This window comes from Nonomuraea sp. B12E4 (assembly GCF_039871825.1).
Lineage (GTDB): Bacteria > Actinomycetota > Actinomycetes > Streptosporangiales > Streptosporangiaceae > Nonomuraea.
Genome location: NZ_JBDPME010000011.1, coordinates 112,849 through 167,797, shown reverse-complemented (window position 1 = coordinate 167,797; position 54,949 = coordinate 112,849). Strand labels below are relative to the sequence as shown.

General features: G+C 72.2%; 57 protein-coding genes (2 of these 57 running past the window's edge). 27 read left to right on the top strand and 30 right to left on the bottom strand.

Annotated elements, in window-relative coordinates:
* Positions 1-2,211, bottom strand: partial view of a DUF6493 family protein gene (locus ABGB18_RS25285; RefSeq protein ID WP_347698067.1) — the 5' portion only. The gene continues 426 nt to the left of window position 1, outside the view; 2,211 of the gene's 2,637 nt are visible here — the first part of the coding sequence; it begins with the start codon at positions 2,209-2,211; its stop codon lies beyond the left edge, outside the window.
* 326 nt (positions 2,212-2,537) lie between these two features.
* A complete protein-coding gene (locus tag ABGB18_RS25280; RefSeq protein WP_347698066.1) occupies positions 2,538-3,053 on the bottom strand; it encodes a 2Fe-2S iron-sulfur cluster-binding protein in 516 nt (171 codons plus the stop codon).
* Positions 3,054-3,257: 204 nt separating this feature from the next.
* Here ABGB18_RS25280 and ABGB18_RS25275 point away from each other — a divergent pair, with 204 nt between their 5' ends.
* From ABGB18_RS25275 to ABGB18_RS25265, 3 genes are all read left to right on the top strand, one after another.
* Positions 3,258-3,422 carry a hypothetical protein gene (locus tag ABGB18_RS25275; RefSeq protein WP_347698065.1) on the top strand — a complete coding sequence of 55 codons (165 nt, stop codon included), beginning with the start codon at positions 3,258-3,260 and terminating at the stop codon, positions 3,420-3,422.
* A gap of 66 nt (positions 3,423-3,488) precedes the next feature.
* Positions 3,489-4,214: a ThuA domain-containing protein gene (locus ABGB18_RS25270; protein ID WP_347698064.1), complete on the top strand. Its 726-nt coding sequence runs from the start codon at positions 3,489-3,491 to the stop codon at positions 4,212-4,214.
* An 8-nt stretch (positions 4,215-4,222) separates the two neighbouring features.
* Positions 4,223-5,311, top strand: a complete 1,089-nt coding sequence (locus ABGB18_RS25265) for a Gfo/Idh/MocA family oxidoreductase (RefSeq protein ID WP_347698063.1) — start codon at positions 4,223-4,225, stop codon at positions 5,309-5,311.
* Between the two features lie 162 nt (positions 5,312-5,473).
* Here the strand turns inward: ABGB18_RS25265 and ABGB18_RS25260 are convergent, their stop codons facing one another.
* Positions 5,474-5,620 carry a hypothetical protein gene (locus ABGB18_RS25260; protein ID WP_347698062.1) on the bottom strand — a complete coding sequence of 49 codons (147 nt, stop codon included), beginning with the start codon at positions 5,618-5,620 and terminating at the stop codon, positions 5,474-5,476.
* 75 nt (positions 5,621-5,695) lie between these two features.
* Complete coding sequence (locus ABGB18_RS25255; protein WP_347698061.1) at positions 5,696-6,472, bottom strand: pectate lyase; 777 nt, start codon at positions 6,470-6,472, stop codon at positions 5,696-5,698.
* A gap of 454 nt (positions 6,473-6,926) precedes the next feature.
* Between ABGB18_RS25255 and sigJ the strand changes: the two genes are divergently transcribed.
* Positions 6,927-7,796, top strand: a complete 870-nt coding sequence (gene sigJ, locus ABGB18_RS25250) for an RNA polymerase sigma factor SigJ (protein ID WP_347698060.1) — start codon at positions 6,927-6,929, stop codon at positions 7,794-7,796.
* Positions 7,797-7,871: 75 nt separating this feature from the next.
* On the top strand, positions 7,872-9,875 hold the full coding sequence (locus ABGB18_RS25245) for an alpha-glucuronidase (RefSeq protein WP_347698059.1): 2,004 nt from the start codon (positions 7,872-7,874) through the stop codon (positions 9,873-9,875).
* Here the strand turns inward: ABGB18_RS25245 and ABGB18_RS25240 are convergent, their stop codons facing one another.
* The 7 genes from ABGB18_RS25240 to ABGB18_RS25210 form a co-directional block, all read right to left on the bottom strand.
* Positions 9,876-10,568: a hypothetical protein gene (locus ABGB18_RS25240; RefSeq protein ID WP_347698058.1), complete on the bottom strand. Its 693-nt coding sequence runs from the start codon at positions 10,566-10,568 to the stop codon at positions 9,876-9,878.
* Entirely contained in the window at positions 10,565-12,202 is a 1,638-nt protein-coding gene (locus ABGB18_RS25235; RefSeq protein WP_347698057.1) for an extracellular solute-binding protein, read from the bottom strand. Before ABGB18_RS25235 ends, ABGB18_RS25240 begins: the two co-directional genes overlap by 4 nt.
* A gap of 31 nt (positions 12,203-12,233) precedes the next feature.
* The gene (locus ABGB18_RS25230; protein WP_347698056.1) at positions 12,234-13,109 is read right to left on the bottom strand and encodes a carbohydrate ABC transporter permease; all 876 of its coding nucleotides are present in this window, start codon (positions 13,107-13,109) and stop codon (positions 12,234-12,236) included.
* The gene (locus ABGB18_RS25225) at positions 13,106-14,092 is read right to left on the bottom strand and encodes an ABC transporter permease subunit (protein WP_347698055.1); all 987 of its coding nucleotides are present in this window, start codon (positions 14,090-14,092) and stop codon (positions 13,106-13,108) included. Before ABGB18_RS25225 ends, ABGB18_RS25230 begins: the two co-directional genes overlap by 4 nt.
* Positions 14,089-16,461, bottom strand: coding sequence for a glycoside hydrolase family 3 N-terminal domain-containing protein (locus ABGB18_RS25220; RefSeq protein ID WP_347698054.1), 2,373 nt, complete (start codon positions 16,459-16,461; stop codon positions 14,089-14,091). The genes ABGB18_RS25225 and ABGB18_RS25220 overlap by 4 nt, the downstream gene beginning before the upstream one ends.
* A gap of 198 nt (positions 16,462-16,659) precedes the next feature.
* Entirely contained in the window at positions 16,660-17,211 is a 552-nt protein-coding gene (locus ABGB18_RS25215; RefSeq protein WP_347698053.1) for a helix-turn-helix transcriptional regulator, read from the bottom strand.
* A 38-nt stretch (positions 17,212-17,249) separates the two neighbouring features.
* Positions 17,250-17,387: a hypothetical protein gene (locus tag ABGB18_RS25210; RefSeq protein ID WP_347698052.1), complete on the bottom strand. Its 138-nt coding sequence runs from the start codon at positions 17,385-17,387 to the stop codon at positions 17,250-17,252.
* A 449-nt stretch (positions 17,388-17,836) separates the two neighbouring features.
* Between ABGB18_RS25210 and ABGB18_RS25205 the strand changes: the two genes are divergently transcribed.
* From ABGB18_RS25205 to ABGB18_RS25195, 3 genes are read left to right on the top strand one after another with little or no spacing between them, the layout of a single operon-like run.
* Positions 17,837-18,928, top strand: a complete 1,092-nt coding sequence (locus ABGB18_RS25205) for an acyltransferase family protein (RefSeq protein WP_347698051.1) — start codon at positions 17,837-17,839, stop codon at positions 18,926-18,928.
* 5 nt (positions 18,929-18,933) lie between these two features.
* A complete protein-coding gene (gene cseB / locus ABGB18_RS25200; RefSeq protein ID WP_347698050.1) occupies positions 18,934-19,638 on the top strand; it encodes a two-component system response regulator CseB in 705 nt (234 codons plus the stop codon).
* Position 19,639: 1 nt separating this feature from the next.
* The gene (locus ABGB18_RS25195; RefSeq protein ID WP_347698049.1) at positions 19,640-20,884 is read left to right on the top strand and encodes a HAMP domain-containing sensor histidine kinase; all 1,245 of its coding nucleotides are present in this window, start codon (positions 19,640-19,642) and stop codon (positions 20,882-20,884) included.
* Between the two features lie 15 nt (positions 20,885-20,899).
* Here ABGB18_RS25195 and add read toward each other — a convergent pair whose 3' ends face one another.
* Entirely contained in the window at positions 20,900-21,841 is a 942-nt protein-coding gene (gene add, locus ABGB18_RS25190) for an adenosine deaminase (protein ID WP_347698048.1), read from the bottom strand.
* Entirely contained in the window at positions 21,838-22,779 is a 942-nt protein-coding gene (locus ABGB18_RS25185) for a nucleoside hydrolase (protein WP_347698047.1), read from the bottom strand. The genes add and ABGB18_RS25185 overlap by 4 nt, the downstream gene beginning before the upstream one ends.
* 97 nt (positions 22,780-22,876) lie before the next feature.
* Here ABGB18_RS25185 and ABGB18_RS25180 point away from each other — a divergent pair, with 97 nt between their 5' ends.
* Positions 22,877-23,854: a LacI family DNA-binding transcriptional regulator gene (locus ABGB18_RS25180; protein WP_347698046.1), complete on the top strand. Its 978-nt coding sequence runs from the start codon at positions 22,877-22,879 to the stop codon at positions 23,852-23,854.
* 63 nt (positions 23,855-23,917) lie between these two features.
* Here ABGB18_RS25180 and ABGB18_RS25175 read toward each other — a convergent pair whose 3' ends face one another.
* The 5 genes from ABGB18_RS25175 to ABGB18_RS25155 form a co-directional block, all read right to left on the bottom strand.
* On the bottom strand, positions 23,918-24,139 hold the full coding sequence (locus tag ABGB18_RS25175; RefSeq protein WP_347698045.1) for a hypothetical protein: 222 nt from the start codon (positions 24,137-24,139) through the stop codon (positions 23,918-23,920).
* Between the two features lie 64 nt (positions 24,140-24,203).
* A complete protein-coding gene (locus ABGB18_RS25170; protein ID WP_347698169.1) occupies positions 24,204-24,470 on the bottom strand; it encodes a hypothetical protein in 267 nt (88 codons plus the stop codon).
* Positions 24,374-24,820 carry an FAD-dependent monooxygenase gene (locus tag ABGB18_RS25165; RefSeq protein ID WP_347698044.1) on the bottom strand — a complete coding sequence of 149 codons (447 nt, stop codon included), beginning with the start codon at positions 24,818-24,820 and terminating at the stop codon, positions 24,374-24,376. Before ABGB18_RS25165 ends, ABGB18_RS25170 begins: the two co-directional genes overlap by 97 nt.
* Before the next feature lie 89 nt (positions 24,821-24,909).
* Complete coding sequence (locus ABGB18_RS25160) at positions 24,910-25,503, bottom strand: TetR/AcrR family transcriptional regulator (protein ID WP_347698043.1); 594 nt, start codon at positions 25,501-25,503, stop codon at positions 24,910-24,912.
* A 90-nt stretch (positions 25,504-25,593) separates the two neighbouring features.
* The gene (locus ABGB18_RS25155; protein ID WP_347698042.1) at positions 25,594-26,235 is read right to left on the bottom strand and encodes a nucleoside/nucleotide kinase family protein; all 642 of its coding nucleotides are present in this window, start codon (positions 26,233-26,235) and stop codon (positions 25,594-25,596) included.
* 219 nt (positions 26,236-26,454) lie between these two features.
* On the opposite strand from ABGB18_RS25155, the gene ABGB18_RS25150 reads away from it, so the two are divergent.
* Together ABGB18_RS25150 and ABGB18_RS25145 are read left to right on the top strand one after the other, a co-directional pair.
* Positions 26,455-28,305 (top strand): glycoside hydrolase family 15 protein, encoded by a 1,851-nt coding sequence (locus tag ABGB18_RS25150; protein WP_347698041.1) that lies wholly within the window; start codon positions 26,455-26,457, stop codon positions 28,303-28,305.
* 93 nt (positions 28,306-28,398) lie between these two features.
* Positions 28,399-28,650, top strand: coding sequence for a PAS domain-containing protein (locus ABGB18_RS25145; protein ID WP_347698040.1), 252 nt, complete (start codon positions 28,399-28,401; stop codon positions 28,648-28,650).
* A 16-nt stretch (positions 28,651-28,666) separates the two neighbouring features.
* Here the strand turns inward: ABGB18_RS25145 and ABGB18_RS25140 are convergent, their stop codons facing one another.
* Positions 28,667-30,007 carry a 6-phospho-beta-glucosidase gene (locus ABGB18_RS25140; RefSeq protein ID WP_347698039.1) on the bottom strand — a complete coding sequence of 447 codons (1,341 nt, stop codon included), beginning with the start codon at positions 30,005-30,007 and terminating at the stop codon, positions 28,667-28,669.
* A gap of 133 nt (positions 30,008-30,140) precedes the next feature.
* On the bottom strand, positions 30,141-30,893 hold the full coding sequence (locus ABGB18_RS25135; RefSeq protein ID WP_347698038.1) for a DeoR/GlpR family DNA-binding transcription regulator: 753 nt from the start codon (positions 30,891-30,893) through the stop codon (positions 30,141-30,143).
* A 132-nt stretch (positions 30,894-31,025) separates the two neighbouring features.
* Between ABGB18_RS25135 and ABGB18_RS25130 the strand changes: the two genes are divergently transcribed.
* The 5 genes from ABGB18_RS25130 to ABGB18_RS25110 are packed head-to-tail and all read left to right on the top strand — an operon-like array spanning position 31,026 to position 38,242.
* The gene (locus ABGB18_RS25130) at positions 31,026-32,219 is read left to right on the top strand and encodes a PfkB family carbohydrate kinase (protein ID WP_347698037.1); all 1,194 of its coding nucleotides are present in this window, start codon (positions 31,026-31,028) and stop codon (positions 32,217-32,219) included.
* 4 nt (positions 32,220-32,223) lie between these two features.
* A complete protein-coding gene (locus ABGB18_RS25125) occupies positions 32,224-33,618 on the top strand; it encodes an extracellular solute-binding protein (RefSeq protein WP_347698036.1) in 1,395 nt (464 codons plus the stop codon).
* A complete protein-coding gene (locus tag ABGB18_RS25120) occupies positions 33,615-34,529 on the top strand; it encodes a sugar ABC transporter permease (protein WP_347698035.1) in 915 nt (304 codons plus the stop codon). The genes ABGB18_RS25125 and ABGB18_RS25120 overlap by 4 nt, the downstream gene beginning before the upstream one ends.
* Positions 34,526-35,326, top strand: a complete 801-nt coding sequence (locus ABGB18_RS25115; protein ID WP_347698034.1) for a carbohydrate ABC transporter permease — start codon at positions 34,526-34,528, stop codon at positions 35,324-35,326. Before ABGB18_RS25120 ends, ABGB18_RS25115 begins: the two co-directional genes overlap by 4 nt.
* Before the next feature lie 15 nt (positions 35,327-35,341).
* Complete coding sequence (locus ABGB18_RS25110; protein WP_347698033.1) at positions 35,342-38,242, top strand: sugar-binding protein; 2,901 nt, start codon at positions 35,342-35,344, stop codon at positions 38,240-38,242.
* A 125-nt stretch (positions 38,243-38,367) separates the two neighbouring features.
* Here the strand turns inward: ABGB18_RS25110 and ABGB18_RS25105 are convergent, their stop codons facing one another.
* Positions 38,368-39,729 carry a ricin-type beta-trefoil lectin domain protein gene (locus tag ABGB18_RS25105; RefSeq protein WP_347698032.1) on the bottom strand — a complete coding sequence of 454 codons (1,362 nt, stop codon included), beginning with the start codon at positions 39,727-39,729 and terminating at the stop codon, positions 38,368-38,370.
* A 206-nt stretch (positions 39,730-39,935) separates the two neighbouring features.
* On the opposite strand from ABGB18_RS25105, the gene ABGB18_RS25100 reads away from it, so the two are divergent.
* Both ABGB18_RS25100 and ABGB18_RS25095 read left to right on the top strand, forming a co-directional pair.
* Positions 39,936-41,105 (top strand): alginate lyase family protein, encoded by a 1,170-nt coding sequence (locus ABGB18_RS25100; protein WP_347698031.1) that lies wholly within the window; start codon positions 39,936-39,938, stop codon positions 41,103-41,105.
* Positions 41,106-41,251: 146 nt separating this feature from the next.
* Complete coding sequence (locus ABGB18_RS25095) at positions 41,252-41,545, top strand: hypothetical protein (RefSeq protein WP_347698030.1); 294 nt, start codon at positions 41,252-41,254, stop codon at positions 41,543-41,545.
* 86 nt (positions 41,546-41,631) lie between these two features.
* On the opposite strand, the gene ABGB18_RS25090 is transcribed toward ABGB18_RS25095, so the two are convergent.
* Both ABGB18_RS25090 and ABGB18_RS25085 read right to left on the bottom strand, forming a co-directional pair.
* Positions 41,632-42,369: a trypsin-like serine protease gene (locus tag ABGB18_RS25090; RefSeq protein ID WP_347698029.1), complete on the bottom strand. Its 738-nt coding sequence runs from the start codon at positions 42,367-42,369 to the stop codon at positions 41,632-41,634.
* Between the two features lie 113 nt (positions 42,370-42,482).
* Positions 42,483-42,638, bottom strand: a complete 156-nt coding sequence (locus tag ABGB18_RS25085) for a hypothetical protein (protein ID WP_347698028.1) — start codon at positions 42,636-42,638, stop codon at positions 42,483-42,485.
* 36 nt (positions 42,639-42,674) lie between these two features.
* Here ABGB18_RS25085 and ABGB18_RS25080 point away from each other — a divergent pair, with 36 nt between their 5' ends.
* Together ABGB18_RS25080 and ABGB18_RS25075 are read left to right on the top strand one after the other, a co-directional pair.
* Positions 42,675-42,818, top strand: a complete 144-nt coding sequence (locus ABGB18_RS25080) for a hypothetical protein (RefSeq protein ID WP_347698027.1) — start codon at positions 42,675-42,677, stop codon at positions 42,816-42,818.
* A gap of 47 nt (positions 42,819-42,865) precedes the next feature.
* Positions 42,866-43,822 (top strand): nitronate monooxygenase, encoded by a 957-nt coding sequence (locus ABGB18_RS25075; RefSeq protein WP_347698026.1) that lies wholly within the window; start codon positions 42,866-42,868, stop codon positions 43,820-43,822.
* A gap of 86 nt (positions 43,823-43,908) precedes the next feature.
* On the opposite strand, the gene ABGB18_RS25070 is transcribed toward ABGB18_RS25075, so the two are convergent.
* From ABGB18_RS25070 to ABGB18_RS25060, 3 genes are all read right to left on the bottom strand, one after another.
* Entirely contained in the window at positions 43,909-44,955 is a 1,047-nt protein-coding gene (locus ABGB18_RS25070; RefSeq protein ID WP_347698025.1) for an aldo/keto reductase, read from the bottom strand.
* Positions 44,956-45,000: 45 nt separating this feature from the next.
* Positions 45,001-45,810: an alpha/beta hydrolase gene (locus tag ABGB18_RS25065; RefSeq protein ID WP_347698024.1), complete on the bottom strand. Its 810-nt coding sequence runs from the start codon at positions 45,808-45,810 to the stop codon at positions 45,001-45,003.
* A 126-nt stretch (positions 45,811-45,936) separates the two neighbouring features.
* Complete coding sequence (locus ABGB18_RS25060; RefSeq protein ID WP_347698023.1) at positions 45,937-46,179, bottom strand: MarR family transcriptional regulator; 243 nt, start codon at positions 46,177-46,179, stop codon at positions 45,937-45,939.
* 20 nt (positions 46,180-46,199) lie between these two features.
* Between ABGB18_RS25060 and ABGB18_RS25055 the strand changes: the two genes are divergently transcribed.
* Positions 46,200-46,424, top strand: coding sequence for a hypothetical protein (locus tag ABGB18_RS25055; protein ID WP_347698022.1), 225 nt, complete (start codon positions 46,200-46,202; stop codon positions 46,422-46,424).
* Positions 46,425-46,455: 31 nt separating this feature from the next.
* On the opposite strand, the gene ABGB18_RS25050 is transcribed toward ABGB18_RS25055, so the two are convergent.
* Entirely contained in the window at positions 46,456-47,904 is a 1,449-nt protein-coding gene (locus ABGB18_RS25050; RefSeq protein ID WP_347698021.1) for an alkaline phosphatase PhoX, read from the bottom strand.
* Between the two features lie 317 nt (positions 47,905-48,221).
* Between ABGB18_RS25050 and ABGB18_RS25045 the strand changes: the two genes are divergently transcribed.
* The 4 genes from ABGB18_RS25045 (at position 48,222) to ABGB18_RS25030 (ending at position 51,981) form a co-directional block, all read left to right on the top strand.
* Positions 48,222-49,097, top strand: a complete 876-nt coding sequence (locus tag ABGB18_RS25045; protein WP_347698020.1) for a hypothetical protein — start codon at positions 48,222-48,224, stop codon at positions 49,095-49,097.
* A 174-nt stretch (positions 49,098-49,271) separates the two neighbouring features.
* On the top strand, positions 49,272-50,522 hold the full coding sequence (locus ABGB18_RS25040) for an NAD(P)/FAD-dependent oxidoreductase (RefSeq protein WP_347698019.1): 1,251 nt from the start codon (positions 49,272-49,274) through the stop codon (positions 50,520-50,522).
* Positions 50,522-51,478, top strand: a complete 957-nt coding sequence (locus tag ABGB18_RS25035; protein WP_347698018.1) for a DUF523 and DUF1722 domain-containing protein — start codon at positions 50,522-50,524, stop codon at positions 51,476-51,478. Before ABGB18_RS25040 ends, ABGB18_RS25035 begins: the two co-directional genes overlap by 1 nt.
* A 146-nt stretch (positions 51,479-51,624) precedes the next feature.
* Positions 51,625-51,981 carry a hypothetical protein gene (locus ABGB18_RS25030; RefSeq protein ID WP_347698017.1) on the top strand — a complete coding sequence of 119 codons (357 nt, stop codon included), beginning with the start codon at positions 51,625-51,627 and terminating at the stop codon, positions 51,979-51,981.
* Here the strand turns inward: ABGB18_RS25030 and ABGB18_RS25025 are convergent.
* The 3 genes from ABGB18_RS25025 to ABGB18_RS25015 form a co-directional block, all read right to left on the bottom strand.
* On the bottom strand, positions 51,953-52,369 hold the full coding sequence (locus ABGB18_RS25025) for an SPW repeat protein (protein ID WP_347698016.1): 417 nt from the start codon (positions 52,367-52,369) through the stop codon (positions 51,953-51,955). The two genes, ABGB18_RS25030 and ABGB18_RS25025, sit on opposite strands and share 29 nt — an antisense overlap.
* Positions 52,370-52,494: 125 nt before the next feature.
* Positions 52,495-52,773 (bottom strand): hypothetical protein, encoded by a 279-nt coding sequence (locus tag ABGB18_RS25020; RefSeq protein ID WP_347698015.1) that lies wholly within the window; start codon positions 52,771-52,773, stop codon positions 52,495-52,497.
* A gap of 102 nt (positions 52,774-52,875) precedes the next feature.
* The gene (locus ABGB18_RS25015; protein WP_347698168.1) at positions 52,876-53,310 is read right to left on the bottom strand and encodes a CBS domain-containing protein; all 435 of its coding nucleotides are present in this window, start codon (positions 53,308-53,310) and stop codon (positions 52,876-52,878) included.
* A 496-nt stretch (positions 53,311-53,806) separates the two neighbouring features.
* On the opposite strand from ABGB18_RS25015, the gene ABGB18_RS25010 reads away from it, so the two are divergent.
* Both ABGB18_RS25010 and ABGB18_RS25005 read left to right on the top strand, forming a co-directional pair.
* Positions 53,807-54,823: a hypothetical protein gene (locus tag ABGB18_RS25010; protein WP_347698014.1), complete on the top strand. Its 1,017-nt coding sequence runs from the start codon at positions 53,807-53,809 to the stop codon at positions 54,821-54,823.
* 53 nt (positions 54,824-54,876) lie between these two features.
* Positions 54,877-54,949 carry the 5' end (the start) of a hypothetical protein gene (locus ABGB18_RS25005; RefSeq protein ID WP_347698013.1) on the top strand. 872 nt of this gene lie beyond the right edge of the window, so the window shows 73 of its 945 coding nt (coding positions 1-73); it begins with the start codon at positions 54,877-54,879; its stop codon lies off the right edge, out of view.

Sequence of the window (54,949 nt, the reverse complement as noted above, 5' to 3'; positions counted from 1 at the left end):
GCCGCAGGCCAGCGCGTGCGCCATGCCCGCCCCCAGCGGGCCGTCCCCGTGCACCACGCTCGCCAGCACCGCCGTCTGCCGGTCGGCGCCCGCCATCGACGCCGGCAGGTAGCAGGACAGGTGCGCCGCCACCAGCTCCCGATGCGAAGGGAGGACCAGGGGCCACCAGCCCAGCGTGTAGGAGTGGCCGGTCTGCAGCTCGAACAGCTCCCGAATCGCCACCGGCAGGTCGGCGAGCAAGGGGGCGGCGGACGGCAGACCAGCGGGAGGCGGGCCGGCGGACAGCAGACCAGCGGACGCCAGACCGGCGGACGGCAGGTCGAGCTCGGCCCGCAGGTGGGCCCGGCCGTGTACGGACACGGTCACGCGGGGATCGGCCAGGCCGCCGCCGCGCATCCAGGCCGCGCACGCCCGCCCCGCCTCCGAGGTCAGCCGCCCGGCACGCCGGACGTGGACGGCGCCGACCACGCGGGGCAGCCGCAGCAGCGCCTGCGCCAGGTCGGCCGGCAGCGCCGCCGCCCCGCCGGCCTCCAGCAGCTCCAGCCGGTCGAGCAGCACCCCGGGATCGACGTGGCCGGTGCCGCGCGTGGGCGTGGCCAGCAGCACCGGGTAACCCGTACCCTGCTCGAACGCCGTCGCCAGCTCCCGCGCCCGCTCCAGGTAGATCCGGTCGAGCGCGCCGGGAGCCCGCGGCCGCCGCCGCTTGGATGCGCTCTCCGCCGTCAGCGCCCTGCTGTCGCCCGGCGAGGCGAAGGCCAGGAAGGCCCGGCGCACCACCGCCACGAGCCCCTCGTCGATCTCGCTCCCGAAGTGCCCGTAGTCCGCCGGTTCGAACGGCTGCCACCAGGCACGCAACGCCTCCCGCGACGCCCAGGGCGCCCGGTGCGACCAGTCGGCCAGCCCGGCGAGGAGGCGTTCGTAGGTGTAGGGGTCGGGCGGCCAGTCGAAGGCGGCGATCTCGCGGGCGAGCTCCTCCGGCGAGGCGATGGGCCCCGGCAGGCTCGGCGCGTGCCCGGCCGTCAGGGCCGCCGCGGTGAGGGCCGCCTGCTCGGCGATGCCGCCCCCGTACGCCGGCGCGATCTGCTCCCGGAGCTCGGCCGGCAGCCCGGCCGCCGCCTCCCTGACCACCTCACGAGCCGCCTGGTCGGCCTGCGGCGCCAGCTTGACGGCGAGCCGCACGGCCTGCTCCCGCAGGGCGAGAGTGTCCTGCGTGAAGATCGACGACATCGCACGCAACACGGCCGGCACCCGCCCGGCGTCGCGCAGCACGGCGTCGCCCGCCCACGAGACGACCGCGCGCAGCAGCTTCTTCTCCGGCCGGAACGCCAGCGCCGCCACTGCCTCGGCGAACAGCTCCTCAGCCAGCCGCCCCGACTCCTCCAGCCGCCGTAGCTGCGCCAGCGCCAGATCGGCCACCGCGACCGGCCCGGCGGGCAGCAGCGCCGCGTAGTCCGCCGCGCGCCGGGCGGCCTCGTCGAGGTCCAGGTCGAGCCGGTCGTGCAGGACCGCGAACGGCACCGGCGCGCCCGGCCCGTCCCGCAGCAGCCGCCGCACCAGTCCGTCGATCACCGCCGCCCGCTCCAGCCGTCCGTCGGCCACGAGCCGGACGACCGACTCGACCACCCGCCACAGGTCGGCCGTGGCCAGGCCATCGATCTCGAAGACCCGCCGCCGGTAGGCGGTGAACAGCCGATCACCCGCGGCCGGCGCCGGGCTCAACGCCCGCAACCAGCCGGCCATGAACGCCGCGTCGTCCGGCGGCTCGATCCCCGTCTCCCGGACCAGCTCCGCGGCCAGCGCCCAGTGCCGCAGCTCCGGCAGCCGCACCCGGGCGGCCACCCGGCGCGCCAGGTCCGCCCGCCACCCCGCCGGCCGCCGCCGCAACAGCTCGGGCAGGCAGCCGAGATCGCCGTCGGCCGCCCACCGCAGCTCCGGCCGGAACAACCAGGCCGCCACCGCCGCCGGCCCGCCCAGGCAGGCGACCCCCGCCACCATGAGCGGCGCGCACTGCCCCGGCCAGTCCCACCACCGGCCGGCCCGGCCCTGCTCGGTCACGTGATCGGACAACCGGGCCGCGACCGCCTTGCGCCCGGCGGCGTCGAACTCGGTGACCAGGCGCACGGTCCCCACGGTGTCACCGGCCCTGGCGAGCTTGAGGAGATCGTCCCAGGCGCGCTGTGAGGTCGCCCGGCGGACCTCCGGTGCCGTCACCCGGCGACCACCCGATGCCGTCGCCCTTCGGCGATCGTCCGGCGCCGTCCCTTGGAGGGCGTCTGGCGCCACTGCCCGGCGGACGTCGCCGACCGTCCCCCGGAGGGCTTCTGGTGCCACTGTCCGGCGGGTGTTCACGCCCGCACCGCCGAAGGCCTGCCACCCGGGGATCGGGCAGGCGAGCACACCACCATCGCGTCAACCATGGCGGGACTTTATCGGGCCGCTCCGACAATCCGCGGATCACGAAGCAGGCCGCTCCGACATTCCGCGGATCACGACACGGGCCGCCAGATCGACGCGGGTGGCGGGCATGAGAGATCCGTTCACCGGCCCGACGGGTAGGCTGCTGATCGCGCCGACGAGGGTGCGGAGATCTTCCAGAGAACGGCAGGCCAGACGCTCGCCCCGTCATCCTGGACCTTGCGCCGTTCCGCAGCCGAACGCCGGTTCCAGCCGCAGGGCCGGCGACCGCCCTTCAGGGCCACGTCCACGCCGCCGACATCCCTCGGCCGGCACCCGAGCATCGTCTGGAGCGGGTGCGGCGTGCCTCCCTCGGCCAGGGACTCGATCGTGGTGATGCGACGGTCCTCGCACTGGGCGGCGAGCGTCAGGCAGGCCACCACGCGCCTGCCGTCGATCAGCACCGTGCAGGCCCCGCAGGCACCCTGGTCACACCCCTTCTTGGCCCCGGTCAGGCCGAGGTGGTCGCGTAACGCGTCCAGGAGGGTGACCCGGGCGTCCACGCGCAGCCCGTACGGGACGCCGTTGACGTCGAGGGTGATCTCCACGTGCGGAACTTCGCCCGTGTCCTGGTCAACAGCGCTTCTCGCTTCGGTCATATACGCCTCGATTCCGTGCTCATCGGGCATGACGCCCGGTCGGCATCGATAACTATGACCAAACTTGACACCGTATATAACCAGGGGAAGGCCCGGGTTGAGCCCCTGGGTATCGCCCGCGCACCACCAGGTCCACGCCGCGCCCACGCCCCGGTGACGGCCCGTGCGTCGCGACTCCCGGGGCCGCCACCACGGAAGAGGTACGTGTGCCCACCCATCCAGGACCGGGACCGCGCCTCACGGCGTTTCGAGCAGGCCCGTCCCCAGGGGTGTCAGCACACGGACTCCCCCGAGGCGGCCCGGCCGAGGTCGGCGCCCAGCCGCTGGATCTACGCCCACCACATCGACTGGGACGCCCGCGCGGCGTGACCCGTTTCCCGGTCACCACGGGCTGGGCAGAAATCGATCTGACGAGCCACGACCGGAGGGAAGCGGATGGCGGTCAACGTCACTGTCTGGAGCGAGAACTACCACGAGCAACGCGAGGAGGACGTGCGCCGCCGCTACCCCGACGGCATCCACGGCGCCATCGCGGCGGGACTGACCGAGCTGCTCGGCGAGCGGGTACGCGTGCGCACGGCCGTACTCGACGACCCCGAGCACGGCCTCACGGACGAGACCCTGGCCGGGACCGACGTGCTCACCTGGTGGGGGCACATGGCGCACGAGGAGGTCGATGACAAGATCGTCGAGCGGGTACGCCGGCGCGTGCTGGGCGGCATGGGCCTGATCGTGCTGCACTCGGGCCACTACTCCAAGATCTTCCGCGCCCTGATGGGCACCACCTGCACGCTCAACTGGCGCGACGCCGCCGAGCGGGAGCTGGTCTGGACGGTCTCCCCCGGCCATCCGATCGCGCGGGGCGTGCCCCGGCCGCTGGTCATCGAGCGGCAGGAGACCTACGGCGAGCCGTTCGGCATCCCCCAGCCGGACGAGCTGGTCTTCATCAGCAACTTCAGCGGCGGCGAGGTCTTCCGCAGCGGCTGCTGTTACCGCAGGGGTCTCGGCCGGGTCTTCTACTTCAGCCCCGGCGACCAGGAATACCCCATCTACTACCACCCCGGCGTGCGGCGCGTGCTGGCCAACGCGGTCCTGTGGGCCGCCCCGGCCGAGCAGCCCGGCGACCCCCTGCAGAACGTTCACACCCCCATCCAGTGGTAGGAGCCGCCTTGCCGTCCGACAGCCCAACCCCCTTGACCTCCTCCCCCAAGGAGGCCGGCAGCCCGGCCTTCGACACCGTGACGGCGGACCGGCCGCTGCGTGCCGTGGTGGTCGGCGCCGGCTTCATCGGCGGCGAGTGGGCGCCGGAGCTGCTCGCCCACCCCGACACCGAGCTGGTCGGCTGGGTGGACGTGGCCGAGGACCTGGCCCGCGCCGCCGCCGCCAAGCTCGGCCTGGACGACCTGCCGGTCAGCTCCTCGCTGACCGCCGTGCTGGACGGCCAGGAGCCCGACTTCATCGTCAACTGCACGGTTCCGCGGGCACATCACGACGTGACGGTCACCGCGCTCAGGCGTGGAGTGTCGGTGCTGAGCGAGAAGCCCATGTCGGTCACGCTGGCGGAGGCCCGCTCCATGGTGGGGGCGGCCGACGAGGCGCGGCGGCTGTTCGCGGTCAACCAGAACCGCCGTTTCAAGCCGACCCTGGTGGCCTTCCGGCGCACGGTGGCCGAGCTCGGGCCGCTCGGGCTGCTGACGTCGGAGTTCTACATGCCGTACCGGGGGCGGCCGTTCCTCGACGAGCTGGAGCACCCGCTGTTACAGGACATGGCCATCCACCTGTTCGACGCGGCCCGGGCGGTCTCGGGGAGCGATCCGGTCTCGGTCTACTGCGAGTCGTTCCGGCCCGCGTGGACCTGGTATCCGGGCGCCTGCTCGGCCACCGCGATCTTCGAGATGACCGGCGGGCTGCGGTACACGTTCACCGGGAGCTGGTCGGCGCCCGGCGGCGCGACGTCGTGGACGGGGAGCTGGCGAGCGGCCGGGTCGCACGGCACGGCTCGCTGGGACGGCGACGGCGACCCGACCGCCGAGGCCGTCGAGGGCCACGTGGTACGGCCGCACGCCCCGGAGGCCGACCCGTTCCCCGGGCGGCGGCGCTTCGCCGGGCTGGCGGAGGGGCTGGACGAGTTCGTGGCGGGGCTGCGTACGGGGCGGGCGCCGCAGGGCGAGTGCCACGACAACATCCGGAGCCTGGCCATGGTGACGGCCGCGCTGGAGTCCGCCCGCACCGGAAACCGGGTGCCGATCATGGCCTGACCGGCGCCCCGTTTTCCACCCCACCACGGACAGGGGTGGAAAACGGGGCGCCCCGGGCTCTCGTGCGACCGGTCATCCGGCGCCACCGGCCGGCCCGGGACGAGCACCGGGCCGCGCGGCAACCCGCCTGGCCGGAGCGGTGGCGGCGCGGTGGCGGCGCGGTCAGCGGCCGTAACAGCTCTTCAGGTGGCGCCACCAGTCGCGGAACATCCACGCGTCGAACTCCGTGATCGACGACGCGGTGCCCGCCTTCATCAGGAAGCAGCCGATGAGCAGCATCGGCAGGATGGCCAGGCGTTTCACGCGCACCTCGCTGGTTGATAGTAGCGCTAACATTCCGAGACCCTCGGGGAAGGGCGCGCTTCCCCGAGAGCCGGAGTCCTGTCAGCGGATGGTGATGTCGGAGGAGGAGTAGAGGCAGTTCACGCCGTCCGCGCCCGAGCCGATCTTGACCGGCTCACTGCCCTTCGGGACGCCCCGGTACTTCTCGCAGATGGTGGTGCCGCTGCCGTACACGGCGATGTTCCTGAAGCGCGCGGTGTCGCCCCAGTTGGTGTTGATCCCGGCCAGCACCTTGGTGGAGCGGGCGGTGATGCCGTCCATGACCACGTTGCGCCGGTAGGAGCTGGAGCAGTTGCCGCAGGCGCGATAGAGCTTGCCCGAGCTGTGCACCTGGAAGTTCCTGATGGTCAGCGTTCCGGCGCCGTTGTGCTGGAACACCTTGTCCGAGGCGGACCGGGCGCCGCCGCCGTCGACCAGGTACGTCGCCGACGAGCTGGAGGACATGAACGTCGCGGCGTCCTCGCCCACGTCGTTCCACCACACGTTGCGGATCGTGCACGAGCCCTGGCAGTGGATGCCGTCTCCGGCCGGGGCGTCGAGGATGACGTTCTGGATCGTGCCGCCGTTGGGCACGACGAACATCGGGTCCTGGCTCTCGCTCTGGCCGCCGTCGCCGATGCCGTAGTGGCGCTTCATGCCGCCGTCGAACAACGAGCCGGTGTTGCGCGTCTGAGTGATGTGCACGCTGCCGGTGTTCGACGGCCACGGGCCGTCCCTGTCCATCGACTTCGCCTGCGCCGCGGGCGGCAGCACGGCGGTGACACCCGCCAGCGCCGTCGCCATCACCAGGAGCCGTCTGGTACGTGGTTGGAATCTCAAGGCCGCTGTACCTACCCCTCTGCGCTCTTCGGTAAGCGCTTTCCCACTGGTCGGACCGGTGCCTTGCACCGGAGTTTGTTGGAGGGTCAGCCTAATTAGGGGCGCGGCTGCCCTGTCAGAGCCTTGATGGCACGGGTAAGGATCGACCGTCAACCCGCCCGTCCGGCGGCAATCAACGACCTGCGGATTCCCCTGAAATTTTCATCCGCGCCCGAGGGGCCCGGGGCGGCGGCCGCCCCTCGACCGCACCCGCTCCCTCTCACCGCCGGAGACCCGGACACCGCGCCTCACATCCGCGCCCGGAACGAGCCGATCTTGTGGTCCAGCACCTTCATGTCCTGGGTGAGCTGGAACGCACTCCAGGTCAAGCCCGGCCCGGGATCCCGTCACGGCGGCCGCCGTTCCGCTGCCCCCGGGGCACGAAGCACCCTGTGACCTGCGGTTATCTGGAGGGGTGGGAATCGATCGGAGTGCGCGGCTCGACGAGGAGTGGGAGCTGCACCGGCCCGCCGTCTTCGGCACCGCGTACCGGCTGCTGGGGAGCGTCACCGAGGCGGAGGACGTGCTCCAGGACGTCTGGCTGCGGGCGGCGGGGGCTGATCTGTCCGAGGTGGCGGATCTGCGGGCCTGGCTGGTGACCGTGGCGGCGCGCATCTCGTACAACGTGATCAACTCCGCGCGGGTCCGCAAGGTGGGATATGTCGGGCCGTGGCTGCCCGAACCGCTCCTGACCGGTCCCGACGTGGCGCACCGGGTGCTCATCGACGACTCGGTCAGCACCGCGATGTTGCTGGTGATGCGGGAGTTGCCGCCGCCCGAGCGGGTGGCGTTCGTCCTGCACGAGGTGTTCGAGCTGCCGTTCGAGCAGATCGCGGGCGTGCTCGGCAGGTCGCCGGTGGCCTGCGGGAAGCTGGCCTCCCGGGCGCGGCGGCGGGTGGCGGGGGCGCGGATGCCGCAGCGGGCCGGCCGGGCCGAGCGGGAGGAGGTGCTGCGGGCCTTCCGCGCCGCCTCCCAGGCGGGCGATCTCGCGGCGCTGGTCGGCTTGCTGGACCCCGACGTCGTCTACGTGGCCGACGGCGGCGGGAAGGCCACGGCGGCGCGGGCGCCCGTCCATGGGGTGGAGCGGGTCGCCCGGATGCTGCTGTGGTTCGGCACCCACCGGCCCGGCGACCGGATGGAGGTGGTCGAGGTGAACGGGGACCCGGGGCTGGCGACCTGCCGCGAGGGGCGGCCGCGCTGTATCGACACCGTGGAGGTGCGCGGGGGGCGGATCCTCGCGTTCCTGCGGGTGGCCAATCCCGACAAGCTTCCAGGTCACCTCTGAGCCGCCTGCATTGTCTCCCTGCCCTACGGCATGGCGATAGGATCTTGGTCCGCACCGGCGTGCCGAAGGAGTCCCGTGACCATTCCCGAGCCGAACGGCGTCCACGCGGCCTGGCTGCCTCCCGAGGCGTTCCGGGCGATCGGCTCGCGGCGCGTCCTGGTGTGCGGCGACGGGCCGCTCGCCGGCACCGTGCGCGAGGAGGCCGAGGCGGCCTGCGCCCGCCATGGCGGCAGCCTGACGGCGGACTCGCCCGACCTGGTGCTCGCGCTCTCCACCGCCCGGCCCCTGCCCGCCGCCGCGGCGCGGCTGGCCGGCCCGGAGGGCCCCGGCGAGCAGGGTTTCGTGCTCGCCCGCCACGACGGCGTCACGGTCGTGCTCGCCGACGACCCGGCGGGCCTGCTGTACGGCCTGTTCCACGTGGTACGGCTGGGCGAGGCCGCGTTCGGGGCCGCGCGGCCGGCGGAGACGCACCGGCCCGCGGTGCCGCGGCGCATGGTGGATCACTGGGACAACGTGGCCGTGCACCCGGTGATGGGCCAGGTGGAGCGGGGTTACGCGGGCGGTTCGATCTTCTGGGCGGACGGGGCGGCGCGCGGGGACCTGACCCGGGTGCGGGCCTACGGGCGGCTGCTGGCCGCGTGCGGGGTCAACGCGATCACGGTCAACAACGTCAACGTGCACGCCACCGAGGCCCACCTGCTGACGGACCGGCTCGGGGACGTCGCGGCGATCGCCGGCGCGCTGCGCCCGTACGGGATCCGCGTGCACCTGTCGGTCAACTTCGCCTCCCCCGTCGCGCTGGGCGGGCTGCCCGGCGCCGACCCCCTCGACGAGCGGGTGCGCGAGTGGTGGGCCGCCACCACCGCGCGGGTCTACGAGACGATCCCCGATTTCGGCGGTTACGTGGTCAAGGCCGACTCCGAGGGGCAGCCGGGCCCGTTCGCCTACGGGCGCACCCACGCCGACGGCGCCGGCGTGCTCGCCGACGCGCTGGAGCCGTTCGGCGGGGTCGTGCACTGGCGCGCCTTCGTCTACAACCACCGCCAGGACTGGCGGGACCGCTCGACCGACCGGGCCCGCGCGGCCCACGACCACTTCCAGCCGCTCGACGGCGAGTTCCGGGACAACGTGATCCTTCAGGTGAAGCACGGGCCGATGGACTTCCAGCCGCGCGAGCCGGTGTCACCGGTGATCGCGGCGATGCCCCGGACGCGGCTGGCGGTGGAGTTCCAGGCGACGCAGGAATACACCGGCCAGCAGCGGCACGTGTGCTATCTGGCACCGATGTGGCGGGAGGTGCTCGGGTTCCGGCCGTGGGGGCCGGCCGGGCGGGCCGTGGCGGAGGTGGCGGGCGAGATGGTGGCGGTGTCCAACGTGGGCGACGACCCGTACTGGACCGGCCACCCGCTCGCCCAGGCCAACCTCTACGCCTTCGGCCGCCTGGCCTGGGACCCCTGGCTGGAGCCGGCCGCCATCCTCGACGAGTGGATCGACCTGACGTTCGCGCCCGCGCCCGACCCGCCGCGCGGCACGCTGCACGCGCTGATGGACGGCTCCTGGCGCACCTACGAGCGCTACACCGCGCCGCTCGGCGCCGGCTTCATGGTCCGCCCCGGCCACCACTACGGCCCCGACGTGGACGGCTACGAGTACACCCCGTGGGGCACCTACCACTTCGCCGACCGCGACGGCGTCGGCGTGGACCGCACCCGCGCCTCGGGCACCGGCTTCACCGGCCAGTACCCGCCGCCGTGGTCGGAGGTCTACGAGTCGCCCGAGCGCTGCCCCGACGAGCTGCTGCTGTTCTTCCACCACGTCCCCTACGGGCACGTGCTGCACGACGGCTCGACGGTCATCCAGCACATCTACGACACCCATTTCGCGGGCGCCGAGGAGGCGGCCGCGTACGGGCGGCTCTGGGAGGAGGCCGCGGGCTCGGTGGAACCCGCGCTGCACGCCAGGGTGCGGGAGCTGCTCGGCGAGCAGCTCCGCTCCGCCGAGGAGTGGCGTGACCAGGTCAACACCTACTTCTTCCGCAAGTCGGGGGTGCCCGACGCCCGCGGCCGGCGCATCCACTGATCAGGCGGTGAACTCCCGCTCGACCTCCTCGACCATCGACCGGGAGTTCCACAGCAGCACCGCCAGGAAACCGGCGGCCAGCAGCGCCACCGCCGCCTCGGTGACCACCAGCGTGAGGCCGCCGGCCACGACGAGCAGGCTGAGGTTGGCCAGGGTGACGGCGGGGCGGCGGCCGAAGAAGTAGACCGCCAGCCGGGCGACGTCCACCGGGCGGAACTCGAACAGCGAGGTGATGACCAGCGCGTTGCCGGCCCACAGGGTCGCCGCCACCGCCACGAGGACGAGCAGCACCGCCCACCAGCCGGGCACGCCCGCGGCACCGAAGTTCGCCAGGTTCGTCCCGATGACGGTCATCCCCGCCAGCCACGGAACCCAGATCTTCAGCACGCCGCGCACGTTGGCCCGGTAGCCGCGCCAGAACGCCGCCGCCGGTCGCAGGTCCGCCAGGTCTCGGCCGCGGCGGCGCAGGGCGTACAGGGCGGCCGACAGCGCGGGGCCGAGGGGCAGCGCGCAGGCGGCGGCCAGCGGGACGTTCCCCGCCGACCGGTCGAGCAGGACGAGCCCGGCCAGCCCGGGCAGGGCGGTGGCCAGGAACAGCAGCTCCACGGCCAGCAGGCTGTAGACCAGCGCCGAGACCCGCGAGAGAGGTCCCTGGCCGAACCCGCGCAGGCTCCGGGCGGCCGTATCGCTCAACCGTGCTCCTTCTTGAACCGCTCGTAGGCGGTGTTCACGATGTTCATGTAGGAGGTCATGTTCTTGCCCTCCAGCTCCTTGACGTAGGCGTCCCACTCGCTCAGGTCACGCTCGCCGAGGATGAACTTGAGCGTCTGCTGGGTGACGTGGTCCTTCAGCGGTGTCTCCCACAGCGTGGCCTGCTCGCGCTCCTCGTCGTTGAACGGGTGCGGCGGCTCCACCGGCCACGGCTTGCGCGCGTTCATCACGTTCTGGAACTCCAGCTCCTCCTCGGAGAAGGTGGAGTTGAGCAGCTCGGTGGTGCCGCCGTAGGCGAACACGCCGTTGGAGAAGCCGAAGTCCTTCTGCAGGTGCTTGGGCGCCCCGGCGTTGAGGCCCACGAAGTCGATGTCGTCGGCCAGCTTGTAGTGGCCGGAGGCGTCCTTGGTGTACGTCGTCCCCTCGACGCCCCACTTCGCGAACTCGGCGCCCTCGGGGGAATACCAGAGCCAGTCGATGAACTGCATCAGCGCCACGAAGTTCTTGTTCTCCAGCGCCTTCTTGGAGATCATGACACCGTTCTCGGTCCGCGGGCCGATCTTGTAGTCTCCCACCGGGCCCAGCGGCACCGGGATCTTGGCGATCTTGGCTTCGGGGTTGAGCTCGGTCAGCGTCGGCCGGTAGTCGTTGATCAGCGACTGCGCGTTGGCGCTGATGACGAACGACTTGCCGGAGTTGAACTTCTGCTTGGCCTGCTCGTCCTGCTGGGTGAAGCTCTCCGGGTCGAGCAGCTTCTCCTTCACCAGCTTGTTCAGATATTCGATCATCTGCTTGTACTGCGGCATGGCGCCGGTGTAGGCGAACTTCCCGAGGGCGGGGTCCCAGGTCGCGTGCTGGTACTCCCACCCGCCCTTGGTGCCGTAGGCCTGGGCGACCAGCTTGAGCAGGTTGCCGCCCGGCGTGGGGACGCCCCACCGGTCGGTCATCGGATAGAGGTCGGGGTATTCGGCCTTCATCGCCTTGAGCACCGTGTACAGGTCGTCCCAGGTCTTGGGGGTCTCCAGGCCGAGCTTCTCCATGATGTCGGTCCTGACCGCCAGGGTGTAGTCCACCCAGATCTCCTCGTGGAGCCCGGGCAGCAGGTAGAAGCGGCCGTCGGCCTGCCGGAGCAGGTTGAGCTCGGGGTCCATCCGCCACTTGGCGACCTGGTCCTTGAAGTTCGGCATCAGGTCCATGTACTCGCTGACCGGCAGGATGGCACCGGAGGCGACGAAGGCCTCCTCCTGCGGGTGGTAGGTCTTCGGGATGATGAGCGGCGCCTGGCCGGAGCCCACCAGCAGGCCGCGCTTCTTCTCGTAGTCGCTCAGCGGCACCGCCACCGGCTTGAGTGTCACGTTGGTCCGCTTGGTGAGCTCCTGCCAGAACAGCCAGTCGTTCTTGAGCGGGTAGAACGAGTGGTTGTTGTAGAGCACGTCGAACGAGATCGGCTCGGTCGCCTTGAACTGCCGGCCGACGGCGTAGCCCGCCATCGAGCCCGCCTTGTTCGCGGACACGTCGCCGGTCTTCTTCGGCGTCTCGCCCTCGCCGCAACCCGCGACCGCGAGGGTGAACGCACCCAGACCGATGATCGCCTGACGTCGTGAGAGTTCGCGCATGGGGGGTTTCCTTTGCCTGGGAGGGGACGGGCTAGCCCTTCACCGCGCCGAGCATGACTCCGGAGACGAAGTACCTCTGGACGAAGGGATAGACCGCCAGGATGGGAAGAACGGTGAGCGTGATCGCCACCGACTGGATGTTGGCGGCGGCCTGCGACACCTCGGACGTGATGGCGCCCGCGGACTCGGCGCCGGTGGCCCCGGCGATGAGATTGCGCAGGTAGATGGTCACCGGGAACAACTCCGTCTCGTTCAGGTAGAGGAAGGCCGTGAACCACGAGTTCCAGAACGAGACGGCGTAGAACAGCACCATCGTGGCGATGACCGCCTTCGACAGCGGCAGCACGATCCGCAGCAGGATGCCGTACGTGTTCAGGCCGTCGATGGCGGCGGCCTCCTCCAGCTCGTTCGGCAGGTTCTCGAAGAACGTCTTCATGACCAGGAGGTTGAACACGCTGATGGCGTTGGGCAGGACGATGGCCCAGATGGTGTTCGTCATCCCGAGGCCGTTGACCAGCACGTACTGGGGGATCAGGCCGCCGGAGAAGATCATGGTGAAGACGGCGACCCAGATCAGGACCGTACGGCCCTTGAGGTGCTTCTTGGACAGCACGTATGCGTAACAGGTCGTCAGCGTCATCGCGACGGCCGTGGCGACGACGGTGTAGACCACGGTGTTGGCGTAGTTCGTCCAGAACATCGGATCGGAGATCACGATCCGGTACGTCGTGAGGTTGAACCCGCGGGGGATGAGGTTGACCTGCCCGCTCAGGATGTAGCGCTCGTCGCTGAACGAGCGGGCGACGATGTTGACGAAGGGATAGAGCGTCACGATCACGACGCCGGTCAGGATGACGGCGTTGACCCCTTGGAAGAGGCGGTGGCCGCGGCTCTTGGCGAGCGTCACCACAGGCCCGTCCCCACCACGCGCCGGGAGATCACGTTCGCGGACACGATCAGCACCACCCCGATCAGGGCCTCGAACAGGCCGATCGCGGCCGCGTAGCTGAGGTTGCTGGACTCCACGCCCATGCGGTACAGGTACGTGGTGATCACGTCGGCGGTCGGATAGGTCAGCGCGTTGTACAGCAGCAGGATCTTCTCGAAGCCCGTGGTCATGAACGTGCCGAGGTTGAGGATCAGCAGCGTGATCGCCGTGGGCGCGATGCCCGGCAGGGTCACGTGCCAGATCTGCCGCCACCGGCCGGCGCCGTCCATCCTGGCCGCCTCGTAGAGCTGCTCGTCGATGGTCGTCAGCGCGGCCAGGTAGAGGATGGTGCCCCACCCGACGGTCTGCCAGACCTCCGACGAGACGAAGATCGTGCGGAACCACTCCGGTTCCTGCAGGAAGGCCGTGGGCTCCCCGCCGAACACCTTCACGATCTGGTTGATCGGCCCGTCGATGGCCAGCATCTGCATGACGATGCCGGCCACGATGACGATCGACAGGAAGTGCGGCAGGTAGGACACCGACTGCAGGAACCGCTTGAGGCGCCTGCTGCGCACCTCGTTGAGGAGCAGCGCCAGCGCGATGGGCAGCGGCCAGCAGAACAGCAGGGTCAGCGCCCCGAGGATCAGGGTGTTGGTGAACACGTTCCAGAACGTCGGGTCACTCAGAAACAGCCGCACGTAACGCAGGCCGACCCATTCCTCGCCCAGCACGTTGCCGCCCGGCTCGAACTTCCGGAAGGCGATCACGTTGCCGAGCATCGGCGCGTACCGGAAGATCAGGAAGAACAGCAGCGGCAGGATCGCCAGCGTGTACAGCCGCCAGTCGCGGCGCAGTGCGGCGCGCCAGCCGTCGGACCGGGGGCGGGCGCGCCGGCCGGGACGCGGCCCGGACCGGCGCATCCGCGCCGTGCCCGGGTCCAGCGTCTTCGAGGTGCTCATCCCCGGCCCTCCGGTGGGTCGTGCTCCACCCGCGTCGCCGGCCCCAGCCGCCGGTCGTGGCCGGCCTCGCGCTCGGCGCCGACGAGGCGCAGCGGCACGCTCGCCGCCATGTCCGCGCTGGAGCGGCCGAAGCGCAGCTCGACGTCGCCGGGCTCGACGACGCGCCGGCCGCTCAGTCCGACGAAGGACGTGACGTCGGCCGGGACGTCGAAGGTCACGCGGGCGGAGCGGCCGGGCTCCAGCGGCACGCGCGCGTAGCCGATCAGGCGGACCACCGGCCGGGTGGTCTGCGCGACCGGGTCGTGCAGGTAGAGCTGGACGACCTCCGTGCCGGGCCGCGGCCCGGCGTTGCGGACCGTGATGCCGACGCTCACCTCCCCGTCGACCGGCCAGGCGGGCGCGGACCCCACGGAGTCGCGCGGATCGGACACCGCGGCGTCGCTCCACTCGAAGGTCGTGTAACTCAGCCCGTGCCCGAACGGGTAGGCCGGGGTCGGGTCCACCGACGACACCTCGGAGCGGTGGCCCAGCCACGGCGACAGGTAGGTCGCGGGCAGGCCGCCGGCGTCGCGGGGCACGCTGACCGGCAGCCGCCCCGACGGGGCGACCGCGCCGGTGAGCACCTCGGCCATCGCCTGGCCGCCCCGCTGGCCGGGGAAGAAGCCGTAGACGACGGCCGCGGCGGCCTCGGTCTCCGGGCCGAGCGCGTACGGGCGGCCGGCGAGCAGCACCAGGACCACGGGGGTGCCGGTGGCGAGCACGGCGCTGACGAGCTCGGGCTGCACACCCGGCAGGCGCAGGTCGGCGGCGTCGCACCCCTCGCCGGAGGTGCCCCGCCCGAACAGCCCCGCCCGGTCCCCGACGGCCAGCACGCACACGTCGCTCGCCGCGGCCGCGGCGGCCGCCGCGGCGATGCCGGAGGTGTCCTCATCGGTGATTCCGCACCCGCGCTCGTACGTCAGGTCCGGGACGAGCCGGCCGAGCTCCTCGCGCAGCGACGGGATCTCCAGCCCGAGCCCGTGCTCGGGATGCTCGCCGATGTGCGCGGGGAAGGTGTAGCAGCCGAGCATCGCCATCGGGTCGTCGGCGACGGGGCCCACGACGGCCACCCGCAGCCCCGCCGACAGCGGCAGGATCGCGCCGGTGTTGCGGAGCACGACGACGGACTCCCGGGCCAGCCGCAGGGCGAGGTCCTGGCTCGGCCCGTCGTCGAGGCGCAGGCTCTCGGCCTCGCCGGGCAGGCACCGCCAGTCCGCGTCGAGCAGGCCGAGCTCGGCCTTCTGCGCCAGCACCCGGCGCAGCGCCCGGTCGACCAGCGCCTCGTCCACCTTGCCCGCCTTGACCGCCTCGATCAGCGGGGCGGCGTAGGTGTCGGCCGTGGGCAGCTCGACGTCGATCCCGGCCCGCAGGGCCAGCGCCGCCGCGTGCGAGCCGTCCCCGGCCACGCCGTGCAGGCGCTCCAGGAACCGGACGGCGAAGTAGTCGGAGACCACCGTGCCGGTGAATCCCCACTCCTCGCGCAGCAGCCCGGTCAGCAGGGTCTCGTCGGCCGCGACGGGCACGCCGTCGATCTCGCAGTAGGAGTTCATCACCGACCGGGCGCCGCCCAGCCGCAACGCCATCTCGAACGGCGGCAGCACGACATCGGCCAGCTCCCTGCGGCCCATCGGCACGGGCGCGAGGTTGCGGCCGCCCCGGGAGGCCGAGTAGCCGGCGAAGTGCTTCAGCGTGGCGACGATCCCGGCCTTCTCCAGGCCCCGCACGTAGGCGGCGCCGACGGTCCCGACCAGGTACGGATCCTCGCCGATCGTCTCCTCGGTGCGGCCCCACCGGTAGTCCCTGGTCACGTCCAGGACCGGGGCCAGCCCCTGGTGCACGCCCGCGGCTCGCATGGACCGGCCGATCCGCCCGCCCATCTCCTCGACCAGCTCGGGGTCGAAGGACGCGCCCCAGCTCAGCGGCGCCGGGTAGACGCTCGCCCGCCAGGCGGCGAACCCGGTCAGGCACTCCTCGTGCACCTGCGCCGGGATCCCGAACCTGCTGGCCGCCACGATCTGCCGCTGGGAGGCGGCCAGCGAGCGGGCGCCGGCGGCGGGATCGACCGGCGCGGTCCCGTACGGGCGGGTGAGCTGGCCCAGCCCGTGGCCGATGACGGTGTCCCAGTCCACGCTGCCCACCAGGTCGGTCTGGTGCGGGGCGACGCCCTCACCCGAGGCGTCGGCTCCCGCCCACACCCCGACGAGCTGGGCGACCTTCTCCTCCAATGTCATGAGCGGGACGAGCGCCTCGGCCCGCTCGGCGGGCGACAGCCGCGTGTCCCGCCATCGCGCGCTGTCCGGACTCGTGTCAATGGGTACGTGGCCCCTCATGCCATCCCTTCAGCCCAAGAATGTCGCCGAAACTTTCATGACGATCTCTGTAATATTGCGGCAACATAAGGGGCCCTTACAAGCATGTCAAGGGTGCCATCAACTGCTACGTTGCGGATTCGCTCGCCCGGGAATTCCCAAAGGTAGCCCGTTTGTCCAGGCTGATCTGGCCGACAAATTTCCCGAAACTTTCGGATGTCATTCGAGGCGGCCGTTTCCGTCCACCAAGGCAGCGAGCTGGCTGCGGTTGGAGATGCCGAGCTTGACGTACACGCGGGCGAGGTTGTTGTTCACGGTGGCCACCGAGAGCCCGAGCCGGGCCGCGACGTGCTTGCTGCTGTAGCGGGCCGCGAGCAGGGCGACCTCGCGTTCCCGGCGGGTGAGCACCGCGGTGCCGCCGTGGCCGAGCAGCGGGGTCGTGGCCCCCTCGCAGCGCCCGCGCAGCACGGCGGCCCGTTCCAAGGCGATGGCCGACTTTCCGGACAGGCCGTCCTTGCGGTAGGCCCGGGCGGCGGTGGAGACGGCCTCGGCGGCCAGCAGGACGTGGCCCAGGTCGCCGAAGACGGTCGCGGCGGCGCAGAGCGCGTCACCGTCCATGCCGGCCAGCCCGCGCGGCACCTGCACGCGCTCGCCCACCCGCTCCGACACGGCCAGGCCGCGGCCCTCCGCCGCCTCGATCGAGGCCGCGTCCGACAGCCGCTCCAGCACGGCCAGCGGCAGCGGCTCACCACAGGCCAGCAGCTCCAGCACGAGCCTGGTGGGAGGGTCGAGCGGGCGCAGGCGGTCCGTCAGAAGCCGGCGGATGCCGCCGCTGGGCGGTAGCCGCCGGTGAAGTGCCACACCCCGTACGTGCGGCGCAGCGTGCCGTCCGCGAGCGCCCCCGACAGCAGCTCGCGCAGGTCCAGCGCGCCGGGCCGTCCTTCCACAGCGTGGTCACCACGTCGGGGACCGGCGCGTCGCTGCGGATGGTGATCACGGGGAAGGCCAGTCCGTGGGCCGCCAGGTGCCCGAGCACGGCGGCCGAGCCGCCGTCGAGCAGGTGGGCGTCCGCCTCGGCGGCGATGACCACCCCGATCGCCTCGCCCGAGGAGGAGCACGTGCGCGCAGTCGCCAGCTCCGCATCCCGCCCGACGAACGGCCATCCTCGCATGAGCCCCATCCCTCTCCTTAGACGGTGCCTTTCATTCGTCCCTCACGGGCGGGCGGATGCCCCGCGCGATCGCCAATCTGACCCGGGCCTCCACCGGGTGTCAGCCGCCTTGATACGTGGCTGATACATGGCCGCGCCCTGGTGGCGGCCTGGTGTCGGCAGTGCGGAGACCCGGCTCGCAAAGGGTTGCCGGTGCGAGTCGGTATCTCCGGAGGTGCTCCAGCGATGTTCCCTGCTCCCACGGCGGCCCCCGCGTCCACGGCCGGCGGCGGCGCTTCTCCGGCTCGCGCCGGCGCGAGCCGGCTCGGGTGGGCCGACACCGCCAAGGGCGTGTGCATCCTCCTGGTCGTGCTGTGGCACGTGGTCGTGAAGCACTACCTGCAGATCGACTGGCGGCTCGACGTGCCGATCACCGGTTTCTGGGGCATGCTCGGCAACGCGTTGCTGACCTTGCGGATGCCGCTGTTCTTCACCATCTCCGGCATGTTCGCGACCGGCGCGTTCCAGCGGCCCTGGCGGGTGGTGGCGCGTTCCCGGGTGGCGAAGTTCCTGTACCTGTACGTCCTGTGGGTCTGCATCCACACGGCGCTGCTGGCGCTGGTGCCCGGGTTCGACACCGCCAGCGCCGGCAGCGTGGGCGAGTTCGTCGAGCAGCTCACGATCTCGCCGCCGAACCTGTGGTACCTCTACGCCCTGGCCCTCTACTTCACGGTGGCCAAGGCGCTGCGCCGGGTGCCGCGGCCCGTCATGCTCGCCGCCGCCCTGATCCTGTCGGCGGTCGTGGCCGCGGGATACGTGCCGATCGAGGCCAACCGCGGGTCGCTGCTGCAGAACCTGCTGTTCTTCCTGGCCGGGCTGTACTTCCGGCCGTACTTCGAGCGGCTCGCCGACACCACCGGCCGGCGCCGGGCGGTGCTGATCACGGTCGCGTACGGGGCGGCGGCGCTGGCGCTGATGGTCACCGGCGCGCAGCAGTTCCCCGGCGCCTGGCCGGCGGTCTGCGTCATCGCCACGCTCTTCGGCGTGTCGGTCGGCCCGCTGGTCGCCGCCGTGCCCGGGATCGGGAGCGGGCTCGCCTGGCTCGGCCGCCGTACGCTGCCGATCTACGTCATCCACATGCCCGTGCTCGCCCTGATCCACAAGGTGCTCGTCGGGCCGCTGTCCACGGTGGGGGCGCTCGGGCAGCACGCGTTCGTGTTCCTCTACCCGGCCCTCCTGACCGCGTTGATCGTGGCGCTGTGCCTGCTCGCGGAGAACCTCCTGCGGAAGGCCCGGGCGACCTGGCTCTTCGACCTTCCGCGCCGGCGAATAAAATAAGCGGAATGTCCGTTCTGCCTGTCCCCGCGCCCGCACTCTCCACGATCCTGCTCGTCGAGGACGACGAAGGGATCCGCCGGGCGGTGGCACTGGCGCTGGAGCGCTACGGTTACCACGTGACGGTGGCGAGCGACGGGCTGCGGGCACTGGAGCTGTTCCGGGAGGGCCGGCACGACCTCCTGGTGCTGGACGTGATGCTGCCGGAGCTGGACGGCATCGGGTTGTGCCGCAGGATCAGGGAGTCGAGCGTGGTCCCGATCCTCATGATGTCCGCCCGGGGCGACGCCCTGGACGTGGTCTCGGGGCTGGAGGCCGGGGCCGACGACTATGTGGTCAAGCCGGTCGACATCCCCGTGCTGGTGGCCAGGATCCGCTCGCTGCTGCGCCGGGCCGCCGTCGCGGCGACGGAGGACCACACCCCGAGCGACCGGCTCGTCTTCGGCGATCTGGTGATCGACACCGGCGGCCTGGAGGTGTTCCTGGGCGGCGAGCCGGTCGCGCTGGCACCGACCGAGCTGCGGCTGCTGCTGGAGTTCGCCGCGCACCCGGGCATCGTCCTCGATCGGCAGACGCTGCTGGGCAACGTCTGGGACTACGGCTGGGACGGCGACAGCCGGGTCGTGGACCTGTGCGTGCAGCGGCTGCGCAAGAAGATCGGCGCCGATCGGATCGAGACGGTTCGTGGGTTCGGCTACAAGCTACGACGCTGACGTGGGGCGTGCCCATCCGGCGTGGCGGTCGCTGCGCTGGAAGATCGCCGCGCTCGTGGCCACGGCCGCCTGCGCGGTGTCCCTGTCCGTGGGGCTGCTCGTGCACCAGAGCACGCTGGAGCGGCTGCTGAGCGAGGGCGCGGACCGGGCCGTGACGGCGCTGCTCTCCGCCGTTTACGTCTACCGCGACACGGGCCTCACGCCGCCCTTCGGGGACGGGCCACCGCCGGACGAACTGCTGGCCCTGGTGGCGCGCGCGGACGGCCACGTCACCTGGTACGACGACCGCCGCCCCGGCATCCCGTGGATGTGGGCCGCGCAGAGCGTGAACGACCATGTCGTGGCGGTGAAGGTCGACATGGGCTCCGACATGCGCGGCCTGGAGGCGCTCGACCGGCACATGGTGATCGCCTCGCTGACGGTGCTGGCCGCGGCCGTCCCGCTGTCGGCGCTGGCCGCCGAGCTGCCCAACCGCCGGCTGCGGCAGGTGGCGGCCACCGCGCGGCGCATCGCCGCGGGAGATCTGGAGGCCAGGACGGCGCCGGGACGCACGGGCGGCGACGAGATCAGCGAGATCGCGGCCACCGTCGACGCCATGGCCGACAGCCTGCGCGACCGGCTGCTGAACGAGCAGCGCTTCACCGCGGACGTGGCCCACGAGCTGCGTACCCCGCTGATGGGCCTGGTCGCCGCCGTGACGCTGCTGCCTCCGTGCGAGGCCACCGACCTGGTCACGGACCGGGTCCAGGCGTTACGGACGCTGGCCGAGGACCTGCTGGAGATCTCCCGCCTGGACGCCGGGATCGAGCAGGCCGACGTGCGGCCGGTGCCCGTCGCCGACCTCGTCCGGGCGGTGCTGGCCCGGACGGGGCTGGAGGGCCGGGTCATCGTCGCCGGCCGGCCCACGGCCGAGACCGACCCGCGCCGGCTCGACCGGATCCTGGCCAACCTCCTGGCCAACGCCGCCCGCCACGGAGCCCCGCCGATCGAGATCTCCGTGACCGCCACCGTGATCGTCGTCCGCGATCACGGCCCCGGATACCCCGCCGCCCTGCTCACCGACGGGCCCCGCCGCTTCAGGACCGGAACCCCGGAACGCGGCCGCGACCACGGCATCGGCCTGACCATCGCGCTCGGCCAGGCCCGGGTCATCGGCGCCACCCTCACCTTCACCAACGCGGCCGACGGCGGCGCCGTCGCCACCCTCCGCCTCCTTCACCAAGGGGTACATACGCGACTTGTATGAGTCAGTGATGCCTCGTCAGGCGGCGGGCACGTCGCCGAACGCGGCGGCCCGCGCGTGCTGCTGGCAACGTGCCTCGTGGCCGGCGGTCCAGCCGTACCACTCCCTCATCTGGCGGAACTCACGGCCGAGGGTGGTGGCGGAGGTGGTGCGGGCGTCGGTGGAGACGGTGACGGCCAGACCTTCGGCCAGCAGCCGGCCGGCGGGGTGCGCCGCGGCGTCGCGTACCGCTCCGGTCTGCAGGTTGCTGGTCGGGCACATCTCCAGGGCGATGCCGTCGTGCCTGAGCCGGTCGAGCAGGGAGGGGTCCTCCGCCGACCGCACGCCGTGGCCGATCCGCGCGGCGCCGAGCACGTCGAGCGCCTCCCACACGCTCTCCGGCCCGGCCGCCTCGCCCGCGTGCACGGTGACGGGAAGCCCCGCGGCGTGCGCGGCGGCGAAGGCCGGCAGATGCGGCGCGCCGGGGTGGCTCTCGTCGCCCGCCAGGTCCACGCCGACGACCACGTCCCGGTGGCGAAGCGCGGTGGCCACGACCCGTTCGCTGGTCTCCGGCGGCTGCTGGCGCAGGCAGCACAGGAGGAGCCCGCAACGGACGCCCGTCTGCTCCGATCCGGCCGCCAGGCCGCCGGCCACCGCCGTGACGGCCTCGTCGAGCGTCATCCCGCGCTCGCCGTGCAGCTGCGGCGCGAACCTGGCCTCGCCGTACACGACGCCGTCGGTCGACCAGGCGAGCACCAGCTCCAGCGCGGCCCGGCGCAGCGCCTCGGGGGTCTGCAGGACCCGCAGGACCGGGTCGAGGTAGGTGAGGTAAGCCATCAGGTCGCCGCACTCGCGCGGGGCCACCACCAGCGACTCGACCGGCCCGTCGAGGCGGATGCCCTGCTGCTCGGCCAGCTCGGCGACCGTGCCGGGCCGGACCGAGCCGTCGAGGTGGCAGTGCAGCTCGTAGCGGCCGTTCATACGCGTGCCTCCTGCGCCAGCAGGCCGAAGAGCAGCTCCTTGAAGCCCTTTTCGTGTACGCGGCGAACCAGGGTGACGTTGGGTGGCGGCCCGGTCAGCCGCCGGTCCACCATGCTCTGGCCGCGCGCCTCGTCGCCGAGCGCGATCCGCACGTGGGCCTTCTCGTGTTCGGCCACCAGGCCCGGCCGCAGCGCCACCGCCATCGCCACCGGATCGGGCAGGTCGTAACCGGACAGCCCGCTCACCTGCCTGGCCCACTCGGCCACCTTGCGGTTGATCCGGTGGGCGAAGGAGGCCAGCGGCGAGTCCAGGGCCAGGAGCCGTTCCTGGTCGCCGGGCGTCATCACCGCGTCACGCCGGGAGACGTCCCAGCCGATCCAGGTGACCCGGCCGGGGTCGGCCGCCGAGAGCACGATCTGCGCCGCCTCGGGGTCCACCCAGGCGTTGAACTCGGCCGTCGCGCTGATGTTGCCCACCGCGTCGGGCGCGCCGATCATGCAGTACACGTGGCGGTAGCGGCCGAGCAGGTCGCGGTCGCGAAGCAGCGCGGCGGCCAGGTTGGTCAGCGGTCCGAGGGAGACCAGTGTGTACTCGCCGGGCCGCGCCCGAGCCCGGTCGAGCAGCACGTCCACGGCGTGCCCGGGTTGGGGCCGGCCGGCCGGGTCGGCCAGGCCGAGGTCGCCCATGCCGTCGTCGCCGTGCACCGGCTGCGCGGTGGACAGCGGGCGCGCCATCGGGCGGTCGCAGCCCTCGTACACCGGCACGCCGCCCATCCCGGCGAGCTCCAGGGTCAGCAGCGCGTTGCGGGTGGCCAGCGGCAGCGGCACGTTGCCGGCGACGGTGGTCACCGCGTCCAGCTCGGTGCCGCTATCTCGCGCGGCGAGCAGCAGCGCCACCGCGTCGTCGGAGGCGGTGTCGGTGTCCACGATCAGCTTCATCACGGCTCCGTGAAAGAGGTCGTATCTAAACGTTTAGAATCGATGTCGGGTGCAACGATGGTGGGCGCGCACACGCGCTGTCAAGAAGGGAGCGGGCATGGCGGTGACCATGGCCGACGTGGCCCGCCGCGCCGGGACCTCGATCGCGGTGGTGAGCTACGTCGTCAACGACGGGCCCCGGCCGGTCGCGGCACGCACCCGTGAGCGCGTCATCGCCGCCGCCGCCGAACTCGGCTACCGGCACAACCGGGTGGCCGCCGCGCTGCGCTCGGGCTCTTCCGGGCTCGTCGGCGTCGTGCTCCCCGACACGGTCAACCCCTACTTCGCCGCCCTCGGCCGGCGATTGGAGGAGGCTCTCACCGCCTCCGGCAAGCTGATGGTCGTCGCGAACTCGGGCTACGACGGCCGGCGCCAGGCAACCGCGATCGAGGCCCTGCTGGGCGCGCAGGTGGACGGCCTGATCATCGTCTCGGCCTCGGGCGCCGACGACCCGGCCGGTCCCGCCACCGAGGAGGGCGCTTCCGTCGTGTACGTCCACCACCGGCCCCCCGGCTCGGCCACGACGCTCGTGGCCGCCGACAACGAGGCGGGGGTCGCCGCCGCGGTCGCCCACCTGCGCGAGCACGGACACGCCCGGATCGACTTTCTGGCCGGCCCCACCGACGAGGGCCCGGTGGGCGACCGCGTCGCGGCCTGGCGGGCGACGGGCGTTCCCGGCGAGCTGCTGCGTTCCGCGTTCGGCCGTGCCGCCGCCGCCCGCCTCGTGGCCGGGCTGGGAACCGTGCCGAGGGCGCTGGTCGTGGCGACCGACGAGCAGGCCGTCGGCGTGCTGGCCGCCTGCGGTGCGGCTGGCGTCGACGTGCCCGGCCGGCTCGCCCTGATCAGCTGCGACGGCAGCCCGGAGACCGCGTTCACCGTGCCGCCGTTGACCGCGGTGGAACAGCCGCTCGCCGAGATGGCCCGCCAGAGCGTGCGCCACCTGCTCGGCGAGCCCGTGCCCGGCGGAACACCGGCGGCCACCCTCACCGTACGGCGGAGCTGCGGCTGCCCGCACCCGGGCTTCCCCACCCCCTGACACCCGCACGAGCACGCGGCCGGTCACCACGACGGGACGGGCCGCGCCGTGATGGACTCCCGGTCAAGGTGTGATGCCGGTCAAGGTGCGGAAATAGTCGGTGACGGGCGCGAGATCCACCGCGTCGCCGCGGTAGCCGACGTACTTGTCCGGGCGGATCACGTACAGGCTGGGGCGGCGCACGCCATAGCGGTTGTGCGCCTCGCTGCGCAGGTCGGCGAGGGCGCCGGGCACCGGCGGCAGGTGGCCGCGGGTGAGGAGGTGGACCTCGCCGTGCCCGGCCATGACCCGGCGGGCGGCAGCCTGCCAGGCGGCCAGGGTGGCGCGTGCCGCCTGGCCCGGCGGGCGATCAGCGTGCCGGCGGTGGCCACCCGCGTGGCGGTCGAGGTCGCGTCGACCACGGCCTTGGCCACGGGCCAGCGCTCGGCGTGGTAGCTGTCCAGCAGGGTCTCCCGCGCGTGCCCGGTGGCACGGTGCTGTGGGCCCCGTCGGCACCGACCAGCCAGCGGGTCTCGCAGCTCAGGCGGCTGCCGTCGCGGACGAGGTCCACGCCGACGCCGTGCTCCCCCGGCCGCAGCCCCACCAGGCGGGTCTCCCATTCGACGGTGACCCCCAGCTCCGCGGCGCGCTCGCGCAGCAGGGTGACGGTCTGCCACTGCGGGATGCACAGATCCAGCGGGAACGGGAGTCCACGGCTGTCACGTCCATCTCGGCCAGGGTCGTGGCGCCCTGGTAGAAGGCGAGCGCGTGCAGGGGGACGCCCCGTTCGATGGCGGCCTGGGCGAGCCCGAGGTCGTCCAGTAACTCCAGTGATCTGGCCACGATCGACACCGCCCGGCTTTCCCGGTGGTCCGCGCCCGCGGCGTCGATGACCCGCGGGATCACGCCGCGCCGGGCCAGCTCGATGGCCAGCACCAGGCCGGTCGTCCCGGCACCGACGATGAGCACATCAGCGTTCGCCGTCATCCGATCCATCCCTCCATCGTTAAAAACGAATGTTCGTTCTTTGAGAAGAGCACGCTTCGACGTGCTCGGTCAAGAGCGAATGTCGTTCGCTATCGGCTGGCGGGCACCGACATCAGGGCGCGGATGCCGTTCCTGAAGGCCACCGGGTCCGCGTCGCCGAACACCGCCCGCCGCACCAGGAACCCGTCGACCAGAGCCGTCAGCACGTCGGCCACGTGCTCGGGCGGGACGCCGGCGGGCAGCCGCCCGCGCTCCTGGTGCCGCGCCACCAGTCCCCCGATCACGCCACGGGCCTCGGCCATGACCTCCTTCAGCCGTGCGGACAGCGACGGCGAGCGCAGTGCCTCCGCCCAGACCTGGACCAGGAGCTGGGCCGACTCCCGGGATCTGGACAGCGGCGGGCGCTCCACGCCCAGCACGAGGTCGACGACGTCGTCCAGATCGGGCGGCGGCGCGGCGGCGTCGGCCCCGAACGCGGCCGCGACCTCGGCGAGGGCCTCGGAGGCGATCGCCGCGATGATGTCGTCCTTGCTCTTGAAATAGCGGTAGACGGCACCGGCCGACAGCTCGGCCTCGGTCAGGACGTCCTGCATGGAGGTGGCGTGGAAACCGTTGCGGACGAAGCAGCGCCGGGCGGCGTCGAGGATCTGGCGGCGGCGGGCTTCGAGGTGCTCCTTGGGCATGCGTGCCATGGGATCCCAACGTAGAACGAACATTCGCCCTTGACAACCCGCGCGCCGCCGACGGCGCCGGGGCCGGGGAGGCTGATGGGGCTAGGGGGTCAGGGTGAGGGTGTCGAAGTCCAGTCGGAGGTCGGCGTCGTCGCGGGTGGCGCGGATGCGCTCGGCGTTGGGCTCGTCGACCTCGGCCACCCAGCGGGCCGCGTGATCGGGACTCTTGCCGAACCGGATGTGCCGCTTGATGAGGCGGTCCAGGCGTACGCGGTCGTCGAGCTCGACGTACCAGACCTCGGTCATGGCCGCTCGCACCCGCCGCCACGGCTCGTCGCGGGCGAGCAGGTAGTTGCCCTCACTGACGACCACCCGTGTGGCCGGCGGCACCGGGATGGCGCCGGCGATCGGCTGCTCGATCTCGCGGTCGAACGAGGGCGCGTAGACGAGGGTGGCGGTCTCGGCGCGCACGCGGCGGAGCAGCGCCAGGTAGCCGTGGGCGTCGAAGGTGTCCATGGCGCCCTTGCGGCCCAGCCGCCCGAGGCGTTCGAGCTCGACGTCGGCCAGGTGGAACCCGTCCATCGGCACCCACACGGCCGGCAGCCCGGCGGCGGTGAGGCGCTCGGCCAGCCAACCGGCCAGCGTGGACTTGCCCGCGCCCGGGCATCCCGCGATGCCGATCAGCACGCGGTCGTCGGCGGCGACCAGATCGCGCACCCGCCGCACCAGCCCCGCACCGGTCACCCGGCTCCCCCTGCCACTCGGCCGCACGAAGCATGTCTCATACGCTCGCCTACCTCCGGGTCCGGCCCCTCGGCCCTGCCCAGGCACTGTACCTGGCCGCCACCAGGAGAACCCGAGCCCGCCGGCACCCGTGCCGCATTTGCCACATTCATGAAGTTCTGTGGCCATTTTGACGAACAGCAGGGCTTGCCACACCTCAGAGCTGCGTAGTTTGAGGGCATGGAGGGAGAAAACGAGTATGCGGGTTCCCGGGCGCCCGGGCCCCCCGAGGACTCGCGGTACCTGCCGATCGGTGACCATGGCCTGATCGGCGACCTGCGCACGGTCGCGCTCGTGGGCGTCAACGGCACGATCGACTGGTACTGCTGCCCGAGGTTCGACTCCCCCAGCGTGTTCGCCTCGATCCTGGACGCCGACCGGGGCGGCTCGTTCGAGCTGTACGCCGACGTGCCCGCCCGGACCAAGCAGTTCTACTTCCCCGACACCAACGTCCTGATCACCCGCTTCTTCGCCCAGGACGGCGTCGGCGAGATCCAGGACTACATGCCGATCCCCGAAGACCCCCGGGAGGCCGACCGGCACCGGCTGATCCGCCGGGTCTCGTGTGTACGCGGCAAGCTGCCGTTCCGCATCCGGGTGTCCCCCCGCTTCGACTACGCCAGGCAGTCCCACTCGCTCACGCGGGAGGGGGCGCTCACGTTGTTCGAGTCGCCGTCCCTGTCCCTGGCGCTGTCCGCCAGCGTGCCCATGGAGACCGACGGCCGCGACGCCTGGGCCCGGTTCGAGCTGCAGGAGGGCGAGCACGCGGTGTTCTCCCTGGACAAGACCTGCCCGGGGCTGGAGACGCGCGGCTGCCCGATCGAGGAGGCGGAGCAGGAGTTCGTCGCCACGGTGCGGTTCTGGCGCAAGTGGCTGTCGGCCTCGCGCTACCGCGGCAGGTGGCGGGAGGTCGTGCACCGCTCGGCCCTCACGCTGAAGCTGCTCACCTACGCGCCGACCGGCGGGATCGTGGCGGCGCCGACGACCAGCCTGCCGGAGCACTTCAGCGGAGGGCGCAACTGGGACTACCGCTACGTGTGGGTGCGCGACGCCGCGTTCTGCGTGTACGCGCTGCTCAGGCTCGGCTTCACCGAGGAGGCCGAGGCGTTCATGGGCTTCCTGTCCCATCACGTCCCGTTCGCCGCCAAGCGCGGCACCGGCCCGCTGCAGATCATGTACGGAATCGACGGCCGCAAGGATCTGCCGGAGGAGGAGCTGCACCACCTGGAGGGCTACCGGAAGTCCGAGCCCGTGCGCATCGGCAACGCCGCCGCCAACCAGCTCCAGCTCGACATCTACGGGGCGCTCATCGACTCGATCTACCTCTACAACAAGTGGGGGAACCCGATCTCCAGCCAGCGCTGGGACGAGGTGTGCAAGGTGGCCGACTGGGTCTGCGACAACTGGGACCAGCCCGACGAGGGCATCTGGGAGACCCGCGGCGGCCGCAAGAACTTCGTCTACTCGCGGCTGATGTGCTGGGTGGCCATCGAGCGCTCCATGCGGGTGGCCCGCCAGCGTGGCCTGCCCGCCGACATCCCGCGCTGGCGCCGGGCACGCGACGCGATCTACCAGGACATCATGGAGAACGGCTGGTCGGAGGCGCAGCAGGCGTTCGTGCAGCACTTCGACGAGGATGTCCTGGACGCGTCCGTGCTGATGATGCCGCTGTCCAAGTTCGTCTCGCCCACGGATCCCAAGTGGCTGTCCACCCTCGACGCGCTGAGCCGCGGCCTGGTCTCCGACTCGCTGGTCTACCGCTATGACCCGGTGGCCAGCCCGGACGGCCTGGAGGGGCTGGAGGGCACGTTCTCGATCTGCTCGTTCTGGTACGTCGAGGCCCTGGCCCGCGCCGGCCGGGTCGACGAGGCCCGCCTGGCCTTCGAGAAGATGCTGACCTACGCCAACCACCTGGGCCTGTACGCCGAGGAGATCGGGCACACCGGCGAGCAGCTCGGCAACTTCCCGCAGGCGATCACCCACCTGGCGCTCATCAGCGCCGCGTTCAACCTCGACCACGCCCTCGGCTGAGCGGCCGGCACCCCCCGCGGGCCGCTCGGGCCCGGATATTCCCAGGTCAGCGGATAGGATGAGGGCTCGTTCGACGCCTGGACGGATGGTGACATGCCAGACAGCACGGCGGGGGGCGCGGCGGAAACGGGGATTCCGGCGCTGGCCGTGATCGACGCCGAGGGCACCGTGATCGGATGGACGCGAGCCGCGCAGGAGCTGCTCGGATATCGGCCCGGCGACATCCTCGACCGGCCTGCCACGCTCCTCCTGATGCCCGCCGATCAGGCGGGCATGGTCGGCGGCGGCCCGTCCGAGGACGACGTCGCCCTCCTGATGGCCCGCACTCTTGCGCCGGCCCTCTGAGCGCCGGACGGCGCGGCTAACGGGGGAAGACGGCGGCCAGCTCCGGGATGCGGGCCCGGTAGCCGTCGAACAGGCCGCGTGCCGTCGCCACCGAGTCGACCAGCGGATGCAGCGCGAACGCCGCCACCGCCAGCCGCGCCGAGCCCGACACCGCGGCCTCGATGACCGTCTGCTCCACCGCCTTCACCTGCTGGACGAGGCCCAGGAAGGGGCCCGCGAGCGGGCGGGTGGCCAGCGGCCGGACCCCCGCGCCGTCCACCGCGCACGGGATCTCCACGACCGCGTCCGCCGGCAGGCCCGGCACGGCGGACCCGTTGCGCACGTTGAGGATCATGGTGGCGGGCTCGCCCCGGGCGATGGCGGCCATGAGGGCGAGCGCGATGCCCTCGTAGCCGCCCGCCTCCAGGTCGGCGGCGGCGCGCTCGCCCGCGTCGGTGGCGTCGCGGGCCTCGGCCATGTACGACTCGTCGCGCTCCCTGCGGGCCCGCCGCCACTCGGCCAGCGCGTCGCCCGGCCGGGCCAGCGCGGCGGCGTAGAACCGGTCCTGCTGCCCCACCAGGGACTCCCCGCGGGTCTGCCCGGAGATCGCGGCGACCGATTCCCGGGTGAAGTAGTAGTAATACAGGTATTCGTTGGGCAGCGCCTGCAAGGTGCGCACCCAGTCGGCCCCGAAGATGCGGGCCTCCTCGACCTGCCGCAGCGCCGCGTCGTCGGCGAGCAGCCGGGGCAGCTCGTCGCGCCCCTGATGGGTGAGCCCGCGTAGCCAGCCGAGGTGGTTGAGCCCCACGTAGTCGGCCGACACGCGGGCCGGGTCGAGCCCGAGGGCGCCCGCCGCCCGCCGGACCAGCCCGATGGGCGAGTCGCAGATGCCGATCACCCGGTCGCCGAGCACCTGCCGCATGGCCTCGGTGACCATGCCCGCCGGATTGGTGAAGTTGATCACCCAGGCGGCGGGCGCGAGGGCGGCCACCCGCTCCGCCATCCGCAGCGCGACCGGGACGGTGCGCAGGCCGTACGAGATGCCGCCGGGCCCGGTCGTCTCCTGGCCGGGCAGGCCCAGCTCCAGCGCGACCCGCTCGTCGGCGGTGCGGCCGGCCAGGCCGCCGACGCGGATGGCCGAGAAGACGAAGGCGGCGTCACGCAGCGCGCTGTCCAGGTCGGTGGTGGTGCGCACCACGGGCGGGTCGTCGTGCCCGGCGGCGAGCCCGCGCAGCACGTGCCCGATGGTCTCCAGCCGCTCGGGGGACACGTCGTGGAGCACCACCTCCTGCACGCGTGGCTTCGCGGTCTCGCGCAGGAGCGCGCCGTACACGAGCGGCACCCGGAAGCCACCGCCCCCGAGAACGGCCAGTCTCATGGACATCCCTTCCTGCGAGCCGGGCACTCCAGCACGCGAATCGACGCCCCTTCCCGCGAGCCGGGTGTCCCGTCACGCGAAGGGGACGTCCCTCCGTGGGAGCCGGCGTACGTACGCGCGCGTGTGCGTCCCCTCACGCGAGCAGCACCTCCACGCCCGCGGAGGCGCAGGCGCGCAACGTCGGCTCGTCGGCGCCGTCGTTGGTGACGATCACGTCGATGTCCTCGGCCCCGCACACCCGCAGGGCACCGGTGCCGGGGAACTTGTGCCGGTCGACGAGCAGCACGACCTGCCCGGCCGCCGCGATCATGGCGCGCTTGAGCGGCACCTCGGCCAGTGTGGTGTCGACGAGCTGGCCGTCCGGCCGCACGCCGCTCGCCCCCAGGAACACCCGGTCGGACACCACCTGGCTCAGCGCCGCCTCGGTGAGCACGCCGACCAGCGAGTGGTAGGGCCGGCGGACCATGCCCCCGAGCAGCAGCAGCTCGACGTCCGTGTCGGTGCGCAGCGCGTCGAGCACGGCGAGGCTGGAGGTGACGACCGTGACGCGGCGCCCGCGCAGCCGCCGGGCCAGCCGCATCGTCGTCGTCCCGATGTCGAGCAGCACCACGTCGCCGTCGCGGACGAGCTGCGCGGCGCGGCCGGCCACCGCCTCCTTGTCCTCCTCGTCGACGCACGCGACCTCGGCGAAGGGCCGGCCCGTGTCGGCGTCGGCGAGGGCGCCGCCGCGCACCCGCCGCAGCGTGCCGTCGCGGTCGAGCACCTCCAGGTCCCGGCGGATCGTGGACGGGCTCACGCCCAGCTGGCTGGCGAGATCCCGGACGCTGGTGGCCCCGGAGAGCCGGACCCGGCGCATGATCTCGGCATGCCTGAGGCGCTGTAGCACGCCGCGAGTGTATCAGTCACGTTCGCGCATGAGTGAGCGTTTTGCGCCAAACGCTCTCGTGAAACACTTGAAGTGCGCGGGCAAACGTGCAAGATTGCGCAGAGTTCGGTGTGTCGAGGAGGACCTATTGCCGTGTCTGCCCAGGCGTACGACCCTCTCGCCGGTGAACGGACCCCGGAGGGCCCGCAGTTCGACGTGTTCCTGGCCGGCACGGTCTTCCTCGACATCGTCTTCACGGGCCTACCCGCGATGCCGGCCGCCGGCACCGAGATCTGGGCCGAGGGCATGGGCTCGTGCCCCGGCGGCATCGCCAACCTCGCCATAGCGACGAGCCGGCTGGGCCTGCGCACGTCACTGGCCGCCGCGTTCGGCGACGACGACTACGGCGACTTCTGCTGGCGCACGCTGGAGGAGCAGGAGGCGGTGGACCTGTCCCGGTCGCGCCGCTTCGAGCACTGGCACTCGCCGGTGACGGTCTCCATGGCGGTCGACCGCGACCGCAGCATGGTGACGCACGGCCACCGCCCTCCCCTGCCGGCCTCCGAGATGATCGGCTCACCGCCCCGCTCCCGGGCGGTGATCGTGACGCTGTCCGCCGACGAGCCCCTCGACCGCCCCGGCAGCCCGTCCGGCTGGGCCGGGCGGGCGCACCGCGACGGCGCCCTGCTCTTCGCCGACGTGGGCTGGGACCCCTCGGGCGCCTGGCCGCGCTCCCTGCTCGACCAGCTCTCCGTCTGCCACGCGTTCATGCCGAACGCGACCGAGGCCATGGCCTACACCCGCACCGACAACCCCCGGGACGCGCTGTACTCGATCGCCGACAAGGTGCCGCTGGCCGTGGTGACCGACGGGGCCAACGGCGCCATGGCCATCGACTCCACGACCGGCGAGGAGGCGTTCGTCCCGGCCCCGCGGGTGACGGCGCTCGACCCGACCGGCGCGGGCGACGTGTTCGGAGCCGGCATCGTGCTCGGCACGCTGTGCCGCTGGCCGCTGGCCGACCGGCTGGCCTTCGCCGGGGTCTGCGCGGCGCTGGCCGTGCAGCAGTTCGGCGGCTCGCTGGCCGCGCCCGGCTGGGGGGACATCGCCGACTGGTGGCACGAGGTGCGTGCGACGGCCCGCCACAGCGGCGCCTACGGCAGTTCGCTGGCCCGCCGCTACGCCTTCCTGGACCGGCTGGTGCCCGCCGTCCCGGTGGGCGCGGTGCGCCGCGCGGCCGCCACCATCGCCCGGTACGCCGACGTCGGCCCCCGCTCCGACACGGCCCGGCCGGACCCCGATGACGAGGACCCGGACACGCCCCGGGTGCCTGTGCCGAAGGAGTGACACCATGACCGCCTCGACGCGGACACCGTACGGTTCCCGGACGCTCACCGTGCTCGCCGCAGTGGCCCTGGCCCTCTTAGTGACCCTGACCGCGTGCGCGCCCGGCTCCTCGGCCCCGCCGGCGGCCTCCTCGGCGCAGCCGAGCCCCTCGGCGGTGCGCACCGACGCCAAGGCCCTGGGCAACGTCACCCTCACCGTCTGGGACCAGGAGGTGCGCGGCGGTCAGGCGGCCCAGATGAAGCGGCTCAACGCCGCGTTCGAGGCCGCGTACCCCAACATCAGGCTCAACCGCGTGTCCCGCTCCTTCGACGATCTCAACACGACCCTGCGCCTGGCGCTGAGCGGCAACGAGCCGCCGGACGTGGTGGAGGCCAACAACGGCCGCTCCTCGATGGGCGCCTTCGTCAAAGCCGGCCAGCTCCGCCCGCTGGACGCCTACGCCGAGGCGTACGGCTGGAAGGAGCGCTACCCCGACTCGGTGCTGCGCTACTCGCGCTACAGCGCCGACGGCAAGCTGTTCGGCGAGGGCGACCTGTACGGCCTCCCCCAGGTCGGCGAGGTCGTGGGCCTGTACTACAACGCCGCCAAGCTGACCGAGCTGGGCCTGCGGCCGCCGAAGACCTGGGCGGAGTTCGGGGCGGCGCTGGCCAAGGCCAAGGGCGCCGGGCAGGTGCCGCTGCAACTGGGCAACCTCGACAAGTGGCCGGCCATCCACGTGTTCGGCACCGTGCAGAGCCGCGACGTGCCCGCCGAGCAGATCGGCACGCTCGCCTTCGGCCGCAAGGGCGCCTCCTGGAACACCCCGGAGAACGTCAAGGCCGCCGAGCAGCTCGCCGGCTGGGCGGGCAAGGGCTACTTCAACGAGGGCTTCAACGGGCAGGGCTACGACGCGGCGTGGCAGGCGTTCGGCAAGGGCGAGGGCGTCTTCCTGATCGCGGGCACCTGGCTGCTGGCCGACCTGCACAAGGCGCTCGGCGACGACCTGGGCTTCATCCTGCCACCGGGGGCCACGCCCGACGCCGCGCCCGTCGCGACCGGCGGCACCGGCCTGCCGTTCGCCATCACCGCCAAGAGCCCCAACCCGGACGCGGCGGCGGCCTACATCGACTTCATCACCAGCGCCGACGCCATGAAGGTGCTCACCGACACCGGCAACCTGCCGGTCGCCGACACCGGGAAGCAGACCGTGCCCGCGGGGCCGCAGCAGGACGTCTTCACCGCGTTCGGCACGGTGACGGAGCGGAACGGGCTGGTGCCGTACCTGGACTACGCCACCCCGACGTTCGCCGACACGCTGGGCGCGGCGCTACAGGACCTGCTGGCCGGGAAGGCGAGCCCGCAGGAGTTCCTGGCCACGCTGGAGAAGGACTACAAGGCCTTCGCCGAGAGCAACGGGTGAGCAGCCGGGTCACCGGCCGGGCGGGCGCGAGCGCCGCCCGGCCACCCGGGGAGCCGCGCCGGGTCGCCTACCTCTACCTGCTGCCGGCCTTCGCCGTCTACGCGGCGTTCCTGCTGTATCCGATCGGGCGCGCGGTGCAGTTCTCGCTCTACGACTGGGACGGCCTGTCCGTGGGCCGGTGGGCGGGGCTGGACAACTACGCGGCCATCCTCGCCGACGAGGGACTGCGGGCCGCCTTCGGCCACGCCCTGGTCCTCATCGGGTTCTACGCGGTGGGGCCGCTGGTCATCGGGCTGGCGCTGGCCGCGATCCTCAACCACGCGAAGGTGCGCGGGCTCGGGTTCTTCCGCACCGTCGTGTTCCTGCCGCAGGTCATCGCCATGGTGGTGGTGGCGATCGCCTGGCGGCGCGTGTACGCGCCGGACGGCACGCTCAACAGCCTGCTCGGCGCGCTGGGGCTGGACTCGCTGACGCGCGGCTGGCTCGGCGACTACGCCTTCGCGCTGCCCGCGGTCGGCGTGGTCGGCACCTGGTTCGAGACCGGCCTGGTGACCGTGCTGCTGCTGGCCGGGATGAGCCGCATCCCGGCGGACCTGTACGAGGCGGCGCGGCTCGACGGGGCGGGGGCCGTGCGGGAGTTCTTCGCGGTGACGCTGCCGTCGGTGCGCGGGGAGATCGCCGTCGCCCTGACGCTGACGGTCATCGCCGCGCTGCGCACCTTCGACCTGGTGTACGTCACCACCCGAGGCGGCCCCGGCACCTCGACCTCGGTCCCGTCGTACGAGGTCTACCACCGGGCCTTCGGGCTCGGCCAGGTCGGCTCGGCGGCGGCCGTGGGCGTCACCCTGACCGTCGTCATCTTCGCGATCTCGTTCGGGATCAACCGGTTCGCCGACAGGAGGGTGTCATGATCTCCCGAGCGGAGCGGCTGGCCAACTACGTGATCCTGTCGGTGTTCGCCGTGTTCGCGCTGTCCCCCGTCGTGGTGATCCTGTCCGCCGCGCTCGGGCCGGCCGACAGCGGCGGCACGGCCGGGCTGGGCAACTTCGCCGCGGCATGGGAGATCGGCCGGTTCGGCACATACCTGCGGAGCAGCCTGGCGGTGTCGGCGTTCGTCGTGGTCGTCAGCGTGGTGCTGTCGATCATGAGCGGGTACGCGTTCGGCACCATGCGCTTCCGCGGCCAGGCGGTGCTGTTCTACCTGTTCATGCTCGGAATCATGATGCCGAGCGAGGCCATCGCGGTGCCGCTCTACTTCGACCTGCGCTCGCTCGGCCTGATCGACACGTTCTGGTCGGTGTCGCTGCCGCAGGTGGCGCTGTCGGTGGCGTTCGGGACCTTCTGGATGCGGGCCTACTTCCGGGCCGCCAACCGGGCGATCGTGGAGGCGGCCCGCATCGACGGCGCGTCGAGCTGGCGGATCCTGTGGCAGGTCCTGCTGCCACCCGCCCGGCCCGCCGTCGTCACCCTGACCGTGCTGGTCTTCATGTGGACGTGGAACGAGTTCCTCATCCCGCTGATCATGGTGACCAGCGAGTCGCTGCGAACCGCGCCGCTGGGGCTGGCCTTCTTCCAGGGCCAGTACACCTCCGGCTTCACCCTGCTCGCGGCCGGCTCGGTCATCGTCGCCACCCCGGTCGTGCTCTTCTACCTGTTCCTCCAACGCCACTTCGTCCGCGGGCTGCTCCAAGGGGCGGTCCGCGAGTAACCCCCCGGAGGTTCCATGCGCGACTCCTTAGGATCCCCGCCCCCTTCAAGATCGCCGCGCCGCCTGGCCGTCGCGGCCTGCGCCGCCGTCCTCACCCTCGTCCCCGCCTCCCCCGCCCTGGCCGCCCAGCCCGCCCCGTCTGATGTCGCCGGGTCCGCGACGGCATCTGATGTCGCCGGGTCCGCGACGGCGATCGACCTGGACGCGCTGTTCGTCGGCGCTCACCCGGACGACGAGGCGTCCACCCTGTCGACGCTCGGGCAGTGGAACGAGGAGCACGGCGTGCGCGCCGGCGTCGTCACCGTGACCCGCGGCGAGGGCGGCGGCAACGCCGTCGGCCCCGAGGAGGGCCCCGCCCTCGGACTGCTGCGCGAGGCCGAAGAGCGGGCGGCGGTGGCCCGCGGCGGCGTGCGCGAGGTGTTCAACCTCGACGACGTGGACTTCTACTACACGGTGAGCGCCCCGCTGACCGACCAGGTCTGGGGCGGCGACACCCTGGAGAAGGTGGTCAGGGTCGTCCGCCGGACCCGGCCCGAGATCCTGCTGACCATGGACCCGGCGCCCACCCCCGGCAACCACGGCAACCACCAGGAGGCCGCGCGGCTGGCCATCGAGGCGTTCTACGCGGCGGGCGACCCCAAGGCGTTCCCGGAGCAGATCTCCCGCGAGGGGCTGCGCCCCTTCGCGCCGCTACGCCTGCTCACCGGCGGGGGCCGCGGCACCTCGCAGACCGGCCAGGACTGCGCCGCGACGTTCCGGCCCGCCAACCCGGCCCAGAACGTGTACGGGGTGTGGAGCGGGCGCACCTCCCGCGGCCGGCAGGGCAAGACGTGGGCCGCGATCGAGCGGGAGGCGCAGCGCGAATACGCCTCCCAGGGCTGGGCCGGCTTCGCCGACGTGCCCACCGATCCCGCCCGGCTCGGCTGCGACTTCTTCACCCAGGTGGACGCGCGGGTGCCCTTCCCCGAGCCGGGCACGCCGGCCACGGCAGCGCCCACCGCGATCCTGGACGGCGCGCTGACCAAGGCCGCCGGAGGTGTCCCTGTGGGGACCCTGCTGGGGCTGCGAACCAGCACGTTCGACGTCCGTCCCGGGACGGCGTTCAAGGTCGAGGTCACCGCGACCGCGCCGCCGCGCGAGCAACTCGGCCGCTCGGCCGTGACGCTGCGGGTCCCGCCCGGCTGGCAGGTCAGCGGCTCGGGTGACCTCGGCCGGCTCTCCGCCGGGCGGACCCGGTCGGCGACGTTCACCGTGACGCCCGGCCAGGACGCCCCGGGCCGGGTGCGGGTCGCGGCCGCCCTGACCACCGAACGGGGACGCGGCTACACCGACCGGCAGGTCGAGGTCAGCCCGGCCGTACGCGCGGGCCAGCAGCCACTACCCCAGGTCGCCCAGTACGAGGAGTGGACCCGCGAGGTCGGCGTGCCGCAGTCGCGCGGCCTGGTCGCCCCCGTGCTCACCCTCCCGTCCGGCGGCTCCCGGCAGGTGGGGGTGGTGGTCACCAACCTGAGCGAGGCCACCCGGTCCGGCACCGTGCGGGTTGACCTGCCCGCGGGCTTCACCGCCGACCGGGCCGAGGCACCCTACCGCGACCTGGCGGCCGGCGCCTCCGCGACGGTGCCGTTCACGGTCACCAACTCCGACCCCACGCTGAAGACGTCCAACGAGGGCGGCGACTACGCCTACGCCATCAGCGTGGACGGCGCCGTCGCGAGCCGGCCCGCGCTGGAGCTCGTCCCGGCGGCCTCGGTGCCGCAGGCGGCGCCCACGGTGGACGGGGCCGCGGGTGAGGGCGAGTACCCGGGTCCGGCGCTCGACATCTCCCGCCTGTGGGAGGGCACCGCGTGCTCGTCGGCCGCCGACTGCTCCGGCACGGCCCGGTTGGCCTGGGGCGACGACACGCTCTACCTGCTGGTCGAGGTCAAGGACGACGTGCTCGGCACGCCCCTGCCCGCCTCCGACTGCAAGCGGCACTGGCGCACCGACTCGGTGGAGGTCGCGCTCGACCCGCGCGGCACGTCCGAGAACACCTCCACCACGTTCAAGACCGCGGTGCTGCCGGCAACCGCCGATTCTGATGTCGCCGGGTCCGCGACTTCTGATGTCGCCGGGTCCGCGACTTCTGATGTCGCCGGGTCCGCGACTTCTGATGTCGCCGGGTCCGCGACTTCTGATGTCGCCGGGTCCGCGACTTCTGATGTCGCCGGGTCCGCGACGCTGGGGCCACCTTGCCACTTGCGGGACGCCGACAACCGGCAGGGGCCGGGCGAGCAGACCGCGCCGGGGATGCGGGTGGCCTCGACGGTGGCCTCCGGCGGGTACACCGTGGAGATGTCGATCCCGATGGAGCTGCTGCCCGGCGCCGTCGATCCCGCGCACCTCGGGCTGAACATCCTGGTGTACGACTCCGACACCCAGGACAAGACCGGCCAGACCAGGATCGGCTGGTCGACGTGGGGCGGCGTGCAGGGCGACCCGTACCGGTGGGGTGTCGCGACGCTGCCCGGCTACCAGCCGCCGCCGGACCGGCCGGTCACGCCGCCCGACCCGGTGATCCCGGACACCGCCCTGTCCAGCCTGGACTCCCCGCAGTCGCTGGAGCAGGCGGTCCGCGTGCATGTCCCGCCGGCGGGCGGTCCCGCGGCCAAGGCGTCCGAGAGCGGCCGGGTCGTCTCGGCCTCGCGCGGGCGGGACTCGGTGAAGGTGACGCTGCACGCCCCGGCCCGGGGCAGCGCACACCTGTTCGTCCGTGACGGCCAGGGAACGGCGGGCGGCCGCGTCGTCACCGTAGCCGGCAAGGGCACCACGACCGTGACCGTGCCGCTGACCAGGGCCCTGGCGGGCGACCCGAGAGTGGTGGCCGGGTGGCAGGCCCCCAGCGGCGGGACCGCGGCCTCCCAGGTCGCGGTGCGGTGAGCGGCGGGCGGCCACCGCGCTCATGCACGGTGGCCGGCCACCGCCCTCATGCCCGGCGGCCGGGCGCGACGAGAACCTCGTCACCACCCGGCCGCCCAGGTCCTGGCTCCCGGAGCCCGGCCGCCTCAGAACCCCGCCGAGATGCGGGTGAAGTCCCAGTTCCCCTGGCTGACGCCGCTGCAGGTCTGGGTGAGGCCGCCGGAGCAGGGCCGGTCGCGGTTGACCGACCAGAACGCGAAGCGGCCCAGCCCGCGCGCCTTGGCCCAGTCGCGGATCTGCGTCCAGGTCCCGGTCGTGGTGACCTCCTGCTGGTCGGACATGCCGTTCATGCCGGAGATGCCCATGCGGGCGTACGCCTGGGCGTCGCTCCAGCCCCACGCGTTCTTGAGCGCGTTCTTCAGTCCTTCGGAGGAGTTGACGGTGCTCTGGTAGATGTTCGAGGAGCCGAAGTTGAAGGGCATGATCGTGTAGTTGTCGATCGGCACGTTCAGCGCCCTGGACTGGTTGATCAGCCGGACCCCGGCCGCGCTCGGGCCGTTCTGGCCGGTGCCGAAGGTGACGGCGATCTTGACGTTGGGGTTGTTCTGCTTGACGATCTTGAGACCGTTCAGGATGCGGTCCTGGACGGTGTAGTTCTCGAACTCGTCGGTGTTCTCGATGTCGAAGTCGACCACGGCCGGGCCGTGCGCGTCGATGACCTGCTGGACGGCCGCCGCGTAGGCGGCGGGGCTGGAGCAGTTGGGGCCGAGCTTGTTGCCCGACCAACCGCCGAAGGAGATCTGCACGCTGCCGCCCGCGGCCTTGATCGCGTTGATCGTCTGCTGGTCCGTGCCGCCGGTCAGCGGCCGTGAGCCGTCCCAGCGGGGCACGCACCCGCCGCCGGACAGGATGAACGCCATGGTGAAGGAGCGCACGCCGGTCTGGCTCATCACCGAGGTGGCGCTGGGCGGGCTGGCCCAGCCGAGGTAGAGGTACGGGGCGGCGGGCATCTTGCCCGGGGCGGGCGGGGTGGTGCCGCCTCCGGGCAGCGTCCAGCGCTGGTTGGCGCCGGCGAAGCAGTCCCAGATCTGCAGAGGGGTGCCGTCGGCCGAGCTGGGGCCGGTGGCGTCCAGGCACTTGCCGAGGGCGCGCAGGGTGCCGTCGGATCCCGCCGTCCAGACCTGGGCGGCCGAGCCGTTGCAGTCCCACAACTGCACCTTCGTGCCGTTGGCCGTGCCGGCCCCGGCCACGTCGAGGCATTTGCCGAGGGCGCGCAGGGTGCCGTCCGCGCCGGTGGTCCACTGCTGGGCGGAGGAGCCGTTGCAGGCGTAGAGCTGGATCTGGGTGCCGTTGGCGGTGGCGGCACCGGCCACGTCCACGCACTTGCCGCCGTAGCCGGTGATCTGACCGGTGGCGGCCGAAGCCGGTGCGGCCAGGACGGCGGTCACGAGGCCGAGTGAGGCGAGCACGCTCAGGAGGAGCCGTGCCGCAGGGCGCTGGGGGATCATGAGATGTCTCTTTCTCTCTGCGCCGCGATGCGCCGGGGCTTATTTCGCCCCTTGAATCAACTGGGATCCAAACAGTCCTCCACAAGGCTGTCAATAGGAAAGTTTCCAAACAGAAAGGGGTTGACCCGGGCCCGCCGGACCTCTATCTTCGCCATCGTCCAGGCCCCCGCATGACATCCACGTATGTGGACGAAGGGACTCCCCCCGTGCGCAGCCGAACCTTACTTTCCCTGTCCGCGCTGGTCAGCCTGCTGGTCGCCGGCCTCACCGGCGGCGCCGCCGAGGCCGCTCCCGCCACCTTCACCCACCCGGGCGTGCTCGTCAACCGGCCGCAACTCGACTTCGTCCGGGCCAAGGTCCAGGCGAACGCGCAACCCTGGAAGTCGGCCTACGATCAGATGACCGCCAGCGCGTACGCCTCCCTGAGCAGGACCCCGCGCCCGCGGGCGATCGTCGAGTGCGGGTCCTACTCCAACCCGAACAACGGCTGCACCGACGAGCGCGAGGACGCCCTGGCCGCCTACACGCTCGCGCTGCGCTGGTACATCTCCCGCGACGGCAGGTACGCCGAGAAGGCGATCTCGATCATGGACGCCTGGTCCGCGACGATCAGGGACCACACCAACACCAACGCGCCCCTGCAGACCGGCTGGGCGGGCTCGACCTGGCCGCGGGCCGCCGAGATCATCCGCCACACCTACACCGGCTGGCCCAACGCCGGCCGCTTCGCCACCATGCTGCGGAACGTCTACCTGCCCGAGGTCGCGGGCGGTTCGTCGAGCAACGGCAACTGGGAGCTGACCATGACGGAGGCGGCCCTGGGGATCGCCGTCTTCCTGGAGGACCGCGCCGCCTACGACCGGGCCGTGGCCACGTTCCGCGCCCGTCTGCCGGCCTATCTCTACGTGGCCGCCGACGGCGCCCTGCCGGTCCGGCCTCCGAGCGGGGGCGTCGACACCCCGGCCGAGATCATCGGCTTCTGGCACGACCAGAGCACGTTCGTCGACGGCCTCAGCCAGGAGACCTGCCGCGACTTCACGCACACGGGCTACGGCCTGGCCTCCATCTCGCACATCGCCGAGACCAGCCGCATCCAGGGCCAGGACCTCTATCCCGAGGTGTCGGAACGGCTCAGGCACGGGCTCGGCTTCCACGCCAAGTACCAACTCGGCGCCACCGTGCCGAGCTGGCTGTGCCGCGGAAATCTCACGCTCGGCCTGGGCCCGGTCACCGAGGTCGGGTTCAACGGGCTGCACACCCGGATGGGCGTCCCGATGACGAACACCCAGGCGCTGACCGAGCGGCAGCGGCCCGCGGGCACCAACAACCTGTTCGTCGCATGGGAGACCCTGACCCACGCGAACAACCCGAACTAGGCGCGAAGGCATCCGGAAACCGGATTGCCGCATTCCACAGGCAAAACCACCTTTACCCCAGGTGCCGGCAAGATCGGATGGGCACATATGGTGACGAGATCGCGACCACCTGTCACGGGACCGTCACCGCGAAGGAGTCCACATCCATGTATCGACCCGTCCGTATCGCCGCCACTCTCGCCGCCGCCGGCCTCCTGGCCGCCGGCGGCACCACCGCGGCGTCGGCCGTTCCCGGGCACATCGTTCTCGACGGCCAGGGGGTGAAAAACCCGGCGGGCTGCTACGACGGCACCCGCCGGCCGCTGACCCTCGACAACCACACCGCCACCATCGTCCTGCTCTACGAGAAGCCGGACTGCCAGGGCAGGGTCATCAGGGCCGTGAACCCCGGGACCTCGACCGTCGAAGGGCACGCCTCCAGCGTCCACATCCTGTCCTGACGAACGCGGGCGGCGCTCAGGGCGGAGTGCTCATCAGGCCCGGGCGCTCAGGGCAGGTGCTCAGGCCAGGTGCTCAGGGCAGGTGCTCAGGGCAGGGCGACGTACTCGCCGAGGAACTGCCGGGCCGAGGACGTGTCCAGGCGGTAGTCGTAGTTGGTGTCCATGCAGGCGTCGTCGGCGCCGCTGATCGTCGTGGCCACGAGCAGGTGCGAGGTGGGGCCACCGAGGAAGTTCGGGCCGCCCGAGTCGCCGAAGCAGGTGCTGCCGTCGGTCTTGGAGGTCACCGAGAGGTCGAGCCACTTGCGGTGCAGGGCCTTGAAGCCGATGGTCGCCTGGTGGCGGGTGTCGGTGTAGCGGAACAGGGGGCCGTGCTTCTTCTTGGCCGGGGCCAGCGAGCCGTAGCCCACCGGGGTGAAGCGCGCCGTCTTGAGCGTGTCATTGGCTTTGAGCTGGTCGAGCAGGCCCTTGACGGGTAGCTGGGCGGGCCGGATGCCCGGGATGGGCTTGTCGAAGACGACCACGGCCATGTCGTGGCCGTCCGACTTGTCCGTGTAGCGCGGGTCGGGGATGTAACGGCCGGTGTAGACCTGGGACCCGGATGCGTAGTGGTCGGCGAAGGTGACCTTCGCGGTCCTCTGTTTCCGCTCGCCGCAGTGGGCGGCGGTGAGGAAGACCGTGGAGGAGATGAGCGTCCCGGTGCAGTAGGCCCAGGTGCCGTCCGGATGGGCCTTGTTCTCGATGAGGGCGCCGACCTCAGGATGGGCGTCCCCGTCGGCGGGACCGTTGGTGATGGCGAACGCGGGCGCCGTGGTGCCGATGATCAACGTTGCGATAATCAGGGCAAAGGGGACATAACGCATTCCCGGATAGTAACGGCGCATGAGGTTCACATGACAGAGCTGAGTAAAAAATCTACTCAATGGCTGTTAGGCGACCGTCAACGGGGAAAACCCCTCCGCACCTCACTCAGTCGGCGAACCGGGCGGCGTCGTCCCCGCGCCCGGCGCTGTTCGCCGCCCGGGCTGTCACGGCACGCGAGCCAGGCCAGCAGCACGACCGTGAGCAGGGCCATGGCGATGAGCACCACCGCCATGGGGACCAGCATCCACGGGCCGCGCTCGGGGAGGGCATGGACCGGCTGCGCCACCACGCCGGCGCGCTCGCCGGGCACCCGCTGCCATACTTCTGCGACGAGTTGCTCGCCCGGATGCGGCACGACGTGATCGACGACATCGCCCTGCTCGCCCTGCGCCTGCGCACGGTCCCGGGCTGACGCGGGATACGGTGGAGCCGCTCTCATACCGAAGATCGGAGACGACGATGCCGCGGACCTGGCTGACCGACCGGTTCGAGCTGGACGTGCCGCTGGTCGGCGCGCCGATGGCGGGGGTCAGCGACGGCCGGCTGGCCGCAGCCGTCTCCGCGGCGGGCGCCCTGGGCATGTTCGGCGTGCCCGCCGGCGCCTCCGCGGCGTGGATCTCCGAGCAGGCCGCCGTCGCCGCCGCGAGCGGGCGCCCGTACGGGATCGGGTTGATGGCCTGGGCGCTGGGCGGCGATCGGGCCCAGCTCGACGCGGTGCTCGCCGCCCGGCCGGCGCTGGTCTCGATCAGCTACGGCGACTACGCCCCTTGTGTCGGGCCGCTGCGGCGGGCGGGCATCGTCGTGGCCACCCAGGCGGGCACCACGGAGGAGGCCCGCGCCGCCGAGCGGGCCGGTGTGGACGTGGTGGTGGCCCGCGGCGGCGAGGGCGGCGGCCACGGCCGCGACGACGTGGCCACGCTGCCCCTGCTGCAGAGCGTGCTGGACGCGGTGGGCATCCCGGTGCTGGCCGCGGGCGGCATCGCCACCGCCCGCGGGCTGGCCGCCGTGCTGGCCGCGGGCGCGCAGGGCGGCTGGGCCGGCACGATCTTCCTGGGCTGCGCCGAGACGACCCTCTCCGAGCCCGCCCTGAAGCGGGTGCTCGCCGCGGGTGAGGCCGACACCGCGTACGGACGCGTCTTCGACATCGCCCAGCGCCTGGCCTGGCCGCCGGAGTACGGCGGGCGCGCGCTGCGCAACGCGTTCTTCGACCGCTGGCACGGCCGGGAGGAGGAGCTGGGGGCGGACGAGGCGGCCCGGGCGGAGCTGGCGGCCGCCCGCCGCGACGGCGACTTCGACACCGCCTACGTCTACGCGGGCCAGGCCGTGGGCCTGGTCGGCGGCCCGCGCACGGCCGCCGACGTGGTCGCCTCCTTCGCCGCCGCCGACGACCTGCTGCGCCGCTTCGGCGGCGCGTGAGACGGGGCCGCCCGGGAGCCGCGACCCGGTGACCACGCCCGCGGAACAGTGACCGCCGGGTTCCCGGCGGTGTCCGGCCGGGCCGGCTACAGGTGCGGGCCGAGCAGGGTGAGGTCGGCGGGCGAGAGGCGGTCGGACGCGGTCGCCGCCTGGTGCCAGTACGGGTAGAGCAGCGGCTGGCGGCTGACCTCCTCCAGCCGGGACCGCTCCTCGTCCGACAGCTTCAGGTCGGCCGCGGCCAGGTTGTCGGCGAGCTGCTCGCTGGTACGGGCGCCGATCACCAGCGAGGTGACCGCCGGGCGGCCCAGCAGCCAGGCCAGCGCCACCTGCGCCGCCGAGACGCCGTGCCCCTCGGCGATGCCGACCAGCACCTCCACCGTGTCGTAGAGCTGCTCCTGGTCGCGGACCGGCGGCTCGTTCCACTCGGTGAGCTGGCGTCCCTCGGCCGGCTGCACACCCCGGCGGTAGCGGCCGGACAGCAGACCGCCGGCCAGCGGGCTCCACACCAGCACGCCGAGGCCCTGGTCGACGGCGGCCGGGATCAGCTCGTACTCGGCATCGCGGGCCTGCAGCGAGTAGTAGATCTGCTGGCTGGCGAAGCGCGGCAGGCCGAGCCGGTCGGCGGTGCCCAGAGCCTTCATGAGCTGCCAGCCGGCGTAGTTGGAGACGCCCACGTACCGGACCTTGCCGGAGGTCACCAGGTGGTCCAGCGCGGCCAGGGTCTCCTCCAGCGGAGTGCGCCCGTCCCACTCGTGCACCTGGTAGAGGTCGATGTGGTCGGTGCCGAGCCGGCGCAGGCTCGCCTCGGCACCGGTGATCACGTGATGCCGGGACAGTCCGGCGTCGTTGGGGCCGCCGCCCATCGACATGCGTACTTTGGTGGCCAGCAGCACCTCGTCGCGGCGTCCCTCGATCGCCTTGCCGACGATCTCCTCCGACAGGCCGGCGGAGTAGACGTCGGCGGTGTCGATGAGGTTGACCCCGGCGTCCAGGCACATGTCGATCTGCCTGCGCGCCTCCTCCACACCGGTGGACCCGACGTAGGCGAACTTGCCTGTGCCGCCGAAGCTCATGGTCCCCATGGTGAGCACCGATATCCGCAGGCCCGATCGGCCTAGTTCGCGATATTCCATTCCGTCATTATCGCGACGCCGCGGTCCGGCGCCCAGGGTGGGGCCCTACCGCTCCGCCAGCACTTTCCGCAGCACCTGGGCGAATTCCCGGGGCTCGCCGAGGAAACCGCCGTGGTCGCCGGGGAACTCGACCGGCGGCGTGCCGAGCAGCCCGGCCAGGGCCATGGAGGTCCGGTAGGTGACCAGGCCGCCGGAGTCGGCGCCGAGGCCGACCACGATCCGGGCCGGGGCGGCCCGCAGCGCCGCGATGTCGGGCACGTGCCGGGTGGTGCCCCGGATCTCGTGGTCGAAGAAGCGGGCGCTGTCGGCGAGGTCCTGCTCCGAGAACTCCATCGGCGGCGCGCCGTCATCGCCCTCCTCGAAGGTGAAGCCGGCACTGGCCAGGAACTTGAGCTGGGCCGCCAGTGCCCCCTCCCGGTGCAGGGTCGCGATGATGTCCTCGATCCCGGCGCGCTGCTCGGCGGCGTCGGGCAGCAGCTCCAGCAGGGGCGGCTCGTGCGCGACGAGCGTACGCACCCGGCCGGGGTGCCGCTCCGCCAGGGCGAGGCCGGTGACCGCGCCCCCGCTGCTGCCCAGCACATCGGCCGAGTCGGCGCCGAGGGCCTCCATCAGGGCCACCAGGTCGCCGGCCCGCAGCTCGGGGGTGGAGTCCTGCTCGGGGTCGTCGAGCCGGCTGCCGGACATGCCGCGCGGGTCGTGGGTGACGACGGTGTACTCGCCCGCCAGTTCCTCGGCCAGCGGCGCGAACGGGGCGGCGTTCATCGGCGCTCCCGCGAGCAGCAGCAGCGGTCCGGAGCCGCGTACCTCGTAGCGCAGGTGCGCGCCGGGGACGTCGAGGGTGTGGGTGGTGGTCATGCCGGGGTCCTTTCCTTCGCGGCGAGGCGATGAGGGGTCCCACGCGGTCGCGGGGGGCGAAGGTTGGACTCGGGACGGCACGGAAAATCATCGCCGTTCGCGCCGCGACCCGGCACCGCGTGCCGTCTATGCGCGCGGGACGGCCTGCTCCAGCAGATCCTGCGGGACGCGCTGCTGATCAGCGGTGAGACCCGCCAGCGGCGAGTCCTCGACGAGCAGCTCGAGAAGCCGCTCGCGCGTCGTGTCGCCCTCGGCGGTGAGGACGAGCAGCTTGGCGCGGCGGTCGGTGGGATGCGCGCGGCGCTCGATCAGCCCCTGCCTCTCCAGCTTGTCGACGATGAAGGTGGCGTTGGAAGGCTCGCAGGTCATGCGTACGGCGAGCTGCCCCGGTGCGGCGGCGTTCCCTGGCCGCCGGCATGGTGGGCGCCGCGCTGTCGGGTGCCTTCGGCTTCGCCGGAGCGGCGGCCATGATCGCCGGAACACTGCTGTCACGGTCGGAACCGGATCCCGCACCGGGTCCAGGCCGGGCGGAGCACCAGCCCCCGCCCGGCCCCGGGGACGGAGGAGATCAGCAGCGCGGGCAGGCGAACACGTGCCCCGCCCCGCTCGGGTGAGCGGGGCGGGGCAGGTGGTGTGCGGCCGGAGTCAGTCGCGGCCGTGACCGTGGTCGTCGTCGTGGCCGTGACCGTGGTCGTCGTGCTTGGACCACGGGCCGGTGATGGCGAACGTGTAACCGGGGGTCTGGATGCTGGCGAACAGGAACTTCCCGTCGCTGCTGAAGACCACGCCGGCGAACTCGCTGTCGTTCAGGTCGTTGCGGGCCATCGGGTAGGGCGAGCCCTTCTCGGTGACGCCGACCAGGTGCTGCACGCCCTCGCCGTCCTCGGCCATGATGAGGCCGCCGTACGGGGAGACGGTGATGTTGTCCGGACCGTCGTAGTCGGTGTCCTTCTCCGGGTCCGGGTTCACGCCGAAGATCGTCTTGAGGGTCACGGTCTCCGACTCGGGGTCGTAGAACCAGACCTGGCCGTCGTGCTCGTTGGCGCTGCCGTCGTCGTGACGGGCGTAGCTGGAGACGAAGTAGACGCCGCCGTCACCCCACCACTGGCCCTCCAGCTTGCGGCTGCGGGTCACCTTGTCGTCGCCGAGCTGCTTGCGCACCGAGGCGGTCTTGGCGTCGCGGTCGGGCACCTCGACCCACTTCACCTTGTACTTCGTGCCCGGCTGGGTGGCCTCGGACAGGTCGGCGACGTGCTTGCTGCCCTTGTAGCAGGTCATCGCCTCGAGCTCGCCCGCGGTGTCGCCGTCCTTGCCCGTCGCGAGCTTGCGCAGGGCGCCCTTGCCCGGGCGGAAGCCCCGCGGCGGGGTCCAGCGGAAGTACAGCCCGTTGGGGGTGTCGGCGTCCTCGGTGAGGTAGATCTCGGAGTTGCGCGGGTTGACCGCGACGGCCTCGTGCGCGTAGCGGCCGAGGAACTTCAGCGGGACCGGCTGCTGGTTGGCGTCCTTGTCGAACGGGTCCACCTCGAAGACGTAGCCGTGGTCCTTCTTGAGCGCACCGCCGGCCTTGACCTCGGTCTCCTCGCAGGTCAGCCAGGTGTTCCAGGGGGTGACGCCGCCCGCGCAGTTCTGCACGGTGCCGGCCAGGCTGACGTACTCGCGGACCCGCTTGCCGTTGCGGTCCACCACGATGTTGGTGGTGCCGCCGCGGCCGCCCTCGTCGTAGGTGAGGCCCTCCAGCGCGGGCACGCCGTGCGGCTCGTCGCCGCCGATCTCGTGGTTGTTGACCAGGACGCCACCGTTGCCGGTGTGGAAGAAGCCGGTGCCGTCCGCGTCGCTGGGCGTCGGCTCACCGGACTCCAGCTTGGTCACGCCGGCCTGGGCCACGATCTGGTACTTGAAGCCCTTGGGGAGCGCGAGCACCTTCTTCGGGTCGGCGACGACGGGGCCGTATCCCGCGGCACGGGCGACGCCGTTCTGCACCGCCTCCGCGTAGGCAGGTCCGGAAATCGCGTCGATGCTGCCGGCGATGGCGATGCCGAGGCCGCCCGCGGCCCCGGTACGCAGCACATCGCGGCGAGAGAATGAAGAAGCCATTTCAACCCTTTGAGGTAACTACTGGGATATAACACCCAATTCCTCTGGCTTGAACGCGCTCCTGCCCCCTCCAGGCCGCAGCATGAACAGAGGACGAATGACGACTCTCCCGCACCAGGAGTCGCCGGCCGGGGTTTTCCCTTGGCCGCACCCTGGCGGGAGGCGAGGCCACCCGCCTTGCATGACGCCGGAGGTGAGCCGTTGTGACGGTACCGGCGATGGCTCAGGACGACAGGGGACCGGTTCGCCGGCTTCCACCGGACCGGCACCGGGAGGCCTACTCCTGAGGCGGCCTGACCTCGCGCAGCGGCACGCGGGTGCTGTGGCTGCTGCTCCTGCCGTTCCTGCTGGCCAACATGGCCGGCTGGATGTGCTCGGAGCTGCTGGCGACCCGGCCGAAGCGGTTCGCGCTGCACCGCGCGGTGACCAGGATCGCGGCGCTCGTGGTGACACTGAACTACCTGCTGCTGGTGAGCTGGATCCCCATCGACTACGTGGGCTACCAGTGCGGCGCCGACCAGAGGTGCTCCGAGACGTGGTGGCTGCAGCCCTTCCAGGCCATGGGCGACCTGCCCGCGGGCCGGATGGCGCTGGCCGCGGTGGTGCCGCTGGTGGCGATCGTGGTGCTGTGGTTCGTGGCGGCCAGGTCCGTACGCCGGTTCGAGGCCGTACCGCCCCTGATGAAGCAGGGGCTCGAACCGTTGCGGGAGCCCGGCAGGGGCGCGGCGGTGCTGTCCGGCCTCGCCGACCGCAGATTCTGGCACGGGCGGCGCGCGGCGGCCAGGCTGGGAGCCGCGCACACGGCGGCCGGGCTGACCGCGCTGCTCGCCTGGCTGACCCACGCGCTGGCCGTCGAGGCCGGCCGGCCGGAGCCGGTGGGGGTGCCGCCTGGCTGGCCTACACCTGGGAGGCCTTCGCGGCGCGGCAGGCCGCCGCCGGCCCGCTCGCCCCGGCCCGAACCGATCATGGTGCTGGCCGGTATGTGGCTCGGGTCGCCGGGCACCTTCCTGAGCGGTGTCCTCTCCCTGTGCACCCTCGTGCTCTACACCGGCAGCGAGATGCCGAAGGCCGCCCAGCGGCTCGCGGTGGCCACCGTGACCAAGCTCCCCACTCACCTGCGGCCGCTGAGCGCAAACCTCCCCGCCAGGCGACCAGCTGGGCGCGGCGGATGGCCACACGGTGGCCTGGCGTAGCGTCGCGAGATCGGCGACGGCCCCCACTCCGGTCAGGGGCGGACCTCGCCATCCGAGCAAGGCCCCACGTTCCGAGCAAGGCCTCGCGATCCGCGCCAGACCCTCCCGGCTGTGGCAAAGGATGATTTAGGTGCCGGGTCGGCGTGCGGGCGTGGGCTGGGGTAGGGCGATCGCATGGGGGACAAGCGCGGGCCCGTGGTCGTCGTGGGTGCCGGGCTGGCGGGGCTGGCCTGCGCCGTACGGCTGCACGAGGCCGGGGTGGCGGTCCGGGTGCTGGAGGCGTCCGACGACGTAGGCGGCCGGGTACGCACCGACGTGGTCGCCGGGTTCCGGCTCGACCGCGGGTTCCAGGTGTTCAACACCGCCTACCCCGAGGCGCGGCGCGTGCTCGACCTCGCCGCCCTGGATCTGCGGCCCTTCTCCGCCGGGCTCCTCGTCCAGCGCGGCGGCGACCGCGTACGGGTGATGCTGCCGTGGCGCCATCCCGAGCACGCGCTGAGCGGCCTGCTGGCCGGCATCGGGTCGCTGCGCGACAAGATGGCCCTGGCCGGGATGACCGCCCACGACATGGCCGTACCCGGATCCTGGTTGCGGTCCGGTCCCGAGCGCAGCACCGCGGACGAGCTGCGCGCGTGGGGCATCTCCAAGCAGATGATCGAGGACCTGCTGCGCCCGTTCCTCGCCGGCGTACTGCTGGAGCGGGACCTGGAGACCTCCAGCAGGGTCTTCCACCTGATCTGGCGGTCCTTCGCCCGCGGCACCGTCGGCCTGCCCGCGCTGGGCATGGGGCGGATCCCGCGGCAGCTCGCGGACCGGCTGCCGGCGGGCGCGACGACGTGCGGCGCGCGGGCGAGCCGGGTGGCGCCCGGGCACGTGGAGCTGGACGGAGGCGGGGAGGTGGGCGGGCGCGCCGTGGTGGTGGCGGCCGACCCCGCGAGCGCCGGCGACCTGCTCGACGAGATCGACGTGCCGCCGATGCGGGCGGTGACCACCTTCTACCACGCCGCTCCGCGCTCGCCCCTGCGCGAGCCCATCCAGGTCATCGACGCCACCGGGGCGATCGCCGACACGCTGGTGCTCACCGACGCGGCCCCCGAATACGCGGCCGACGGCCGGGCGCTGGTGGCCACGTCGGTGCTCGGCGTCACCACCGACGAAGCCCCGGTACGCGACCGGCTGACCGAGATCTTCGGTGACACGTCCTCGTGGGAGCACCTGGCCACCTACCCGATCGCGGCGGCGCTGCCCGCGATGCCTCCGCCCCAGCCTCTGCGACGCCCGGTGCGCTTGTGTGACGGCCTGTACGTATGCGGTGACCACCGCGACACCGGCTCCATCCAGGGCGCCCTGGTCTCCGGCCGGCGCGCGGCGCAGGCGGTCCTGGCCGATCTGGAGCGGACCGGCCCGGCGGAGCCGAAGGAGTGATGATGGAGTACGGCAGGCCCCGGCTCGCGGTGTCGAGCTGCCTGCTCGGTGAGCCGGTCCGGCACAACGGCGGGCACTGCCGGTCCCGGTTCCTGACCGAGGCGCTGACGCCGTTCGTGGACTGGGTGGCGATCTGCCCGGAGATGGAGCTCGGCCTCGGCGCGCCCCGCGAGACGCTGCGCCTGGAGCGCTCGCCGGACGGCCCGCGCCTGATGACGCGCGAGTCCCGCAGGGACCTCACCGCCGCGATGGCGGAGCTGGCCGCCGGCCGGGCAGGGACCCTGCAGGTGGACGGATACATCTTCAAGGCCAAGAGCCCGAGCTGCGGCATCCGCGGCATTCCTCTCTACGCCGGGGACATCGCTGTGGACCGGCGCAACCGCGGCCTGTTCGCGGACGTCGTGATCCGGGCGCATCCGCTGCTGCCGGTCGAGGACGACGGGCGGCTCCATGACGCCGTGCTGCGCGAGGCGTTCGTCGAGCGGGTCTTCGCCCACGCGCGGCTGCGGGAGCTCGTGCGGGGCGGCCCGCGGCCCGGGGACCTGGTGGCGTTCCACGCGCGGCACAAGATGCAGCTCCTGGCCCACTCCCCGGCCGGATACCAGCAAGCCGGCCGCCTGGTGTCCCAGGCGGGCGCCCGTGACCGGGCGGAGCTGATGGACGACTACAGCCTGGTGTTCCGCAGGACGCTGGCCGTCAGGTCCTCGATCGGCCGCAACGTCAACGTGCTGCAGCACTGCCTTGGCATGGTGAGCGACCGGCTCGATCCTGCCCGCCGGGCCGATCTGGCCGAGGTCATCCGGTCCTACCAGCGGCGCGAGGTGGCGCTCAGTGTGCCGCTGGCGTTGCTGCGCCACCACGCCCTCGGCGCGGCGGCCACGTACGTGCAGGAGCAGACCTACTTCGCGCCGTACCCCGAGCGGCTCGGCCTGCGCAACCACATAGCCGGCGTCTGAGCCGCAGGGCGCGGCGGGCTCGCTCACGCGACCGCCTGAGCCGCAACGCGCAGCGGATCACGCCAGCCGTTGGTGCGCATATATGACGGGAAATCACTCCGAATCGAAAGCTCTGCGCAGGGCGCGTGGCGTGCCATACATCGGGGATGGCGCGGATCGTCTTCATCGGGGCCGGTGACGTGGAGCTGCTGCGCCGCGCCCTGTCCGCCCTGCTGCTCGCGTCCGAGCTGCACGGCGAGCTGGAGGTCGTGCTGCACGACGACGACCCGGGCCGGCTGGCGACGGCGGAGACGCTCGTGCGCGCGCTCGACGCCGAGGCGGGCGCGGCGGCGAAGATCCGCAGCGTCTTCGACCGGCGGCAGGCGCTCGCCGACGCCGACTTCGTGGTGAGCCGTGTTCACGTTCAGCGGGCTCAAGGGCTGACGGCCGGGGCTGGTTCCGGGCCGGATCCCCCGTTCCGGCCCGGAACGCTTCTCACCGCAGTTTCGTCATGGCCATGCTGAGGGTGACGAGCCCCAGGATGGCGATGACCGCGCCCACGACCACATTGCTGATGATCGACGCGGTGGTAGCGCCCTCCCCCCGGATCACCCACGGCGCCACGATCGTCCACACGCCGATGAGCGGCGCGGTCCAGGCCAGGCCGTAGGTACGGCCGAAAGCGGAGCTGAAGGCCAGCGCCAGCAATGCCACCGCGAGGCCGGTGATCACGTTGTTCCCGGTGAGCCCCGTGTGACCGGTGAATCCCACGATCCACGGCGAGACCGCGAGGAAAAGCCCGGCCAGCAGGGTCAGCCCGTCCGCGAGCTGAACCGCCGGTTTGGCCGCGGCTGCCTCATACCTTTCGCGCATGCGGATGATGTCGGGATGCTGTTCCATTTCGCGGGTCATCGTCGACACCGCCTTCCCCCATCGGATTGACGGGACCTTTTCCCGCCGGCATGCGTGTCCCTACCCTCACATCCCGCGCCAATACCATTTGCTGCCATTTGTTTACTTTATGAGATCGCGCCAGTTCAGGACCCCTCCACGGGCTCGATCCGGGGGGGCGCGTCGAGCAGGCCCAGGCTGTCCTGCTCGCCCCGGCGCTGAATGACCTCGTTGATCGCCTCCACCATCTCCCGCCGGGTGTAGCCGCCCTCCGGGATCTCGTTGAGGTGCGCGAGCATGTCCGCCGTCAGGCGCGTACGCCTGGACGCGCAGCCGTAGACCTCCCGGACGGGGGCTCGGTCGCGATCGCGGTACACCTCCTCCAGGACCTGTCGCATCTCGCCCAGGAAAACTGGATCCGGCATCTCTGCGTCCCCCCATCGGCCTCACGTTCGTACCGTCACGGGGCCGGACGCGCGGACCCCTGCCGGGTGCCCCGCGCGCCGGCCGCGTGCGGACGCCCCGCGTCAGGCGGCCGCGTAGACGCGGTGCACGAACTCGGCGAGTTTGCTGTCGGGCAGTTCCTTCGCCAGGTCGGCTTCGGTGATCATGCCCACCAGGCGGTGGTTGTCGATCACGGGCAGCCGCCTGATCTGGTGCTGCTCCATCCTCTCCAGCGCCTCCTCGACGCTGCAGGAGGCCTCCACCCACACCAGCCCGTGGGCGAGCTCGCCCGCCGTGATCCGGTCCAGGTCGTGACCCTCGGCACAGCACTTGATCACGATGTCGCGATCGGTGACGATGCCTTTCAGCCGGTCGTCTTCCCCGCAGATCGGCAACGCCCCGACGGACATGTCGCGCATCATCTGCGCCGCGGTACGCAGGCTGTCGTGCTCACCGACACACTGCGCGCCCTCGTGCATCACGTCCTGAACGGTCTTGCCGATTCCCGATATGCTCATCTCTTCCTCCCCGAGCAGGATCGGATGGCCTTTCAACAGAGCCCTACCCACCAGCGCGCGCATCACGAGCGGCACCGCCCCGCGCGCCCGCGCCGAAACCCCGCCACGGCACCCGGCGGGGAAAGCTTGGCCAACTCTTTTCCGGGGCCTACCCGTCGCGGGCGTCGCGTTCCTCGGCCCGGCAACGGCCCGAGCACCCGGAACGACGGCCTCACGTTCCGGGAACGGCCAGCGCGACGGACTCCTTACCAGCTCGACCGCGAGATCCGTACCGGTGGGGAGGGCCGGCGTCGGTATCACGTGTTCGCAGAAGAGGCCCCGAAGGGCCTCTGGGTCGCACTTACTGCTGGTGGCAGGTGCAAGGTTCGAACTTGCGTAGGCTGAGCCGACGGTTTCGCAGATGGTCACGGGTTCCGGTGTGGCCCGGTGGTGGCGGGCCGAAGGGCTTCGAGCCGGAAAATCACCTCGCGGGCGGGGGCGGGCTTTACTAGATTCGATGTTCGTGCGGGAACCGGTCGAAATCGGGTGTGACGAGTCGGGAGCAGAGGGCGAGAAGCTCGTCGGGGGAAACACCGACGTGTTCGCGCACGCCAGTGTCATGATGGACCTCGACTCGGCGGCCGCCTGCATCGGTGAGCTGCGGGCGCGGGCGCCGTCCCCCGTCACCGAGTACAAGGCCAACCACATCCTGCGCGAGAAACACCGGGCGGCGCTGCGCTGGCTGCTCGGCCCGGACGGGCCGGTGCTCGGCCACGTACGCGTCTACCTCACCGACAAGACGTTCCTGGTCATCGGCAAGGTGGTCGAGCTTCTCGCACCGGACGGCACGCCCGGCCCTTTTCCCGATGACCCCTCCCAGGGCATGGCCGCCGTGCTCTACCGGGAGGGACCGGCCGCGTTCGGGGCGAGACGGTGGGCGGCGTTCCTCGACTCCTTCAACTACCTGCTGCGCGCCAAGAACGGCCAGGGCATCGACATGTCCGTCGAGGACGCCTTCCGCCTGGTCGGCGAGTTGCGGACGGCGGACGGCCCGGCGGGCGAGGTGATGGAGCTGCTGTGGCGGGCCAGGCCGCGGGTGGCGGCGTTCCGGGAGCGGCTGCTGCTGGCCGGCCCGGGCGTCTTCCCCGCGCTCGACCCCCTCATCCCGGCCATCGTGCGGGCCGTGACCTCCTGGGGCGGCGCCTCGGAGGGGGTGCCCGGCCGGCCGGTCTCGGTGGTGCACGACCGGCAGACCACGCTGACCGATGAGCGCATCGCCCGGCTGCGGGCGGCCCTGGGGGACTCGCTGGCCGGGTTGCGGCTGGTCGAGTCGCGGCTGGACGCCCGGGTCCAGGTGGCCGACGTGCTGGCGGGCGTGGCCAGGAAGGTCGCCTCCGAGGAGCTCAACGGCCGGGGCGACGCGCGGCTGACGGCGCTGCTGCGCCCGTACGTGGACCCGCACTCCATCTGGGGTGACGAGCGGAGCCGGGCCCTGCTGGCGCCGCCGCCCCCCGGAGAGGTCATGTACCGGTAAATACCAGGACCCCGCCCCTTTCGCCACAGATTGTGACGATAGTGTGACGTACTGTGAACCAATCGAAGTGTGTGGAAATTTCCTGGCCGAGCCTCGGCATCACCGTGGCGGCCGAACTCGACCAGC

Excerpts from the sequence above, each read along its gene's own strand:
- ABGB18_RS25040 (WP_347698019.1), top strand. The coding sequence starts at position 49,272 with ATGGGGGACAAGCGCGGGCCCGTGGTCGTCGTGGGTGCCGGGCTGGCG.
- ABGB18_RS25025 (WP_347698016.1), bottom strand. The coding sequence starts at position 52,369 with ATGACCCGCGAAATGGAACAGCATCCCGACATCATCCGCATGCGCGAA.
- ABGB18_RS25270 (WP_347698064.1), top strand. The coding sequence starts at position 3,489 with ATGGCGGTCAACGTCACTGTCTGGAGCGAGAACTACCACGAGCAACGC.
- ABGB18_RS25095 (WP_347698030.1), top strand. The coding sequence starts at position 41,252 with ATGTATCGACCCGTCCGTATCGCCGCCACTCTCGCCGCCGCCGGCCTC.
- ABGB18_RS25020 (WP_347698015.1), bottom strand. The coding sequence starts at position 52,773 with ATGCCGGATCCAGTTTTCCTGGGCGAGATGCGACAGGTCCTGGAGGAG.
- ABGB18_RS25075 (WP_347698026.1), top strand. The coding sequence starts at position 42,866 with ATGCCGCGGACCTGGCTGACCGACCGGTTCGAGCTGGACGTGCCGCTG.
- ABGB18_RS25225 (WP_347698055.1), bottom strand. The coding sequence starts at position 14,092 with ATGAGCACCTCGAAGACGCTGGACCCGGGCACGGCGCGGATGCGCCGG.
- ABGB18_RS25235 (WP_347698057.1), bottom strand. The coding sequence starts at position 12,202 with ATGCGCGAACTCTCACGACGTCAGGCGATCATCGGTCTGGGTGCGTTC.
- ABGB18_RS25110 (WP_347698033.1), top strand. The coding sequence starts at position 35,342 with ATGCGCGACTCCTTAGGATCCCCGCCCCCTTCAAGATCGCCGCGCCGC.
- ABGB18_RS25160 (WP_347698043.1), bottom strand. The coding sequence starts at position 25,503 with ATGCCCAAGGAGCACCTCGAAGCCCGCCGCCGCCAGATCCTCGACGCC.
- ABGB18_RS25080 (WP_347698027.1), top strand. The coding sequence starts at position 42,675 with ATGGACCGGCTGCGCCACCACGCCGGCGCGCTCGCCGGGCACCCGCTG.
- ABGB18_RS25060 (WP_347698023.1), bottom strand. The coding sequence starts at position 46,179 with ATGACCTGCGAGCCTTCCAACGCCACCTTCATCGTCGACAAGCTGGAG.
- ABGB18_RS25205 (WP_347698051.1), top strand. The coding sequence starts at position 17,837 with ATGTTCCCTGCTCCCACGGCGGCCCCCGCGTCCACGGCCGGCGGCGGC.
- cseB (WP_347698050.1), top strand. The coding sequence starts at position 18,934 with ATGTCCGTTCTGCCTGTCCCCGCGCCCGCACTCTCCACGATCCTGCTC.
- ABGB18_RS25105 (WP_347698032.1), bottom strand. The coding sequence starts at position 39,729 with ATGATCCCCCAGCGCCCTGCGGCACGGCTCCTCCTGAGCGTGCTCGCC.
- ABGB18_RS25145 (WP_347698040.1), top strand. The coding sequence starts at position 28,399 with ATGCCAGACAGCACGGCGGGGGGCGCGGCGGAAACGGGGATTCCGGCG.
- ABGB18_RS25220 (WP_347698054.1), bottom strand. The coding sequence starts at position 16,461 with ATGAGGGGCCACGTACCCATTGACACGAGTCCGGACAGCGCGCGATGG.
- ABGB18_RS25065 (WP_347698024.1), bottom strand. The coding sequence starts at position 45,810 with ATGACCACCACCCACACCCTCGACGTCCCCGGCGCGCACCTGCGCTAC.
- ABGB18_RS25185 (WP_347698047.1), bottom strand. The coding sequence starts at position 22,779 with ATGAAGCTGATCGTGGACACCGACACCGCCTCCGACGACGCGGTGGCG.
- ABGB18_RS25085 (WP_347698028.1), bottom strand. The coding sequence starts at position 42,638 with ATGGCGGTGGTGCTCATCGCCATGGCCCTGCTCACGGTCGTGCTGCTG.
- ABGB18_RS25030 (WP_347698017.1), top strand. The coding sequence starts at position 51,625 with ATGGCGCGGATCGTCTTCATCGGGGCCGGTGACGTGGAGCTGCTGCGC.
- ABGB18_RS25070 (WP_347698025.1), bottom strand. The coding sequence starts at position 44,955 with ATGGAATATCGCGAACTAGGCCGATCGGGCCTGCGGATATCGGTGCTC.
- ABGB18_RS25015 (WP_347698168.1), bottom strand. The coding sequence starts at position 53,310 with ATGAGCATATCGGGAATCGGCAAGACCGTTCAGGACGTGATGCACGAG.
- ABGB18_RS25140 (WP_347698039.1), bottom strand. The coding sequence starts at position 30,007 with ATGAGACTGGCCGTTCTCGGGGGCGGTGGCTTCCGGGTGCCGCTCGTG.
- ABGB18_RS25050 (WP_347698021.1), bottom strand. The coding sequence starts at position 47,904 with ATGGCTTCTTCATTCTCTCGCCGCGATGTGCTGCGTACCGGGGCCGCG.
- ABGB18_RS25165 (WP_347698044.1), bottom strand. The coding sequence starts at position 24,820 with ATGACGGCGAACGCTGATGTGCTCATCGTCGGTGCCGGGACGACCGGC.
- ABGB18_RS25280 (WP_347698066.1), bottom strand. The coding sequence starts at position 3,053 with ATGACCGAAGCGAGAAGCGCTGTTGACCAGGACACGGGCGAAGTTCCG.
- ABGB18_RS25125 (WP_347698036.1), top strand. The coding sequence starts at position 32,224 with ATGACCGCCTCGACGCGGACACCGTACGGTTCCCGGACGCTCACCGTG.
- add (WP_347698048.1), bottom strand. The coding sequence starts at position 21,841 with ATGAACGGCCGCTACGAGCTGCACTGCCACCTCGACGGCTCGGTCCGG.
- ABGB18_RS25010 (WP_347698014.1), top strand. The coding sequence starts at position 53,807 with ATGTTCGTGCGGGAACCGGTCGAAATCGGGTGTGACGAGTCGGGAGCA.
- ABGB18_RS25180 (WP_347698046.1), top strand. The coding sequence starts at position 22,877 with ATGGCGGTGACCATGGCCGACGTGGCCCGCCGCGCCGGGACCTCGATC.
- ABGB18_RS25035 (WP_347698018.1), top strand. The coding sequence starts at position 50,522 with ATGATGGAGTACGGCAGGCCCCGGCTCGCGGTGTCGAGCTGCCTGCTC.
- ABGB18_RS25150 (WP_347698041.1), top strand. The coding sequence starts at position 26,455 with ATGGAGGGAGAAAACGAGTATGCGGGTTCCCGGGCGCCCGGGCCCCCC.
- ABGB18_RS25115 (WP_347698034.1), top strand. The coding sequence starts at position 34,526 with ATGATCTCCCGAGCGGAGCGGCTGGCCAACTACGTGATCCTGTCGGTG.
- ABGB18_RS25175 (WP_347698045.1), bottom strand. The coding sequence starts at position 24,139 with ATGGCCGGGCACGGCGAGGTCCACCTCCTCACCCGCGGCCACCTGCCG.